This is a genomic window from uncultured Apibacter sp. (assembly GCF_946479295.1).
Lineage (GTDB): Bacteria > Bacteroidota > Bacteroidia > Flavobacteriales > Weeksellaceae > Apibacter.
Genome location: NZ_CAMLFD010000001.1, coordinates 115,344 through 173,014 on the forward strand (window position 1 = coordinate 115,344; position 57,671 = coordinate 173,014).

General features: G+C 31.1%; 67 protein-coding genes, 1 tRNA gene and 1 pseudogene (2 of these 69 cut by a window edge). 14 read left to right on the forward strand and 55 right to left on the reverse strand.

The annotated features are described in order from the left end of the window. Positions 1 to 884, forward strand: the 3' portion of a protein-coding gene (locus tag Q0T35_RS00560; protein WP_293919186.1) for a TlpA disulfide reductase family protein. 436 nt of this gene lie to the left of the window's left edge; the window shows 884 of its 1,320 coding nt (coding positions 437-1,320); the start codon falls outside the window, past its left edge; its stop codon occupies positions 882 to 884. A gap of 111 nt (positions 885 to 995) precedes the next feature. Then, entirely contained in the window at positions 996 to 3,089 is a 2,094-nt protein-coding gene (gene recG / locus Q0T35_RS00565; RefSeq protein ID WP_295840826.1) for an ATP-dependent DNA helicase RecG, read from the forward strand. Positions 3,090 to 3,101: 12 nt separating this feature from the next. Here the strand turns inward: recG and rodA are convergent, their stop codons facing one another. The 5 genes from rodA to sppA form a co-directional block, all read right to left on the reverse strand. Continuing rightward, positions 3,102 to 4,337, reverse strand: a complete 1,236-nt coding sequence (rodA, locus tag Q0T35_RS00570; RefSeq protein ID WP_295810302.1) for a rod shape-determining protein RodA — start codon at positions 4,335 to 4,337, stop codon at positions 3,102 to 3,104. 3 nt (positions 4,338 to 4,340) lie between these two features. After that, positions 4,341 to 6,365 (reverse strand): penicillin-binding protein 2, encoded by a 2,025-nt coding sequence (gene mrdA, locus Q0T35_RS00575; RefSeq protein ID WP_293919262.1) that lies wholly within the window; start codon positions 6,363 to 6,365, stop codon positions 4,341 to 4,343. A gap of 514 nt (positions 6,366 to 6,879) precedes the next feature. Beyond that, positions 6,880 to 7,707 (reverse strand): rod shape-determining protein MreC, encoded by an 828-nt coding sequence (gene mreC, locus Q0T35_RS00580; RefSeq protein ID WP_295840433.1) that lies wholly within the window; start codon positions 7,705 to 7,707, stop codon positions 6,880 to 6,882. A 27-nt stretch (positions 7,708 to 7,734) separates the two neighbouring features. Further along, positions 7,735 to 8,763, reverse strand: a complete 1,029-nt coding sequence (locus Q0T35_RS00585) for a rod shape-determining protein (RefSeq protein ID WP_293919236.1) — start codon at positions 8,761 to 8,763, stop codon at positions 7,735 to 7,737. A 152-nt stretch (positions 8,764 to 8,915) separates the two neighbouring features. Next, positions 8,916 to 10,676 (reverse strand): signal peptide peptidase SppA, encoded by a 1,761-nt coding sequence (gene sppA, locus Q0T35_RS00590; RefSeq protein WP_295840435.1) that lies wholly within the window; start codon positions 10,674 to 10,676, stop codon positions 8,916 to 8,918. Between the two features lie 46 nt (positions 10,677 to 10,722). Between sppA and folK the strand changes: the two genes are divergently transcribed. After that, entirely contained in the window at positions 10,723 to 11,133 is a 411-nt protein-coding gene (folK, locus tag Q0T35_RS00595; RefSeq protein ID WP_295810315.1) for a 2-amino-4-hydroxy-6-hydroxymethyldihydropteridine diphosphokinase, read from the forward strand. A gap of 94 nt (positions 11,134 to 11,227) precedes the next feature. Continuing rightward, positions 11,228 to 12,661, forward strand: coding sequence for an OmpA family protein (locus Q0T35_RS00600; protein WP_295810319.1), 1,434 nt, complete (start codon positions 11,228 to 11,230; stop codon positions 12,659 to 12,661). Between the two features lie 794 nt (positions 12,662 to 13,455). On the opposite strand, the gene rplQ is transcribed toward Q0T35_RS00600, so the two are convergent. The 39 genes from rplQ to dut form a co-directional block, all read right to left on the reverse strand. After that, positions 13,456 to 13,980, reverse strand: coding sequence for a 50S ribosomal protein L17 (gene rplQ, locus Q0T35_RS00605; protein WP_293918829.1), 525 nt, complete (start codon positions 13,978 to 13,980; stop codon positions 13,456 to 13,458). 9 nt (positions 13,981 to 13,989) lie between these two features. Beyond that, positions 13,990 to 14,982, reverse strand: coding sequence for a DNA-directed RNA polymerase subunit alpha (locus tag Q0T35_RS00610; protein ID WP_293918830.1), 993 nt, complete (start codon positions 14,980 to 14,982; stop codon positions 13,990 to 13,992). 23 nt (positions 14,983 to 15,005) lie between these two features. After that, on the reverse strand, positions 15,006 to 15,617 hold the full coding sequence (gene rpsD, locus Q0T35_RS00615) for a 30S ribosomal protein S4 (protein WP_293918831.1): 612 nt from the start codon (positions 15,615 to 15,617) through the stop codon (positions 15,006 to 15,008). A gap of 27 nt (positions 15,618 to 15,644) precedes the next feature. Next, complete coding sequence (rpsK, locus tag Q0T35_RS00620) at positions 15,645 to 16,037, reverse strand: 30S ribosomal protein S11 (RefSeq protein WP_293918832.1); 393 nt, start codon at positions 16,035 to 16,037, stop codon at positions 15,645 to 15,647. Positions 16,038 to 16,048: 11 nt separating this feature from the next. Then, positions 16,049 to 16,426: a 30S ribosomal protein S13 gene (rpsM, locus tag Q0T35_RS00625; RefSeq protein WP_293918833.1), complete on the reverse strand. Its 378-nt coding sequence runs from the start codon at positions 16,424 to 16,426 to the stop codon at positions 16,049 to 16,051. Between the two features lie 4 nt (positions 16,427 to 16,430). Next, the gene (gene ykgO, locus Q0T35_RS00630) at positions 16,431 to 16,547 is read right to left on the reverse strand and encodes a type B 50S ribosomal protein L36 (protein ID WP_073961215.1); all 117 of its coding nucleotides are present in this window, start codon (positions 16,545 to 16,547) and stop codon (positions 16,431 to 16,433) included. A gap of 12 nt (positions 16,548 to 16,559) precedes the next feature. Beyond that, positions 16,560 to 16,775, reverse strand: coding sequence for a translation initiation factor IF-1 (gene infA / locus Q0T35_RS00635; protein ID WP_055425352.1), 216 nt, complete (start codon positions 16,773 to 16,775; stop codon positions 16,560 to 16,562). A gap of 3 nt (positions 16,776 to 16,778) precedes the next feature. Further along, entirely contained in the window at positions 16,779 to 18,158 is a 1,380-nt protein-coding gene (gene secY / locus Q0T35_RS00640) for a preprotein translocase subunit SecY (RefSeq protein WP_293918834.1), read from the reverse strand. 10 nt (positions 18,159 to 18,168) lie between these two features. Continuing rightward, positions 18,169 to 18,618: a 50S ribosomal protein L15 gene (gene rplO / locus Q0T35_RS00645; protein WP_293918835.1), complete on the reverse strand. Its 450-nt coding sequence runs from the start codon at positions 18,616 to 18,618 to the stop codon at positions 18,169 to 18,171. 8 nt (positions 18,619 to 18,626) lie between these two features. Further along, complete coding sequence (gene rpmD / locus Q0T35_RS00650; RefSeq protein ID WP_293918836.1) at positions 18,627 to 18,803, reverse strand: 50S ribosomal protein L30; 177 nt, start codon at positions 18,801 to 18,803, stop codon at positions 18,627 to 18,629. Between the two features lie 4 nt (positions 18,804 to 18,807). After that, entirely contained in the window at positions 18,808 to 19,329 is a 522-nt protein-coding gene (gene rpsE / locus Q0T35_RS00655; protein WP_055425356.1) for a 30S ribosomal protein S5, read from the reverse strand. 13 nt (positions 19,330 to 19,342) lie between these two features. Further along, complete coding sequence (rplR, locus tag Q0T35_RS00660) at positions 19,343 to 19,699, reverse strand: 50S ribosomal protein L18 (RefSeq protein WP_293918837.1); 357 nt, start codon at positions 19,697 to 19,699, stop codon at positions 19,343 to 19,345. An 11-nt stretch (positions 19,700 to 19,710) separates the two neighbouring features. Then, a complete protein-coding gene (gene rplF / locus Q0T35_RS00665) occupies positions 19,711 to 20,256 on the reverse strand; it encodes a 50S ribosomal protein L6 (RefSeq protein WP_295810335.1) in 546 nt (181 codons plus the stop codon). A 12-nt stretch (positions 20,257 to 20,268) separates the two neighbouring features. After that, entirely contained in the window at positions 20,269 to 20,667 is a 399-nt protein-coding gene (rpsH, locus tag Q0T35_RS00670) for a 30S ribosomal protein S8 (protein ID WP_293918839.1), read from the reverse strand. Between the two features lie 64 nt (positions 20,668 to 20,731). Next, positions 20,732 to 21,001, reverse strand: coding sequence for a 30S ribosomal protein S14 (rpsN, locus tag Q0T35_RS00675; protein WP_055425360.1), 270 nt, complete (start codon positions 20,999 to 21,001; stop codon positions 20,732 to 20,734). 8 nt (positions 21,002 to 21,009) lie between these two features. Next, positions 21,010 to 21,561 (reverse strand): 50S ribosomal protein L5, encoded by a 552-nt coding sequence (gene rplE / locus Q0T35_RS00680; protein ID WP_293918840.1) that lies wholly within the window; start codon positions 21,559 to 21,561, stop codon positions 21,010 to 21,012. Between the two features lie 16 nt (positions 21,562 to 21,577). After that, positions 21,578 to 21,892: a 50S ribosomal protein L24 gene (rplX, locus tag Q0T35_RS00685; RefSeq protein ID WP_295810346.1), complete on the reverse strand. Its 315-nt coding sequence runs from the start codon at positions 21,890 to 21,892 to the stop codon at positions 21,578 to 21,580. Positions 21,893 to 21,907: 15 nt separating this feature from the next. Beyond that, positions 21,908 to 22,276: a 50S ribosomal protein L14 gene (gene rplN, locus Q0T35_RS00690; RefSeq protein ID WP_055425363.1), complete on the reverse strand. Its 369-nt coding sequence runs from the start codon at positions 22,274 to 22,276 to the stop codon at positions 21,908 to 21,910. A 7-nt stretch (positions 22,277 to 22,283) separates the two neighbouring features. Beyond that, positions 22,284 to 22,538: a 30S ribosomal protein S17 gene (rpsQ, locus tag Q0T35_RS00695; RefSeq protein WP_055425364.1), complete on the reverse strand. Its 255-nt coding sequence runs from the start codon at positions 22,536 to 22,538 to the stop codon at positions 22,284 to 22,286. Between the two features lie 31 nt (positions 22,539 to 22,569). Then, the gene (rpmC, locus tag Q0T35_RS00700; protein WP_105298126.1) at positions 22,570 to 22,746 is read right to left on the reverse strand and encodes a 50S ribosomal protein L29; all 177 of its coding nucleotides are present in this window, start codon (positions 22,744 to 22,746) and stop codon (positions 22,570 to 22,572) included. Between the two features lie 12 nt (positions 22,747 to 22,758). Then, positions 22,759 to 23,181: a 50S ribosomal protein L16 gene (rplP, locus tag Q0T35_RS00705; protein WP_293918842.1), complete on the reverse strand. Its 423-nt coding sequence runs from the start codon at positions 23,179 to 23,181 to the stop codon at positions 22,759 to 22,761. 18 nt (positions 23,182 to 23,199) lie between these two features. Continuing rightward, complete coding sequence (gene rpsC / locus Q0T35_RS00710; RefSeq protein WP_055425367.1) at positions 23,200 to 23,895, reverse strand: 30S ribosomal protein S3; 696 nt, start codon at positions 23,893 to 23,895, stop codon at positions 23,200 to 23,202. 2 nt (positions 23,896 to 23,897) lie between these two features. Next, a complete protein-coding gene (gene rplV, locus Q0T35_RS00715) occupies positions 23,898 to 24,302 on the reverse strand; it encodes a 50S ribosomal protein L22 (RefSeq protein ID WP_293918843.1) in 405 nt (134 codons plus the stop codon). 6 nt (positions 24,303 to 24,308) lie between these two features. Beyond that, on the reverse strand, positions 24,309 to 24,587 hold the full coding sequence (rpsS, locus tag Q0T35_RS00720) for a 30S ribosomal protein S19 (protein WP_055425369.1): 279 nt from the start codon (positions 24,585 to 24,587) through the stop codon (positions 24,309 to 24,311). 6 nt (positions 24,588 to 24,593) lie between these two features. Next, positions 24,594 to 25,415, reverse strand: a complete 822-nt coding sequence (gene rplB, locus Q0T35_RS00725) for a 50S ribosomal protein L2 (protein ID WP_295810359.1) — start codon at positions 25,413 to 25,415, stop codon at positions 24,594 to 24,596. Positions 25,416 to 25,428: 13 nt separating this feature from the next. Beyond that, positions 25,429 to 25,719 (reverse strand): 50S ribosomal protein L23, encoded by a 291-nt coding sequence (gene rplW / locus Q0T35_RS00730; protein WP_295810362.1) that lies wholly within the window; start codon positions 25,717 to 25,719, stop codon positions 25,429 to 25,431. A 4-nt stretch (positions 25,720 to 25,723) separates the two neighbouring features. Next, entirely contained in the window at positions 25,724 to 26,353 is a 630-nt protein-coding gene (gene rplD / locus Q0T35_RS00735; RefSeq protein WP_295810365.1) for a 50S ribosomal protein L4, read from the reverse strand. Beyond that, positions 26,344 to 26,967 carry a 50S ribosomal protein L3 gene (rplC, locus tag Q0T35_RS00740; protein WP_295810368.1) on the reverse strand — a complete coding sequence of 208 codons (624 nt, stop codon included), beginning with the start codon at positions 26,965 to 26,967 and terminating at the stop codon, positions 26,344 to 26,346. Before rplC ends, rplD begins: the two co-directional genes overlap by 10 nt. A gap of 1,059 nt (positions 26,968 to 28,026) precedes the next feature. Beyond that, positions 28,027 to 28,344 (reverse strand): hypothetical protein, encoded by a 318-nt coding sequence (locus Q0T35_RS00745; protein WP_295840438.1) that lies wholly within the window; start codon positions 28,342 to 28,344, stop codon positions 28,027 to 28,029. 283 nt (positions 28,345 to 28,627) lie between these two features. Next, on the reverse strand, positions 28,628 to 30,679 hold the full coding sequence (locus Q0T35_RS00750) for a prolyl oligopeptidase family serine peptidase (RefSeq protein WP_295840828.1): 2,052 nt from the start codon (positions 30,677 to 30,679) through the stop codon (positions 28,628 to 28,630). Positions 30,680 to 30,833: 154 nt separating this feature from the next. Further along, the gene (locus Q0T35_RS00755; RefSeq protein WP_295840439.1) at positions 30,834 to 31,754 is read right to left on the reverse strand and encodes a PfkB family carbohydrate kinase; all 921 of its coding nucleotides are present in this window, start codon (positions 31,752 to 31,754) and stop codon (positions 30,834 to 30,836) included. 173 nt (positions 31,755 to 31,927) lie between these two features. Then, positions 31,928 to 32,839: a DUF3078 domain-containing protein gene (locus tag Q0T35_RS00760; protein ID WP_293918033.1), complete on the reverse strand. Its 912-nt coding sequence runs from the start codon at positions 32,837 to 32,839 to the stop codon at positions 31,928 to 31,930. A gap of 464 nt (positions 32,840 to 33,303) precedes the next feature. Further along, complete coding sequence (locus Q0T35_RS00765; RefSeq protein ID WP_295840442.1) at positions 33,304 to 34,221, reverse strand: hypothetical protein; 918 nt, start codon at positions 34,219 to 34,221, stop codon at positions 33,304 to 33,306. A 151-nt stretch (positions 34,222 to 34,372) separates the two neighbouring features. After that, positions 34,373 to 34,981: a DUF4254 domain-containing protein gene (locus Q0T35_RS00770; protein WP_293918037.1), complete on the reverse strand. Its 609-nt coding sequence runs from the start codon at positions 34,979 to 34,981 to the stop codon at positions 34,373 to 34,375. A gap of 41 nt (positions 34,982 to 35,022) precedes the next feature. After that, complete coding sequence (gene tatA, locus Q0T35_RS00775; RefSeq protein ID WP_293918038.1) at positions 35,023 to 35,217, reverse strand: twin-arginine translocase TatA/TatE family subunit; 195 nt, start codon at positions 35,215 to 35,217, stop codon at positions 35,023 to 35,025. Positions 35,218 to 35,297: 80 nt separating this feature from the next. Further along, positions 35,298 to 36,836: a murein hydrolase activator EnvC gene (locus Q0T35_RS00780; protein ID WP_293918039.1), complete on the reverse strand. Its 1,539-nt coding sequence runs from the start codon at positions 36,834 to 36,836 to the stop codon at positions 35,298 to 35,300. Then, positions 36,833 to 37,630, reverse strand: a complete 798-nt coding sequence (locus Q0T35_RS00785; protein WP_293918040.1) for a DUF4292 domain-containing protein — start codon at positions 37,628 to 37,630, stop codon at positions 36,833 to 36,835. Before Q0T35_RS00785 ends, Q0T35_RS00780 begins: the two co-directional genes overlap by 4 nt. Positions 37,631 to 37,635: 5 nt before the next feature. Continuing rightward, a complete protein-coding gene (locus Q0T35_RS00790) occupies positions 37,636 to 38,646 on the reverse strand; it encodes a sugar phosphate nucleotidyltransferase (protein WP_295810093.1) in 1,011 nt (336 codons plus the stop codon). 52 nt (positions 38,647 to 38,698) lie between these two features. Beyond that, the gene (gene dut / locus Q0T35_RS00795) at positions 38,699 to 39,133 is read right to left on the reverse strand and encodes a dUTP diphosphatase (RefSeq protein WP_293918043.1); all 435 of its coding nucleotides are present in this window, start codon (positions 39,131 to 39,133) and stop codon (positions 38,699 to 38,701) included. A 219-nt stretch (positions 39,134 to 39,352) separates the two neighbouring features. On the opposite strand from dut, the gene Q0T35_RS00800 reads away from it, so the two are divergent. The 9 genes and pseudogenes from Q0T35_RS00800 (at position 39,353) to Q0T35_RS00840 (ending at position 48,531) form a co-directional block, all read left to right on the forward strand. Next, a complete protein-coding gene (locus Q0T35_RS00800; RefSeq protein WP_295840448.1) occupies positions 39,353 to 40,912 on the forward strand; it encodes a helicase HerA-like domain-containing protein in 1,560 nt (519 codons plus the stop codon). Between the two features lie 26 nt (positions 40,913 to 40,938). After that, the gene (locus tag Q0T35_RS00805) at positions 40,939 to 42,192 is read left to right on the forward strand and encodes an exonuclease domain-containing protein (protein WP_293918047.1); all 1,254 of its coding nucleotides are present in this window, start codon (positions 40,939 to 40,941) and stop codon (positions 42,190 to 42,192) included. A 361-nt stretch (positions 42,193 to 42,553) separates the two neighbouring features. Further along, positions 42,554 to 43,570 carry a ferrochelatase gene (gene hemH / locus Q0T35_RS00810; protein WP_295840451.1) on the forward strand — a complete coding sequence of 339 codons (1,017 nt, stop codon included), beginning with the start codon at positions 42,554 to 42,556 and terminating at the stop codon, positions 43,568 to 43,570. 71 nt (positions 43,571 to 43,641) lie between these two features. Continuing rightward, positions 43,642 to 44,517, forward strand: coding sequence for a lipid A biosynthesis acyltransferase (locus Q0T35_RS00815; RefSeq protein ID WP_293918051.1), 876 nt, complete (start codon positions 43,642 to 43,644; stop codon positions 44,515 to 44,517). Further along, positions 44,481 to 45,497, forward strand: a complete 1,017-nt coding sequence (locus tag Q0T35_RS00820) for a glycosyltransferase family 2 protein (RefSeq protein WP_295810087.1) — start codon at positions 44,481 to 44,483, stop codon at positions 45,495 to 45,497. Before Q0T35_RS00815 ends, Q0T35_RS00820 begins: the two co-directional genes overlap by 37 nt. 66 nt (positions 45,498 to 45,563) lie before the next feature. Then, positions 45,564 to 46,778, forward strand: coding sequence for a diaminopimelate decarboxylase (gene lysA, locus Q0T35_RS00825; RefSeq protein ID WP_295840454.1), 1,215 nt, complete (start codon positions 45,564 to 45,566; stop codon positions 46,776 to 46,778). Between the two features lie 71 nt (positions 46,779 to 46,849). Continuing rightward, positions 46,850 to 46,934, forward strand: a tRNA-Ser gene (locus Q0T35_RS00830). 297 nt (positions 46,935 to 47,231) lie between these two features. Then, positions 47,232 to 47,501 (forward strand): annotated as a pseudogene (locus tag Q0T35_RS00835) (Arm DNA-binding domain-containing protein); the annotation flags it as partial. 418 nt (positions 47,502 to 47,919) lie between these two features. Continuing rightward, positions 47,920 to 48,531 (forward strand): DDE-type integrase/transposase/recombinase, encoded by a 612-nt coding sequence (locus Q0T35_RS00840; RefSeq protein ID WP_295810084.1) that lies wholly within the window; start codon positions 47,920 to 47,922, stop codon positions 48,529 to 48,531. Between the two features lie 104 nt (positions 48,532 to 48,635). Here the strand turns inward: Q0T35_RS00840 and Q0T35_RS00845 are convergent, their stop codons facing one another. The 11 genes from Q0T35_RS00845 to Q0T35_RS00895 all read right to left on the reverse strand — a co-directional run bounded on the left by Q0T35_RS00845 (position 48,636) and on the right by Q0T35_RS00895 (position 57,307). Then, positions 48,636 to 49,154, reverse strand: a complete 519-nt coding sequence (locus tag Q0T35_RS00845) for an alpha/beta hydrolase (protein WP_295840456.1) — start codon at positions 49,152 to 49,154, stop codon at positions 48,636 to 48,638. Between the two features lie 48 nt (positions 49,155 to 49,202). Next, positions 49,203 to 50,399, reverse strand: a complete 1,197-nt coding sequence (locus Q0T35_RS00850) for an MFS transporter (protein WP_295840459.1) — start codon at positions 50,397 to 50,399, stop codon at positions 49,203 to 49,205. Between the two features lie 18 nt (positions 50,400 to 50,417). Next, on the reverse strand, positions 50,418 to 50,855 hold the full coding sequence (locus Q0T35_RS00855) for a cyclophilin-like fold protein (RefSeq protein WP_295840462.1): 438 nt from the start codon (positions 50,853 to 50,855) through the stop codon (positions 50,418 to 50,420). Between the two features lie 6 nt (positions 50,856 to 50,861). Further along, positions 50,862 to 51,905, reverse strand: coding sequence for an alpha/beta hydrolase (locus Q0T35_RS00860; protein ID WP_295810076.1), 1,044 nt, complete (start codon positions 51,903 to 51,905; stop codon positions 50,862 to 50,864). 103 nt (positions 51,906 to 52,008) lie between these two features. Next, positions 52,009 to 52,539, reverse strand: coding sequence for a dihydrofolate reductase family protein (locus Q0T35_RS00865; RefSeq protein WP_295810074.1), 531 nt, complete (start codon positions 52,537 to 52,539; stop codon positions 52,009 to 52,011). 10 nt (positions 52,540 to 52,549) lie between these two features. Then, positions 52,550 to 52,723: a hypothetical protein gene (locus Q0T35_RS00870; protein WP_295840464.1), complete on the reverse strand. Its 174-nt coding sequence runs from the start codon at positions 52,721 to 52,723 to the stop codon at positions 52,550 to 52,552. 5 nt (positions 52,724 to 52,728) lie between these two features. Then, the gene (locus Q0T35_RS00875) at positions 52,729 to 53,277 is read right to left on the reverse strand and encodes a hypothetical protein (protein WP_295810069.1); all 549 of its coding nucleotides are present in this window, start codon (positions 53,275 to 53,277) and stop codon (positions 52,729 to 52,731) included. A 619-nt stretch (positions 53,278 to 53,896) separates the two neighbouring features. Further along, on the reverse strand, positions 53,897 to 55,216 hold the full coding sequence (locus Q0T35_RS00880) for an AAA family ATPase (protein ID WP_295840467.1): 1,320 nt from the start codon (positions 55,214 to 55,216) through the stop codon (positions 53,897 to 53,899). 26 nt (positions 55,217 to 55,242) lie between these two features. Next, positions 55,243 to 55,443, reverse strand: a complete 201-nt coding sequence (locus Q0T35_RS00885; RefSeq protein ID WP_295840468.1) for a hypothetical protein — start codon at positions 55,441 to 55,443, stop codon at positions 55,243 to 55,245. A 220-nt stretch (positions 55,444 to 55,663) separates the two neighbouring features. Beyond that, positions 55,664 to 56,050 (reverse strand): hypothetical protein, encoded by a 387-nt coding sequence (locus Q0T35_RS00890; protein WP_295840470.1) that lies wholly within the window; start codon positions 56,048 to 56,050, stop codon positions 55,664 to 55,666. An 849-nt stretch (positions 56,051 to 56,899) separates the two neighbouring features. After that, positions 56,900 to 57,307, reverse strand: a complete 408-nt coding sequence (locus Q0T35_RS00895; RefSeq protein WP_295840471.1) for a helix-turn-helix transcriptional regulator — start codon at positions 57,305 to 57,307, stop codon at positions 56,900 to 56,902. Between the two features lie 179 nt (positions 57,308 to 57,486). Between Q0T35_RS00895 and Q0T35_RS00900 the strand changes: the two genes are divergently transcribed. Next, positions 57,487 to 57,671, forward strand: partial view of a SymE family type I addiction module toxin gene (locus tag Q0T35_RS00900; protein WP_295840473.1) — the 5' portion only. 28 nt of this gene lie beyond the right edge of the window; the window shows 185 of its 213 coding nt (coding positions 1-185); it begins with the start codon at positions 57,487 to 57,489; its stop codon lies off the right edge, out of view.

Consider the following 57,671-nt stretch of genomic DNA (forward strand, 5'->3'; position numbering starts at 1 on the left):
TTTATCTACCTCTAAAAAATGAAATTCAAAGAATATCTACTACAAAGCAACCTGATATCTCCGAGTATCCTTTTTTAACATATTATATAAAAACTTCTGACCTTATCAAAAATTCAGAAATAGAGAACGGTGACATTCTCTCGAATAAAAATTTAATATTAAATCATTTAAAGAATGATGGGGAAGAATTTGATACTTCCGGTTTAGGAAGATCTCTTTTATACAATTATTTAAAATTGTCCACAACCGGAGCTTCCACTCAAAATGATTGGGAAAATAAGATTGATAAAGCTATAGAAATTTTATTAGATGAAGTGGGTGAAGATACTAACAGAGGTCAAGAAATACTATCAGCTACTATCAATTTTCTTAATGGATACGGAGTTGATAATCTTGCAGAAAAATATATAAAAAGAGCAGAATCTTTAACTTGTGAAATTAGTCCGGAACTTAAAGAAACCATTAAAACTAATAATTCAATAAAAGAAGGAAAAATAATTCCAAATATAAAATTTACCCATAAATTAAATGGTAAATATCAAAATTTGTATGATATTAAAACCAAATATAAATTAATTATAGTATGGGCATCATGGTGTAGACATTGTAACCAAGAATTGCCATTTATTAAGCAATTTTATGAAAATTTCAAAAATTCTGGTGGTGAAATTATTGGACTTTCTGTAGATTATAATAAAGAGGATTGGGAAAATGTTATAAAAGAAACTCCTTGGTTAAATGATTCTGATTTATTATACTGGGATAGTAAGTTTGCAAAAGAACTTAATGTTACAGGTACTCCAACTATATTTTTGCTAGATAAAAATAATAAGATATTAAAAATAACATCTAAAATTTCCAATATTAATAATTTAATTAAATAATTTGATATTAGTATAAAATTTTATGAGAAGGAAATAATTCCTTCTCATTTTTTATATATGTATATTTTAAGTTGATTAAATGTAGTTTCTTATTTTTGTATTATGAGTACGATATATCTTCAATCTTCCATTGAATATGTTAAAGGTATAGGAACTGAAAAAGCTAATTTATTAAAAAAACAGCTTAATATACACACGTGCGAAGATTTTTTAAATTACTTCCCTTATAGATATGTCGATAAAAGTAAAATATATAAAATAAATCAAATTGGCGTCTCTTCAGCTGAAATTCAATTAAAAGGTAAAATAGTTTCATTAAAGGAATCTAATATAAATAAAAAAAATAGATTAACCGGAATTTTTGAAGATTCTACTGGAAAATTGGAACTTATATGGTTCAATGTTACTAATTGGCTAATTAAGAGCATTCCGTTAAATGAAGAAATTATATTGTTTGGAAAAGTCAATGCTTTTAATGGAAAATTAACCATGGCTCATCCTGAAATTGAAAAAACTGTTGAAACTAAACTATCTCCTATTGTCCTTGAACCAGTTTATTCTAGTTCAGAAAAAATTCAAAAGAGAGGTATTAATCAACGCTTTTTTAAAAAAGCTATTAGAGAAATTTTACTAAATATTCAAAACCAAATTGAAGAAAATTTATCATCTGATATTTTAGTGCATTATAAATTAATATCTCGTAAAAAAGCATATGAAGACATACATTTTCCTAGTTCATATAATGCTTTGCAACAGGCTGAATATCGATTGAAATTTGAAGAAATGTTTTTTTTTCAACTGGGATTCGGTTTACAAAAAATTCATAGACAACGTCAAAATTTAGGACATCCTTTTACAAAGGTTGGCAACTATTTCAATCAATTTTATAGTTACCATTTACCTTTCACTTTAACAAATGCTCAAAAAAAAGTAATTAAAGAAATACGTAAAGACCTAAGTAAAAATATTCAAATGAATAGGTTATTGCAAGGCGATGTAGGAAGTGGGAAAACTATGGTTGCTTTGTTATGTATGCTTTTAGCATTAGATAATGGTTTTCAAGCTTGTATGATAGCTCCAACTGAAATTTTAGCCGTTCAACACTTTAAAAGTATTACCGATTTGGTCAATGAAATGGACATTACAATTCATTTGTTAACAGGATCGACTCCGACTTCAGAAAGAAAAATTATATTTGAGAAACTACAATCAGGTGAAATCAATATATTAGTAGGAACCCATGCTATTTTAGAAGAAAATGTGCTATTTAAAAATTTAGGATTAGCTATTATTGATGAACAACATAGATTTGGGGTAGAACAACGTTCTCGGTTATGGGGTAAAAATACAATACCTCCCCATATACTTGTTATGACCGCTACTCCGATACCTAGAACATTAGCCATGAGCTATTACAGCGACTTGGATGTATCGATAATTGATGAACTACCGAAAGGAAGAAAAGAAATAAAAACTTTTCATAAAACTGACGCAAACAGATTATCTGTTTTTGGTTTTCTTAAGAATGAGATCAAAAAAGGAAGACAGGTATATTTTGTATATCCGCTTATCGAAGAAAGCGAAACCTTGGATTACAAAGACCTTATGGATGGTTATGAAAGCATAGTAAGAGATTTCCCTATGCCCAATTATCAAATAAGTATCATTCATGGAAAAATGAAAGCTGCTGATAAAGAGTATGAAATGCAACGTTTTGTCAATAATCAAACTCAAATCATGATTGCCACTACTGTTATTGAGGTGGGAGTAAATGTACCCAATGCTAGTGTAATGGTCATTGAAAGTGCTGAAAAATTCGGTTTATCACAGTTACATCAATTAAGAGGAAGAGTCGGAAGAGGAGCTGATCAATCTTATTGTATACTTATGACTAAGTTGGAGCTTTCTAATGATGCACAAAAAAGAATTTCAACGATGTGTGAGACTAACGATGGATTTAGAATATCCGAAGTAGATTTAGAATTAAGAGGTCCCGGAAATATTTTAGGCACCCAACAAAGTGGTACAATAAATTTTAATAAAGCTGATTTGATACATGATAAAGCCATTGTGTCATTATCTAAATCTTGCGTAGACAATTTATTATTTGAAGATCCTGATCTTATGCTTGAAAAAAACAGGCCGATAAGAAAATTCTTTTTGTCTCATCATAAAAATAAAGTTAGATGGTCAAAAATTAGCTAGAATCTTTATTGATTATATAAGTCTATTTCTATCTGAATAATTTAAACGTAAAAAAATAAAAATAAATAATGAAAAACCTAGTAATGAACTACCGCCATAGCTGAAAAAGGGTAATGGAATACCTACCGTTGGAAATAAACCTATAACCATTCCTATATTTATTAAAAAGTGCATAAATAAAATAGAAGCTAATGAGTATCCCATAACTCTGGAAAATGCACTTTTTTGAGTTTCTGCTAAATAGTATATACGAGCTATTAGGCAAGTATATAAACAAATTAAAATGGTGCATCCGACAAACCCCCATTCTTCTCCAACTGTACAAAATATATAATCAGTTTGTTGTTCTGGAACAAATTTTCCTGCTGTTACACTGCCTTGTTTATATCCTTTCCCCCAAAAACCTCCTGACCCTATGGCTGTTTTTGAATATAAAAGATTATATCCGGCCGTATCTCTATATTTCCTTTCTCCTTCATATAAAACTAAAATTCGTTCTTTTTGATGTTTAGGTAAATTTTCAAATATAAATGGAGAACATATACTTACTAGGCTTGAAATGGATAAAAATATTATTATAAATAAAATATTTATTTGCTGATTCCATCTAATTTTTTTTCTAAATATAAATAAGAATGCAATTATGAATGAAGCTAATATCAATATAATAATCCAAGAAGGTATCCATATAGATACTAAAAACAATAGTAAAAAATAAAATCCTATTACAAATAGCCATCCGGTCATACCTTCTCTGTATAAAGCAATAAAATAGGCTATAAACACAAGTATTGATCCAACATCCGGCTGCAAGAGTATCAATACAATAGGAATAAATATTATAAGAAACGATATTGCTAACGATTGATTATTTTTTATGTTAAAATTAGGTGAGTCAATATAATTAGCTAACATAAGAGCTGTAGAAATTTTAGCTAACTCAACCGGCTGTAGGCTAAATCCTCCGATTCTATACCATGCTTTGGCTCCATTAACATAACTGCCAAAAAATAAAACCCCTGCGAGTAAGAATAAACCTAGAATATAAAATAAACCTGCAAAATTTTCGAAAAATTTCGGGCGAACGAGAAAGGTGGAAGTGCCCAGCGTTAAAGATATTAGAAGCCAAATTAATTGCTTAGTTCCACTCGAACTATCAACACTATATATATTTGCTATACCAAATAGGGCTATAAACAAATATAAAAATAACATTAACCAATCTATTCCTCTAAAAATTTTATTCATTTTTTAATCACCCATAAAATTATCTAATATTTTAGCCTTTGTTGTATCACTTTTACTAATTATATTTTGTATTAATCTTTGCTTTTCTTTAGCAATTAATTTTTTATTTATTTTAATTTTATTAATGCTATCTTTTAAAGACTGCGGTAAATTCGTTGGAATATATTTTCCTGTTCTTTTTAAATAATCATTCCATTGCCTCAAATATTCATTTTTAAAATCAGCCTTTATTATACTTTCTTCCATTGCCTTTCTCTCTATAGTACCGGTAAGATATTGTTCTGCTATAAGAGACGCGATAGGACCTGCATAAGTAGCTCCAAATCCGCCATTTTCTACTACCACGGCCACAGCAATTTTGGGTTTATCTACAGGAGCTATTAAAACAAATATGGAATGATCTTTTCCATGAGGATTTTGAGAGGTTCCTGTTTTTCCTTCTTGGCTAAATGTATTGGTAAAAATTCTACGTCCCGTACCCGACAATACCACCATATTCATCCCTTTATTTACAATATCGAAATATTTTCTTTCCACTTTTGTTTGTTTGGGTATAATAAATTGTGGATCCGCTATAGGTTTTCCATCAATTGCTTTTACTATGTGAGGGGTATAAAAAAAACCTCTGTTAGCAATGACGGCTGTATAATTAGCAATTTGTAAAGGCGTTGCTAAAATTTCACCTTGACCTATTGAATTTGATATAATCGTATATATATTCCATTTATCTTTTCCGTAGCGTTTATTATAATAGTGTGTATCCGGAATATTACCTTTACTTCCTACTGGTAAATCATTACGCATAAACTCACCAACAGCAAAACTTTTAACAATATCACTCCATTCATCAATACTCTTCTCAATATTGCCCGGGTATTTATTAAGTATTCTTACATAGGCTTCTGCAAAATAATTATTACATGATTTTTGAATTGCTTTATCTATTGTTATGGGAGTATAAAAATATCCACAATGACAACCTATTTTACGATTACCGTAATGAAAACCATGTTTACAAACAAAAGTTGTATTCTCATCTATTACTCCCATTTGCATGGCTGCTAATCCATTTATTAGTTTAAATGTTGAACCTGGAGGATAAGATGCTTGGACAGACCTGTCGTACATAGGTTTGTTCATTGAATCCATTTGTAAAGTGTGTATATGCTTATTCTTATCTCTACCTACAAAAACAGATGGATCGATAACCGGAGATGAGGCCATCACTAAAATTTCTCCATTATTAGGATCTAATGCAACTACTCCTCCTCTTTTATTTGTTAATAGTCTTTCTGCTAAATTTTGTAATTCATAATCAATTGATAAAGTAATATCTTTTCCACTTTGCATTTGCTGATCAAATTCTCCATCTTTATAAGAACCTATACTTCTCAATCTTCTATCTTTTTGAATATATTTAACCCCTTTTATCCCTCTTAAATACTTTTCATATGATTTTTCAACGCCAGTCATCCCGGCTAAATTTCCTGGCATATAATAGCTAGAATCGGATTTTATATATTTTTCATTAACTTCATTAATATATCCTAATATATTTCCTGCTGAATGTACAAGATAATTCCGTTCAGGAGTTCTTACTATTGAAAAAGCATTATATTTAAATAATTTTTCCTGAATCCTTGCTAAATCTTCACTTGTTAGTCCTTTCATAAAGGTCATTGGAACCAGGTTATTATATATTTTTTTATTCGATTTGATATATTTTATTTTTTTTATAAAATCCTCTTTTGTTATATTAACTAACTTACAAAAACCTATGGTATCAAAATTTTTTTCCATTTGGGATTGGGTAAAGGTTAATTCATAGGAAGGTGTATTTCCTACTAATATTTTACCATTTCTATCCATTATATATCCTCTTAAAGGAATTTGGTATTCTGCTTTTATAGATGTATTTGCTGCGTTTAATTTATATTTTTCAGTAAACAATTGTAAGTAGGATATACGTGCGATAAAAGTTAACGCAAAAAAAATAAGTACTCCTATCAAGATTTGAAATTTTTTCACTATCCAATTTTATTTTTAAAGAAAGCGTAAAGAATGATAATAAATAAAAATGAAAATACAGATGTTATTAGAGCGTCTTTTATTACATCTAATATCATAGATATTTTAAAACTTTCTAAAATAAATAAACTTAGATGATGTATAAGTATAATTACAATTATATAAGAAGTTAATTGAATGAAATTTAAATCTGAAAATTTTAATAATTTCATCTCTCTATGCATGTCTGAAATATATCGTATAATAAAATTTCTTATATAAGCTATTAATACAGATGAAAAAGCATTTACCCCTCCAGTATCCATAAAGCAGTCCATACCAAAACCCAATAGAAATGAAAATATTAAAAATAAATAACTAGAAGATTTATCATAGGGATAAAAAATTATCCATATAATATAAATTATAGGATTATACTTATGGAAAAAACATATATTATTAAATACGAAAATCTGTACTAATATTATAATGGGTATTAAAATTAAATTAATTAATGTATATCTAGTAAGCATTATTAATTGATCGAATCTTTCAAAATTTTTATTTCATCTTTATCCAATTTATCCACAACATATACTTTTTGTATATTACCCATATCTTGAAATAATTCTACTGAAATATTCCAATTACCAGTCTCTTCATCTATAGATTTGCTACTAACTCTTCCGATCAATATACCTTCTGGATATACCTTTGACTTACCATCGGTTTCAATGGTATCTCCTACTTTTACTCCTACATATTTAGGAATATCCGATAATGTCATAATTCGTGGATCTTCTCCTTGCCATAACAGCGTACCATAATATTTACTTGATTTTAATCTAGCATTTATTCTTGTATTTTTATTAAGTATGGATATGACTTTTGAATAATTTTTTGTACAATTAATAATCATTCCAACAACACCAGTAGAAGTAATTACTCCCATTTCCGGACTTATCCCTTGATTTGTACCTCTATCAATAATTAAATAATTGTTTGATCTGGTAATTGAATTAGATATTATATCAGCATTAGTATAATAATATTTTTGCTTATATTTGGTAGTATCCAACATAGCAAAAAACTCAGGTTTTATTATTTTTGTCTTTCCTAAGAACTTATTTCTATATTCTTTGTTTTCTTCAATTAAACGTTCATTCTCTTCTTTAAGATTTAAGTAAGATGTTAAATAAGAAATTTTATTATCAAAAAAACCTGTAAATGATATTATTTTACCTTCAAGAATTGAATTATGATAAATATTCTTATTAAAGGAAAAAAAAAGCGCTAATATCTGTAAAAATAAAAATAGTAAAAATCTACTATTTTTTGATAGAAAATTTACCAATACAGACATTAAAATATTTTATTTTAAAAGTTGTTATTATTTTATTAAAAAATTCTCGAACTTTTCAATATTTTTTAGTGCAATTCCCGTACCTCTAACTACCGCCCTTAGTGGATCATCAGCTATAAAAACAGGTAATCCCGTCTTCCTACTTATTCTTTGATCTAAACCTCTAAGTAAAGCTCCTCCTCCAGCTAAATATATACCTGTATTATATATATCCGCTGATAATTCCGGAGGTGTTCTTGATAAAGTTTCCATAATAGCATCTTCTATTCTTAATATAGATTTATCAAGAGCCCTAGCCATTTCTTTGTAATTAACCATAATCTCCTTAGGTTTACCGGTGATCAGGTCTCTTCCTTGCACTGGTAAATCATCCGGTGGATTATCTATCTCTTCAAGCCCAGAACCTACTTCCATTTTAATATGTTCAGCCGTTTTTTCTCCAATAAATAAATTATGATGAGTCCTTAAATAGTATAGAATATCATTATTGAAAACGTCTCCAGCAATTTTAATAGAATTATCACAAACTATTCCTCCTAAGGCAATAACAGCAATTTCCGTTGTCCCCCCTCCTATGTCAATAATCATATTACCTTTTGGCTGAGTAACATCTATCCCGACTCCAATAGCTGCTGCCATGGGCTCATATATTAGCTTTACATCTTTTGCATTAACTTTAGCTGCTGAATCTTTTACAGCTCTTTTTTCAACTTCTGTTATTCCTGATGGAATACAAATAACCATTCGAAGAGACGGGTTAAATATTTTGCCTTTTATCCCGGGAATTTGTTTTATAAATTCTCTTATCATATGCTCAGATGCACCAAAATCAGCTATAACCCCATCTTTCAAAGGTCTTATTGTTTTAATGTCATCATGTGTCTTCCCTTGCATTTGTTTGGCTATTTCTCCCACTGCAATAGGTTTCATTGTTCTTCTATCTATTGCAACAATGGAAGGACTGTCAACAACTACTTTATTATTATGAATGATTAAAGTATTTGCTGTACCCAAATCAATCGCAATTTCTTGTGTAAGAAAATCAAATAATCCCATTTAAATTTAAATTAATTATGTGCTATTTGTTTGAATAACTTCTAGAAAAAACTAAAATTATCTCTTCTAAATCTTTTAAGCTGTGCAAAGATATAACATCTTTATTGAAAATGATATATTACTTATAATATTTTTACTAATGTTTTTTTTTCTTATCTAATTTCTATTTCAAAAGGCATTAAACACTTTATCTCTTGACCGCTATCAATATTTTTTAATTTTTGCAGCAGTTTATAATTATCATTTCCTAATTCATATTTAAGAAATCTATCTTTAATTCTTACGCTAGTTTCTTCATTATCAGGTTTTATTATACTTAAAAATAAATCCCATTCGGATTTCGGTTTAGGATAAGTAAGTAAATTATATTTAGATAAATTTGCTTTTTTTGCAGCATAATTAATTGCATCGTTAAAATTACCTATTTCATCTACTAAACCATGTCGAACTGCATCTTTCCCACTCCAAATTCTCCCTCCTCCTAATGAATCTACTTGTGAAAAACTCATATTTCTCCCCTTCATAACCACATTAACAAATTTTTTATAAGTTATTTCCACACCTTTACCCATAATATCTCTAAAACCTTCAGATGTACCTTCCATTAAAGAATAATACAAAGAATTTGCATTAGTAGCCACATAATCAGTAGTAATACCGACATTATTAGCTAATTTTTTGATATCTGGAATCATTCCTAATACTCCGATTGAGCCTGTAAGTGTATTTTCTTGAGCATAAATTTTATCACCAGCCATAGAAATGTAATATCCTCCAGAAGCAGCTATATTACTAAAAGAAACGATTATAGGTTTTTTCTTTTTTAATTCTAACAGTTCATATAAAATTTCTGCGGATGCATTTGCACTTCCTCCCGGTGAATTTATTCTTAATACTACGGCCTTTATATTATCATCATTTTTTATTTCATTAATATTATCTATAAATGTTTTGGAATGAATCTCCGTATCTCCTATTCCTGTGTATATTTGACCTGTAGCATATAATATTGCAATTTTATTATTACTCTTTGAATCATTCTTAATAGTTTTATTATACTGATATGGAGATATCTTATTAATATTCTCATCATCATTAAACCCTAATTTCTTTTTAATGATATTATCATATTCAGACTCATTTATTAATCTATCTACCAATTTATACCTTAAAGCTAATTCCGGTATAAAACTATATAAACTATCCACACATTCATTAAAATTTTCGGTAGTTATTTTTCTTGATGAAATTATATCATTAGATATTTTATGCCAATAGTTTTGCAATAATTCATTTAATTGAATTTTATTTTCTTTAGATAGGTTCTCTCTAAGATAAGGTTCTACAGCTGATTTATATTTTCCATGTCTAATAACCTCGAAACCTATCCCATATTTTTGTCCTAAATTTTTATAAAATAAAACTTCTGCTGATAAACCCGTTAATTCTAAACTGGCATTCGGGTTTAGGAATAAAGAATCAGATATTGAAGACAAGTAATATGCTTTTTGATCACAATCATTACTATAAGAATAAATAAATTTATTGCTTTGCTTGAAATCAATCAAAGCTTGGCGAATTTCAGATATTTGCGAATATCCTGCATTTAAATTTGATAGTTTCAAGCTTATTCCCTTAATTTTATCATCATTTTTTGCATATTTAATTAAATCTAAAATTTCTTTTAAAGAAATATGATTTTCATTATCAATGAAAAAAATATCAATACCATCGTTTGGAGATTCAATTATTGGATTATTTAGATTTATTTCTAAAATTGAATTATCTTTAACAACTGGTTTAGATGGAATAAATGCAATAATATTTATTACAATCAAGCTAAACACACCTATACTCGTTAATAATATAATTCCAACGATAGTTGCTAATACTTGTATGATAAATTTTTTCATTTCTTCATTATTTTTAATCAAATATAATATAATTATAAATTAATAGATGAATAAAGTTGTTTTGTTACTTGGAAGTAATTTAGGAGATAAAAAAAATAATATAATAAAAGCTTTAGATTTAATTAATTACAAAATAGGTCGTATTTTAAAAAAATCTGAATTAATAGAATCTGAACCTGAAGATTATATCTCAAAAAATAATTATTTTAATATAGGTGTTGTTATTAATACAACTCTTTCTCCTATTAAACTTTTAAAATCCATAAAAAAAATTGAACATTTTTTAGGTAGAGATTATGATAGTTTCTATAGCGGAAAATATGAGGATAGAACTATAGATATTGATATAGTTTATTATAATTCTATATTATTTTATTCAAAACACTTAAATATTCCTCATATTTCACATATTTCAAAAAGAAGTTTTTCAAAAAAAATTTTATACGAATTAGTTTAATATATTTTTTTATTTAAAAAATTTTGATAATTTTACAACCTTCAATGATTTTGTATAGAAGAAGGCTTAATATACTTACTAATTAATTATAGTTATGAATATTGTTACGAATAAAAAATGTATTCTAATTTTACTTTCAGTTCTTTGTATTTACTTGAATGTACATGCTCAAAATGTAGATAGTAGTAATTTCACTGAAGATTATGTAAAATTCACTAAAGATCAGAAACAATTTAATGACTGGTCTGTATCTATATATGGAGGTGTTCCTTGGTTAATAACTGCTGACTTTACCTCTGTTGATAACGGTGCATCAACCAAATGGAGAGTTGGATATGATTTTCAAGCCTCAATAAATAAACAAATATCTCACGCCTTTGGAATAAGTTTATTGGGACAATTTGGCGAATCAAGACAAGGATATGGTTCAAAAAAAGTGGATGCAAAAACAAATTATTTAGCAGCTAGCTTTTTAGGTGATTTAAATGTTTCCTCGTTATTTAGAAGAATAGACAATAGATCATCTTATAGATGGGCAATTCATGCTTATGCAGGTATAGGAACAATTCAATATAAAGCTAAAACTAAAGCACGTGAACAAGGTGAGACGGAATATTCGACTACGGCTGATGTAGATATGGGTCTTAAATCTGTGTTTGCTCAGGTGGGACCCGGAGTAACATACAAAATTAATAAAAGATGGGATACTTCTTTCAAAGCAATATACGTAATGACTGGAGATGAACTTTTTGATGGTTCTGGTAATAATGGGCATTATGCTGATTTGCATAAAGGAGGTAAATCGGATAACTTTATAACTACATCTTTTGGTTTAACATATAAAATAGGAAAACATAATGAGCATTTAAGTTGGGTTGATCCATTACGTGAAATGTTTACTAAAATTAATGATGTAGCAAGTCAACAGCAATTAGAAGTTTGTGTATTTGGTGATAAAGATGATGATGGAGTTTGTGATGATTGGGATAGAGAACTTGATACACCTAAAGGAGCGCGCGTAGATGGATCCGGTAGAGCCTTAGATGTTGATTTTGATGGTATAATCGACTTATATGATAAATGTCCGACTTTCCCTGGCCCTGCATCCAATGACGGTTGTCCTGAACCACAAAAATTAGCTGATGACGCAATTAATCCGCTTATCGCTACTATGGGTGGTATACAGTTTAATCTTGATTCAGATAAGATTTTATTAGAATCTCAACCTATTTTAGATAAAGTAGCTGAAGTCATTATTAAATACGGTAAAGGAACAAGATTTTTAGTTGAAGGCCATTCTGATGCAAGAGGTTCAGTCGCTTATAATTTGAATCTATCTAAAAGAAGAGTAACTTCTGTTATCAAATATTTAGTTTCTAAAGGCGTGCCGCCTTACCAATTAACAGGTAAAGGAATGGGATTTAAAAATCCAAAATATCCTGAATGTAGTCCTGCTTCTAAATGTCCAGAATGGAAAAACAAAGAAAATAGAAGGGTTATTTTTAAACTACTTGATTCAGTAGAATAAAATTAATAGCAAAATATAATTTATTATTAAAGCCTCTTATCAATAGAGGCTTTTTTATTAATTAATAATTACTTAATGTTTCAGTTTCTATTATTACTTTTTAGTAAATAATTATAATTTATAGCAGATAAAGTCCAAATATCTATTATTTGTTCATTAATTCATGTTCTCAAATAATATTTTCTGTTTTAAAATAACTTTATTAGCTGTTAAATCAGTTGTTTAAAACCCGTCCATCATTATGTTAACCCTACTTAAAATAAAAAAAAATTAAATGAAATGAATTATTAATATTATTTTTTTTAGTTGTTTTGGTTAACAATTTTTAAAGTTTTTTGCATTGATAAGAAGTATTTTCATTATACAATTTCAAGAGAATATACAATTGTTTAAATCCACAAATTATATTTCCATGATCATTGTTAATGACTCTTTAATATTAATATTATTACTCATATATAACTTTATACATATATCTATCTTATAAATAAGTTAACAATAACCCCTTTTATAAAATTTTATTTGTTATAGTTTTAGTTTAAATTATTCAATTAAAAAATAATATTTATAAAAGATGTAATCTTTAAAAATAATCATTAGTTAAATTTTAAAATGTATGAATGTATATAAATAAAGATTTAAAATTTATATTTTTATTAGTGATTATGGTAAAATTTTACTCTTAAATTTAATATTTCATTTACTATAATATTTAACAATATAATTATACATACACTTTAAATAAAAAAGCAGGTTTTAAAAACCTGCTTTTTCTAAATATTTAAATTTATTTTTTATTCTTTAGTTTCTTCTTGTTTATTTTCAGAAGCTTCTTTATTAGTAGTTTCATTAACTACAGTATCAGTTGTTGTCTGAGATTCTGTAGTTTCCGTCTTTTTAGTGGATCGACGATTGCTTCTTCTAGTTACTTTTTTGTTAGATTCTCCTGAATTGTAAGTTTCGTTAAAATCTACTAATTCAATAAGAGCAGTATCAGCACCATCTCCTAATCTAAAACCTGTCTTTATTATTCTGCAATATCCACCGTTTCTTGAGGAAATTTTGGTAGCAATTGTTCTGAATAGTTCTGTTACAGCCTCTTTACTTTGAAGATAACTAAAAACAATTCTTCTGTTATGAGTAGTATCTTCTTTAGATTTTGTTAATAATGGTTCTATATATGTTCTTAATGCTTTAGCTTTAGCAACAGTAGTATTGATTCTTTTATGAAGAATAAGGGAAGTAGCCATATTTGAAAGCATAGCTTTACGATGTGATGCTGTTCTCCCTAAATGATTAAACTTTTTTCCGTGTCTCATAATTTCTTATTATTCTGCTTCTAATTTATACTTTGAAACATCCAAACCAAAAGTCAGATTTTTAGAATATACTAAATCTTCCAATTCGGTTAGAGATTTTTTACCAAAATTCCTAAACTTCATTAAATCTGATTTTGTAAAGGAAACTAATTCTCCCAAAGTTTCAACTTCAGCAGCCTTAAGACAATTGAGAGCCCTTACAGATAAATCCATATCAACTAATTTAGTTTTTAGTAACTGCCTCATATGAAGAGCTTCTTCATCATAAGTATCAGCTGATGAAACTACATCTGCTTCTAAAGTTATCCTTTCATCAGAGAATAACATAAAATGATGAATTAAAATTTTAGCTGCTTCTGTTAAAGCTTCTTGAGGAGTTATAGAACCATCTGTATGAATATCTAAAATAAGCTTTTCATAATCTGTCCTCTGTTCTACACGATAATCTTCAATGCTATAACTAACATTTCTAATTGGTGTATAGATAGAGTCAATTGCTATAGTTCCTATAGGAGCATGATTAGATTTATTTTGCTCTGCAGGTACATACCCTCTTCCTTTATCTATATTAAAAGTTATGTTAAATTTTACTGATTTATCCATATGACAAATCACTAAATCAGGATTCAAAACTTGGTAAGAAGAAATAAATTTCCCCAAATCACCGGCAGTCAATTCAGTCTTACCAGAAATCTGAGCAGTTACAATTTCATTTCCTCCCTTATTAATTTGATTTTTAAATCTAACTTTTTTAAGATTTAATATGATTTCCGTCACATCTTCTATTACACCTGGGATTGTTGAAAATTCATGTTCAACGCCTTCTATTTTTATTGATGTAATAGCATACCCCTCCAATGAAGATAATAAAACTCTTCTCAAAGCATTTCCTACGGTTAATCCGAATCCTGGCTCTAACGGTCTGAATTCGAATTGCCCCTTAAAATCGTCTGATTCAACTAAAATTACCTTATCAGGTTTTATAAAGTTTAAAATTGCCATATAAATCTTAGCTAATTTTTGTTTTATTTAGAATATAATTCGACTATCAATTGTTCTTTGATATCTTCAGGAATTTGAATTCTCTCAGGAGCGACTTTAAATTCTCCCGATAATTTTTCATCATTCCATACTAACCATTCGTAAGTTTTATGAGAATTATTAGCTAAAGCATCTTTAATTACTTGTAATGATTTAGATTTTTCTCTAACTCCAATCACATCACCGGGTTTTAAAAGATAAGATGGTATATTAACTATCTCACCATTTACAGTAATATGTTTATGAGAAACTAATTGACGAGATCCGGCTCTTGTGTTTGACAATCCAAATCTAAAAACAACATTGTCTAATCTAGATTCACATAATTGTAATAAAACTTCACCAGTAATCCCTTTACTTCTTTGGGCTTTATCAAACAAATTAGCAAATTGTCTTTCTAAGATACCATAAGTATATTTTGCTTTTTGTTTTTCAGCTAACTGAACTGCATATTCAGATTTTTTAGCGCCTCTTCTCTTGTTCGGACCGTGTTGTCCTGGAGGGTATTTTCTTCTCTCAAAATACTTATCTTCCCCATAAATAGCTTGTCCGAATTTTCTAGCTATTTTCGTTTTTGGACCAATATATCTTGCCATTGTAAAATTTGAATAATAATTATAGAATTAAACTCTTCTTCTTTTTGGAGGTCTACATCCATTATGAGGTATAGGAGTTACATCAATGATTTCACTAACTTCAATACCGGCATTATGAATAGTTCTTATAGCTGATTCTCTACCAGCTCCAGGACCTTTCACAAAAACTTTTACCCTTCTTAATCCTAGTTCATATGCAACTTGAGAACAATTTTCTGCTGCCATTTGTGCTGCATAAGGGGTATTTTTTTTAGAGCCTTTAAAACCCATTTTTCCAGCAGATGCCCAAGATATTACTTCTCCGTTTTTGTTTGTTAAGGAGATAATAATATTATTAAATGAGGCTTGGATATGAGCTTCCCCTACTGCTTCAACTTTTACTTTTCTTTTTTTAGCTGTTTTTGATGCTGTTTTTGCCATGTTTCTATTTATTATTTAGTGGCTTTTTTCTTATTAGCTACAGTTTTTCTTTTACCTTTTCTTGTACGAGAATTATTTTTTGTTCTTTGTCCTCGAAGTGGTAGGCCTAAACGATGTCTAATTCCTCTCTGACATCCAATATCCATTAATCGTTTAATATTCAATTGAATTTCAGATCGTAATTCTCCTTCAACTTTTACATTTTCAGAAATAAATTTTCTAATGGCATTAACTTCATCGTCATTCCATTCAGAAACTTTTTTATCTTCACTAATTCCTGCATCTTTCAAAATTTTTGCTGCAGTACTTTTACCAACACCGTATATATAGGTAAGGCCTATAACTCCTCTTTTATTTTTTGGTAAATCTACACCGGAAATTCTAGCCATAGTATTAACCTTGTCTTTGTTTAAATTTAGGATTTTTTTTGTTTATAATGTAAAGACGACCTTTACGTCTTACAACTATATCATCTGAACTTCTTTTTTTAAGTGATGCTCTAATTTTCATTTTCTTTCTATTTTAATATCTGAAAGTTATTCTACCTTTTGATAAATCGTATGGCGACATTTCCAATCTTACTTTATCTCCGGGTAGCAATTTAATATAATGCATCCTCATTTTACCTGAAATATGTGCAGTTAAAATGTGGCCATTTTCTAATTCTACTCTGAACATTGCATTTGACAATGCCTCAATAATAGTTCCGTCTTGTTCTATATGTTTTTGTTTTGCCATATATTAACTCGGATTTCTACTTAATCTTGACTGCATCAAACCATCGTAATGATGATTTAATAAATAAGTATTAATTTGTTGAACTGTATCTAATAATACGCCCACCATTATTAATAATGATGTCCCTCCGAAAAACAAAGCAAATTTATCGGTTGCGGTGAGACCAATAATTTTAACTATTGCAGGAAGAACTGCTATTAGAGCTAAATAGATAGCTCCTGGTAACGTAATTTTAGATAAAACATCATCTAAAAAATCTGCTGTTTCTTTACCTGGTTTTACACGTGGTATCAAACCTCCATTTCTTTTTAAATCATCAGCCATTTGATTTATAGGAATTGTAATTGCTGTGTAGAAAAAGGTAAAAACTATTATCAGTAATGCAAATAACAAATTATATTGCCAACTGAATACTTGACTGAAACCTGCCCAAAAAGTATTTGTTGTAGTTTCTGAGCGAACTAACAGTCCTGGTATAAACATTAATGCTTGTGCAAAAATTATAGGCATAACCCCTGCTGCGTTAACTTTTAACGGGATATATTGTCTAGCTGCATTGGTTATTGAACGCAACGACCCTGATTTGGTTCTACTTACATATTGTACAGGTACTTTTCTAACGGCAACCGTTAACATAATACATAATATAATTACCAATAACCAGGCAACAATCTCAACAAACATCATTATAAGTCCTTTACCAGAATCTCCCATTTGTACCCCTATTTCTTGTACAAAAGCTGTTGGAAAACCTGCTAAAATTCCTACCATGATTAAGATAGAGATCCCATTTCCAATTCCTTTGTCAGTAATCTTTTCCCCCATCCACATAGCAAAAATTGTGCCTGAAATAAGTATTATTATACTAGGCACCCAAAATAACATTACATTATTAGGATCAACCAAATAGGCAGTTCTAAATTGCTCAACAGGTAAAAAAACTTGTGTAATTGATGTCAAATAGGCAGGAGCTTGGATTAAACATATTAAGATTGTCAACCACCTAGTAATCTGATTAACCGTTTTACGTCCGCTCTCTCCTTCTTTTTGTAGTTTTTGTATATAGGGTATAGCTAATCCCATTAATTGCACCACAATAGAAGCAGAGATATACGGCATAATACCCAAAGCAAAAATTGATGCCTTACTAAATGCACCACCTGTAAATGAAGATAATAGACCTAATAATCCTGTTGCTTGTTGATTACCACCATTGTTTTTGTAGATTTCAAGAATATTACCTACTTCAACCATGTTGATAGCAGGAAGTGAAACATGCGTACCAAATCTATAAACCAATACTAGAACAAAAGTGAAAATAAGCTTATCTCTTAACTCTTTTATACTCCAGATATTCCTTAATGTCTGTATAAATCCTTTCATGCTGTCTATTTTATAAAGTGTTAGCTTTCCCTCCTGCTTTTTCTATAGACTCTTTAGCTGATTTAGTGAATTTATCTACAGTTATAGTAATAGCAGATTTTAATTCTCCTCTTCCAAGAATTTTAACTAAATCATTTTTAGATATTAATCCATTTTGAATTAATGTTTCTTTAGTGATTTCAGTAGAAATTTTATTGCTATTTATTAGTTCTTGAATAGTGTCTAAATTAAATCCGACATATTCTTTTCTATTAACGTTTTTAAAGCCAAATTTAGGGATTCTTCTTTGTAAAGGCATTTGACCTCCCTCAAACCCTACTTTATCTTTATGTCCTGAACGAGATTTATCACCTTTATGACCTTTAGTAGAAGTTCCTCCTTTACCACTTCCCTGTCCTCTACCTAGTCTTTTGCTATTATGTGTTGAACCTTGTGCAGGTTTTAAAGTATGTAAATTCATATCTCTTATTATTCTTCAACGGTTACTAAATGTTTTACTACAGCAACCATTCCTAATATTTGAGGGGTTGCTTCATGTTCAACGGTCTTATTCAATTTGGTTAAACCTAAAGCTTCTAATGTACGCTTTTGATTTTTTGGTCTTTTAATTGAACTTCTTTTTAAAGTTACTTTTATCGTTGCCATGTTCTTATCCTTTAAATACTTTAGAAAGTGAAACTCCTCTTTGTTGTGCAATCGTCTCTGCACTTCTCAAGTTTAATAATGCTTTAACTGTAGCTTTTACTACATTATGCGGATTAGATGATCCTTTAGATTTTGAAAGTACATCTTTAACTCCTGCAGACTCTAAGACAGCACGGACAGCACCTCCGGCAATTAATCCTGTACCATGAGAAGCAGGACGTATAAATACGTCAGCACCTCCATATTTTGCGGATTGTTCATGAGGAAGTGATCCGTTTAATATCGGAACTCTTACTAAATTTTTCTTAGCATCTTCAACTGCTTTAGATATTGCGCTAGCAACTTCTTTAGATTTACCTAAACCGAATCCAACGACACCTTTTTCATCACCTACCACTACTATAGCTGAGAATCCAAATGCTCTACCTCCTTTGGTTACTTTTGTTACTCTTTGTACACCTACTAATCGGTCTACAAGTTCTAACCCACCAGGTTTAACTCTTTCAATATTATTTATTCCTAACATAATTTCTTACTAATTAAAATTTTAAACCACCTTCTCTTGCACCTTCAGCTAAAGCTTTAACTCTTCCATGATAGATAAATCCATTTCTATCAAAAACAACATTCTCAATACCGGCAATTTTTGCGTTTTCAGCTAATTTTTTTCCTACTAAAGCAGAAATTTCAGTTTTAGTTCCTTTTTCTCCAGCTATTTCTTTTTGACGCGAAGAAGCGTATGCTAAAGTCTTACCGGAATTATCATCTATAAGTTGAGCGTAAATTTCTTTATTACTTCTGAAAACTGATAAACGTGGTTTTTCAGCTGTACCGAATATATTTTTACGTACTCTCCTTTTTACTCTTATTCTTTTTTCTCTTTTAGTTAATGCCATAACTTAATTTTTTATGCGGATTTACCTGCTTTTCTTCTGATTTGTTCTCCTACAAATTTAACTCCTTTGCCTTTATATGGTTCAGGTTTACGTAGTGATCTTATTTTTGCACAAACCATTCCTAATAAATGCTTATCATATGAAGATAAGGTAATTATTGGATTTTTACCTTTTTCAGTAAGTGTTTCAACTTTTACTTCTTGAGGTAATTCAACAACTACTAAATGTGAAAATCCTAAAGCTAATTCTAATTTTTGTCCTTGATTAGAAGCTCTGTATCCTACTCCGACTAATTCTAATTTTTTTGTAAATCCTTCTGATACACCGATTATCATGTTATTAATAAGTGCTCTATATAATCCATGCAAAGATTTATGTTGTTTGTTATCGGAAGGACGCTCTACAGTTAATTGAGAATTTTCTATATTTATAGTTATTCCTCCAGTAAGTTCTTGCTTTAACTCACCATTTTTTCCTTTTACTGTAACTACGTTATCTTTATAATCGATAGTAGTACCTGTTGGAATATTTATTATTGCTTTTCCTATTCTTGACATTTCTTCAATTTTTTAATAAACATAACAAATTACCTCTCCTCCAACGTTTTCTTGTCTTGCCTTTTTATCTGTCATTACTCCTTTTGAAGTTGAGATAATAGCTATACCTAAACCGTTTAATACTCTTGGAAGTTCTTTACAACCGGAATATTTTCTTAAACCCGGTTTAGATGCTCTTTGTATTTTTTTAATTGCTGGAAGATTGGTTACCTTATCGTATTTTAAAGCAATTTTAATTGTTCCTTGTACACTACTATCTTCGAATTTGTAGTTAAGGATATATCCTTGATCAAAGAGAATTTTTGTAATCTCTTTTTTAATTTTTGAAGCAGGAATTTCCACTACCTTGTGTCCTGCTCTTATGGCATTTCTTACTCTTGTTAAGTAATCTGCAATTGGGTCTGTTACCATATTTGTTTAATTTTAGAGTTTAGAATTTAAATTCTACTTTTAAAATCTATTATTTTTATTTTCTTTACCAACTAGCTTTTTTTACTCCTGGTATTAATCCTTCATTAGCCATTTCTCTAAATGTAACTCTGGAAATTCCAAAAACTCTCATGTAACCTCTTGGTCTTCCTGTTAATTTACATCTATTGTGTAACCTTACGGGAGAAGAGTTTTTAGGTAACTTTTGAAGTGCTTCATAATCTCCAGCCTCTTTTAAAGCTTTTCTTTTAGCGGCATATTTAGCAGAAAGTGCTTCTCTTTTGCGCTCGCGCGCTTTCATTGATTCTTTAGCCATACTGTAAATTAATTCTTTTTAAATGGTAATCCAAAATGGGTTAATAATGCCTTAGCTTCCTTATCGGTTTTTGCATTAGTTACAAAGGTAATATCCATACCTTGAATTTTTTTCACTTTATCGATATTTATTTCTGGAAATATGATTTGTTCAGTTATCCCTAAAGTATAGTTTCCCCTACCGTCAAAACCATCTGATTTTATTCCATTAAAATCACGTACCCTTGGCAGAGCAGCTGTGATTAATCTATCTAGAAATTCGTACATTCTATCACCTCTTAAGGTAACCATTGCTCCAATAGGCATTCCTTTTCTTAATTTGAAACCTGCTTCATCTTTTTTGGAAAGACATGGGATTGCTTTTTGTCCTGCTATTAAAGAAATTTCTTCAACTGCATAATCTACGATTTTTTTATCTGCTGTTGCTGCTCCTAGTCCTTGGCTAATCACTATCTTTTCTAATTTTGGAACTTGCATTACAGATGTATAACCAAATTCCTCTTTTAAAGCAGAGATGATTTTATCTTTATATAATTGTTTCGGTCTTGCTACGTATTGCATAATCTTTCTAATTTAATTAAATCAATTCTCCTGATTTGGTTGCAACTCTAAGTTTCTTCTCACCATCTATTTTATAACTAACTCTTGTAGGTTTTCCAGATTTAGGATCTAAAAGAGCTAAATTAGAAATATGAATGGAAGCTTCTTTTTCAATAATGCTTCCTTGAGGGTTTTCAGCTGAAGGTTTTTTATGTTTTTTAACGATATTAACTCCTTCAACTATCGCTCTGTTTTTTTCAGGATAAATTACTAAAACTTGTCCTTGCTTTCCTTTGTATGCTCCTGCAAGAACTTGAACTTTATCTCCTTTTTTTATTTTAACTTTTGCCATTTCTTTTAATTTACCTTATAATACCTCAGGAGCTAATGATATAATTTTCATATACTCTTTATCACGTAATTCTCTGGCTACTGGTCCAAAAACACGAGTTCCTCTCATTTCTCCTGCTGCATTTAACAATACACATGCATTATCCTCAAAACTTATATAAGAACCGTCTTTCCTTCTTACAGGCTTTTTGGTCCTTACAACTACTGCTTTGGATACTTGACCTTTTTTAGCGTTTCCTGATGGAGTTGCATCTTTTATAGTAACAACTATTTTATCACCTACAGATGCATATCTTCTTTTTGAACCTCCTAACACTCTGATAACTAAAGCTTCCTTTGCTCCAGTATTATCTGCAACTTTTAATCTTGATTCTGTTTGTAGCATCTCTAAATTATTTAGCTCTTTCTAATATTTCTACTAATCTCCATCTTTTACTTTTACTCAATGGACGAGTTTCCATAATGCGAACGGTATCTCCTTCATTGCATTCGTTTTTCTCATCGTGAGCAGTATATTTTTTTGTTTTCAAAACGAACTTTCCATACATAGGATGCTTCATTCTGCTTGTCTCACTAACAACGATAGTTTTATCCATTTTATTGCTAGATACTACTCCGATTCTTTCTTTTCTTAAATTTCTTTCCATAGTTGAAATTAAATTCTTTTCGGATTTTAAATTACTTTAAGGCTGTTAACAACCTTGCTATTGTTTTTCTCATCTCTCTTAATTGAATCGGATTTCCAATTGGAGACACTTTATGTGATAATCTTAGCTTAGCATATTCAGCTTTTGTTTCAGCTAATTTTGCTTTTACTTCTTCTTGACTTAAATTTCTTATATCAACTGCTTTCATCGATTTTATTATTTATGATTGTACAAAATCGTTAGCAACAACAAATTTAGTTTTAACCGGTAATTTTTGAGCTGCAAGTCGTAATGCTTCTTTCGCAACATCATAAGGAACTCCGCCTATTTCAAATAAAATTCTTCCCGGTGATACTCTTGCTACCCAGTATTCTACAGCTCCTTTTCCTTTACCCATACGAACTTCGGCTGGTTTTTTAGTGATTGGCTTATCCGGAAATATTTTAATCCATAATTGCCCTTCTCTTTTCATATATCGGGTTGCAGCAATACGTGCAGCTTCTATCTGTCTTGCAGTAATAAATACTGAATCTAACGCTTTAATTCCGAAAGTTCCGTATGCTAATCTATTTCCTCTATAAGAGAGACCTTTCATACGTCCTTTTTGCTGTTTACGGAATTTTGTTCTTTTTGGTTGTAACATAATTACCTAAGATATTTTTTATCTTCTTTCTTTAACTTTTCTTTTCTGAGTCTTTTTCTGAAGACCTACTAATGGAGATAACTCTCTTTTACCATATACTTCACCTTTCATAATCCATACTTTCACACCTAAGCGACCATATGTAGTATGAGCTTCAGCTATATAGTAATCAATATCAGCACGGAAAGTTGACAAAGGAATTCTTCCTTCTTTAAAAGATTCTGATCTTGCCATTTCTGCTCCATTTAAACGTCCGGAAATCATAATTTTAATTCCTTCCGCATTCATTCTCATTGTGGAGGCAATTGCCATTTTTACCGCTCTTCTATAAGAAATACGGCTTTCAATTTGGCGTGCTACACTTTCTGCAACTAATTTTGCATCAAGCTCAGGTCTTTTAATTTCAAAAATATTTATTTGAATTTCCTTTTTTGTAATCTTTTTTAACTCTTCTTTTAGTTTATCTACTTCTTGCCCGCCTTTTCCTATGATAATTCCAGGTCTAGCGGTAGTGATGGTGATTGTAACTAATTTTAGAGTTCTTTCGATGTAAATTCTGGAAACACCTGCTTTGGATAATCTAGCTTCTAAATATCTTCTGATTTTATAGTCTTCTGCAATTTTATCTCCAAAGTTTTTTCCACCATACCAATTAGAATCCCATCCTCGGATGATTCCTAATCTATTACCTATTGGATTTGTCTTTTGTCCCATACTTAATTTACTTCGTTTTTATTTCCAAGAATTATTGTTACATGATTAGATCTTTTTCTAATTCTATATCCCCTTCCTTGAGGAGCAGGACGTAATCTTTTTAACATAGATCCACCGTCAACAAAAATTTCTTTTACATAAAGTTTAGCTTCTTCGATGTCTTTTCCTTCATTTTTAACTTGCCAATTGGCAATAGCGCTTAATAAAAGTTTCTCTAATCTAATTGAAGCCTCTTTTTTTGAATATTTTAATATGTATAATGCTTTATCAACATCAACGCCTCTAATGATATCTGCTACTAATCTCATTTTTCTTGGCGAGGTAGGACAATTATTCAAGCGAGCAATTGCTAAATTTTTCTTAGCTTCTTTACGTGCTGTAGCACTATTTTGTTTTCTAATACCCATTGCTTATTATCTGTTACCTTTATTTTTATTTCCTGCATGACCTCTAAACACACGAGTAGGCGAAAATTCTCCTAACTTATGTCCAACCATATTTTCAGTTACATATACGGGTACAAATTGTTTTCCGTTGTGTACTGCAAACGTTTGACCAACGAAATCCGGAGATATCATTGAGGCTCTAGACCAAGTTTTTATCACGACTTTCTTTCCTGACTCTATATTGGCTTGAACTTTCTTGTTTAATTTATAGTGAATATAAGGTCCTTTTTTTAACGAACGTGCCATACTAGATTATTTTCTTTTTTGTAATATATAACGATTCGATTCTTTTTTCTTTGAACGAGTCTTGTAGCCTTTTGCAGGCATACCTTTTCTAGATCTTGGATGTCCTCCGGTTGATCTACCTTCACCACCTCCCATTGGGTGATCTACAGGGTTCATTGCTACTGGCCTTGTTCTTGGTCTTCTTCCTAACCATCTGCTTCTACCTGCTTTACCAGATACAATAAGCTGATGATCTGAATTGGATACTGAACCAACTGTTGCCATACATTCTACTAAAATCATACGAGTTTCTCCAGAAGGCATTTTTAAAACGGCATATTTTCCGTCTCTAGCAATTAGTTGTGCGCTAGTTCCTGCACTTCTTGCCATTTTTGCTCCTTGTCCTGGACGTAATTCGATACATGAGATAACAGTACCTAAAGGTATGTTTTTTAATTTCATTGCGTTCCCGATTTCTGGAGCAACACTTTCTCCTGAAATGACTTTTTGTCCCACTTTAATTCCGTGAGGAGACACAATGTAGCGTTTTTCACCGTCTGCATAATACAATAATGCGATAAATGCAGTTCTGTTTGGATCATATTCTACTGATTTTACAGTAGCCGGAATGCCAAACTTATTTCTCTTGAAATCGATCTCTCTGTATCGTTTCTTGTGTCCACCTCCGGTATAACGCATGGTCATTTTTCCGGAATTATTTCTACCTCCTGATTTAGAAATTCCTTTTACTAAGGATTTTTCTGGTTTTGAAGTAGTGATTTCTTCAAAATTGTTAACAATTCTGAATCTTTGTCCGGGGGTGATAGGTTTTAATTTTCTTACCGACATGATTCTTTAATAATTATATATTTCCAAATACGTCAATGGTTTCTCCTTCTTTTATATCCACCATTGCTTTTTTCAATTTATTAGTTTTTCCAACTTGAAGACCTGTTTTTGTATATTTCGATTTTACAACAGGTGCAGAAATTAATGTTCTTACTGCAACTACACTTACTCCATAAGTTTGCTCTACTGCATATTTAATCTCTGATTTATTCGCTCTGGTATCTACTAAAAAAGTATAGCGATTTCTTTTTTCAGCGATTTCGTTTGCTTTTTCTGATATAATAGGCTTTATTAGTACAGACATAATTCTACTTTCTTAAATTTTCTTGTATTTTTTCTACTGAGCTTTCAAATAAAACCACTTCATTCGCTTTTAAAATATCATAACTACTTATTTCGTTATATTCTAATACTTTAGCGTCTTGTAAATTTCGTGATGACAAATATACATATTTATTTGACTCTCCTAAAACGAATAAAGCCTTCTTATTAGCTAATCCTAAATCCTGTAGAAGTTTATTGAAATCTTTAGTCTTAGGTGCTTCAAATTTTAAGTCTTCAACAATTTTCAGGTTGTTTTCTTTTAATTTTTGACTTAAAACTGATTTTTTTGCTACTCTTTTTAGTGATTTATTCAATTTGAATCTATAATCTCTTGGTTTAGGACCAAACACTCTTGCTCCACCTCTAAATAGGGGATTATTTATATCTCCTTTTCGAGATCCTCCCGTTCCTTTTTGACGATGAAGTTTTCGAGTAGACCCACTTAATTCGGATCTTTCTTTAGATTTATGTGTTCCTTGTCTTTGTGATGCCAGATATTGCTTTACTTCTAAGTACACAGCATGTGTATTAGGCTCTATCCCAAATATTGTTTCGTCCAAAGTAACCTTTCTTCCGGTTTCTTTTCCGCTTCTGTCTAGTACTACTAATTCCATCTTCTTACAATTACATATGAATTTTTAGGACCTGGAATTGCACCTTTTACTATTAAAAGATTTTTTTCATTGTCCACTTTTATAACCTGTAAATTTTGTACTGTCACTTGATTTCCACCCATTCTTCCAGCCATTCTCATCCCTTTGAATACTCTTGATGGATCTGATCCCGCTCCAATAGAACCCGGTGCTCTCAATCTATTGTGCTGTCCATGTGTGGCCTGCATAACTCCTCCAAAGCCATGTCTTTTAACCACCCCTTGGAACCCTTTACCTTTAGATGTTCCGGTAATGTCAACATATTCTCCCTCAGAGAATAAATCTACTTTTACTTCTTCTCCAATTTTTAATCCGTCAAATCCATGACGAAACTCCACCATTTTTCTTTTTGGTGTTGATCCTGCTTTTTTGAAGTGACCTAAAAGGGCTTTGCCTACATTTTTTTCACTTCTGTCATCGAAACCAAGCTGGACTGCAAAATAGCCGTCCTTCTCTTCGGTTCTGACCTGTAAAACTGTACAAGGACCCGCTTCAATAACTGTACAAGGAATGTTTTTACCTTCCTCATCAAATAAGCTGGTCATGCCAATTTTTTTCCCAATAATACCTGACATGTGTTTTATTTATATATTTTTCGGACTGCAAAATTATAAAATTTTTTTCACAATTTAACATTCTGATTCAAAATTTTTTATATTTTATTTTTCTTGTTTTTGGGGTTCAGTTTTAATTTAGTTTGAAATTTTGTTTTGATTTTCTCTCCCTTTTTAAAACCATTGTAAATTAGATAGTTATATTTTACACTTTTTTCCCCCATGTAGGGTTATTACCTTATTTATTTGTTTACTATATATTTTGATAATGAACAAACCACTTTGAAGTATAAATATTTTATATATTTAAATTTCAACTTTCTTCTTTTTATCTATATATCCCAAATTTTTTATTTTTTTGTTAAGACGCCGATTTGATAGTCGTAATTTTTCAACGACTTATTTAAGCTATTTCTTTTTCGTTTCAACCAAAATAGTAGAATAAACACCAAATATTGATAGTACAATTATTGTGAATACAAAACTTTAATACGGTGGATTCCTTTTTTTAATTCTTTTGTTTTTTTCTATCTGTTGTTTAGTTGGGTTTAAACCGCTTACCACTCATTAAAGCTTTTAAAACTTCTCGCATTTGCAAGGAATTTTATTACATAATTTGATCATATACATATATTTCTTTGCTATGTGGGGCTATTATTAATATTTTAAAATTTCTGTTGTCATCTTCATCAATAATACATTTGTAATAACCTTTTATAATTGATTGAAAATAGTTCGGAATTTCATTTGGTGGTAATTATTCTTTGATAGGCAATTTATCTAAATCTTCAATACCTCTAATTAAATTTTCATATTTCAGAGTTAGGCTTTTATAACGTCTCCATTAGGTGCCCCTTCTTGTTTTTCAGTTTTTTTCTCAAGTTTTAAACCATTTGTTTTAAATCCAAAATCTTTTTTAATACGATTTTTATAACTTGATTTTTAAATAAAAAAAACGATACCCCCAATTACCCATATTATCACTAAAAAATAACCATTCTATATTTTCTCATAACTTATGGATATTTAATTTCAAATGCTTTTCCACTTGAATATACATGGTAAACTTTTGTTATAATTTCATTCATTATGTTTCTCGTTCCTTAAGGATTTTGGGTAAAAAACATATTTATTGTTAAAGCCATTGGGAATATCGTAACGGTATTTATTATAATAAAATTTAACATTCGCTCTACCAAATGAAAGTTTCAAATCATTACTGCTTGATTTATAGAAATCTACTGTTACCGTGCAACTTCCATCTACATATTTTGCATTAGAGGAATCAATTAGTTTTTCAGAAACATCAGTTTTCATCATATGCAATAACTCCTTCTTGATTAAAGTATGAAGTTTGCCTTTTTTAGCTTCATAGTGTTGACGAAGTTTTTCAAACAATTCCGGGTCACCGTCTTTTGCATTTTATTAATCAAACTCTAAATAACAAAGAACCATCTATTATTTGAAGTGGATTTGGCACTGGCTACAACTCATATAGCACAGGTTCATTTTGACCATGATATTGCAAAATTCTTAAAATTTGATTACCTGAATGATCGTAATCAAAATAAAGCTATTCAACCTTCTGTGCATTTAGTTTTTTTAACTAATAAACAGAACAAAATATGGGGATTGTTATATTTATAAAATAATCCCCACTTCTTTTAATCTGACTAAATTCTTATTTTAAATCTTTTATCCCAAAATTATAAAGTGTAAAAGCAAATTTATCTGCAGTTTCCTCAATCAATAATTCTACCGGTTTACCAGCTCCATGTCCGGCTCGAGTTTCAATTCTAATTAAAACCGGATTAGAGCAATTTTGCTTTTCCTGTAATTCCGCTGTAAATTTGTATGAGTGAGAAGGCACCACCCTATCATCATGATCTCCGGTAGTAATCAGGGTTGCAGGGTAACAAATTCCCTTTTTTACATTATGCACAGGAGAATACGATTTTAGATAGGTAAACATATCTTTATGATCTTCTGCAGTTCCGTAATCGTAGGCCCATCCAGCACCGGCAGTAAAGGTATGATAACGTAACATGTCCAAAACCCCTACAGCAGGTAAGGCTACTTTAGCTAAATTTGGACGCATTGTCATTACTGCTCCCACTAGCAATCCACCATTAGATCCACCTGATAAAGCTAAACGTTCAGATGAGGTATAATTTTGAGAAATAAGATACTCCCCAGCTGCTATAAAATCATTAAAAACATTTTTTTTCTTAAGCTTAATTCCTGCATCATGCCACTTTCTTCCATACTCTCCTCCTCCTCTAAGATTAGCTACTGCATATATCCCTCCATTTTGTAGCCATACTGCCGTAGCAACCGAGAAAGAAGGCAACAAGCTGATTTCAAATCCTCCATATCCGTATAGAATAGTCGGATTTTTACCGTCTAACTTTATTCCTTTTTTATACGTAATGGTCATTGGTATTTTTGTCCCGTCTTCAGAAGTATAAAAAATTTGTTTACTCTCAAAATGTTCCGGATTGAAGTTTATTTCATGTTTTTTATAAAGTTTGGATTCACCGCTTTCAGTATTCAGTTTAAAAATGGTAGATGGATAAATGTAGCTAGTAAAAGAATAATATATTTCCTTTTGGTTAACTTTTCCAATAAATCCTGTTGCCTGACCTAAACCGGGTAATTCAATTGTCCTTAATAATTTCCCTTCTAGTGTATATTGTTTGACTTCTGAGTGGACATCTACTACGTACTTTGCAAATAAATATTTATGAGCACTGCTTACATATAGTACTGATTCGGACTCAGAAATCACGGTTTGCCATGGTAATCTTTTTTTACTTATTTGCCTAGCATTCAATTTGACTAATTTATTATTGGGGGCTTGTTCATTAGTTAGTATGTATAACCAATCACCATCAGTAGTAATAACATCGTAACTGTTGGAAAAACCGGTTACTATCGGATATATTTTATTGTTATTTTTTAAATCTTGTATATATAATTCATTACCTGAAGTCGAATTGGCTGCTGAAATAATAAGATATCTTTGATCTTCAGAAACTTTAGCATTAATATATCTTCGAGGTATTTCTTCTCCACCAAAAATTATTCGATCTGCGGATTGAGATTCTTTTATGTAGTGAAAGTACAATATATGATGTTCGGTTTTTCCCGATAGCTGACTTCCTTCTTTAGGTTTTTGATAACCTGAATAATAAAATCCTTCATTTGATTTCCAAGCAATATCTGAAAATTTTACATTTGTAAGGGTATCTCCAATTTGTTTTTTTGTTTTCGTGTTTACGACTATAACCTTTCTCCAATCAGAGCCTCCTTCAGATATTTGATAGGCAGCCAAACTTCCATCTTTGCTAAATGAAATGCCTCCCAGCGAAGTAGTACCGTCTTTTGAAAATTTATTGGGATCTAAAAATATTTCTTCTTTACCTCCGGATGTTAACTTTCTATATAAAACCGACTGCGGCTGCAACCCATCGTTTTTATAATAATAAGTATAGTCTCCTTCTTCAATTGGAGCAGATACTCTTTGGTAATTCCATAATTTTTTAAGTTGGTCTTTGAGTTGGTTTTTGTAAGGTATTTTACTTAAATAGTCAAAAGTCAATTCATTCTGTTCCTTTATCCATTGTTTTGTTTTTGGAGATTGGTCATACTCTAACCATCTATAGGGTGCAGGAACTTTTTCTCCAAAATATTCATCGTTTACCGTTTCCTTTTCTGTGACCGGATATTTCATGATTTGTGCATTTACGTTTAAGGTTAAGATTGTTAATAAATTCAGGGTTATAATTTTCGATTTTATCATAAAAACATGTTTTTTAGCTATAAAATTAAAAAAACCTTTAATTATTTAAATCAAAGGTTATATATAATTTTAGATAATTTGAAATTTAGAATCTATAGTTGTAGTCCGTCAGATTTTTAAATTCAGTAAGCCTATTTTCAAATTCTGTAGAAGATAAGTTTTGTAATTTATCTGTTCCGAATTTTTCTACGGTAAAAGATGCTAAGGCGCTACCTACAATAATGGCTTTTTTCATATTATCATACGATAAATCTGCCGTTTGTGTTAAATATCCGGCAAATCCACCGGCAAAGGTATCTCCTGCTCCTGTGGGATCAAATACATCTTCTAACGGTAAAGCCGGAGCAAAGAACACTTTATTTTCGTTAAATAATAGTGCGCCATGCTCTCCTTTTTTTATGATTACTACCTTTGGTCCCATTGTTTGGATTTTTTTGGCTGCTTTAACCAAACTGTACTCTCCCGATAGTTGACGTGCTTCGGCATCGTTAATAGTAATTACATCGACTTTGGATATAATTTGAAGTAATGAATCCCAAGCGGTATTCATCCAGAAATCCATTGTATCTAAAATTACTAATTTCGGTTTTACCGACATTTGCGCTAATACGGATAGCTGTATGGCAGGATGTAAATTCCCCAACATAACGATCTCCGAATTCTTTTGTGAATCAGGGATTTGCGGCTCAAAATTTTCTAGCACATTTAATTCAGTAATTAATGTGTCCCGATTATTCATATCAATATGATATTTTCCTGACCAAAAAAAAGTTTTTCCGTCTTCTATTTTTTTTACCCCTTCTATACCAATAGAATTTTTATGAAATACTTCTATATAATCAGATTTAAAATCTCCTCCTATCACGGAAACAATATTAACCTCTGCTCCAAGCTTTGCAGCAGCTAAGCTAATATAGGTGGCCGCTCCTCCTAAAATTTTATCAGTTTTCCCAAATGGTGTTTCTATGGCATCGTATGCAACGGTACCCACTGCTAGTAATTTCATTTATTTTTGTTAAAAGTAAATATTCGCAAAGATAAAAGTAATGTAAAATATAAAAAACGTTTTTATGTGAAAAATATATCTTATTAATTATAATGTTTATTATATAATTAATTGAAAAAGCTTTCATAATTAAGATTTTTTAATTTTTCTTAATTTGATTTCATTTTTCAGGTTTAATTTTTAGATTTAAAACCATAAGAAACTCCTATACCAAATGTTTGTCGTGTTTGCACTCTTTTAATTTGATCGTGATCGTAAATCATGTCAAAGGTCAACTTAGTAGATATATGATCATTAACCTTCATATCCACTACACTTCCAAAGTTCACATCTACTCTTTCCGTATGGGACAGATAATTTGTAAATAAAGATAAGGAATTATTCCAAACCACATTTTTCATTACCACTAATTTATATTTAGCTGAGGTCATGGCTCCTAATTCCATATATACACAGTCTCCATCGTGTTTTAACCCATAATTATTTTTTTTCTGCAATTTTCTATCCAGTACAAACGTATTTTTAGACGTTATAGGTAATAATGACAGCTGAAAATTTCCATCGGGCTTGAAATCAAAACCAATCCCTAAGGTTAGATATCCCGGAGACATAAAAGATGAAATCCTGTCTTTAGGCGTATAATCAGGATGAGTCGTATAATCATATCCGTTAAACATTTGTGTTTTAAATGACATATCTACACTTGCATACCAATTTTTTGATATACTACGTCCATACATAGATTCAAGCAACAATATATCATCGGTTTTTTTCATTTTATCATTTTTATTATTTACCTGACCGTATCCGATTGTAAGAATATTTTTAAAAATATTTTTACCTTTTTTATAATCAAAGGTATACTTTATTCTACCTGAACCTCCAAAAGAATTAGTACCTCCGGCAATCCAATTAGAAAATGAACTTTGGTTTACAATTAAGGAATGATCTCCACTAATTTTCCAGTTTTTAACTTTTTCAGGTATAGTTACCGTATCTTTAAGTGGACTATCTGTTAGAATTTGTTGAGAATAAAAATATGGTGAAATAGTAGTAATAAGTATAAATAATAAAAATTTCTTCATCATTAGTATTTTAATTTTATGCTTTCAAAATATTAAATATAATAATAACTCAATATACGCACTATTTTTATTTCTTAATTATTTATTTTACTATTATTTATATATAAATATTAATTACTATCCATTTCAAACTATCTTGTATAAACAAATAAATTACGAATATATTCGTATAAAATTTAATTTCAAAAATTTTATATTTTTTATATTACAACTAAAAATTATGTTTACCTGAATTGTGTTTTTCATTACAAGGCAAATAACAATCCCATTTAGCATTTTAAGAAATGCATATTATTATGATATCAATATTTTGTTAAGATTTAATATCGGGAAGAATTACAAAGAAATAAATATGTAAATAGGAATATATCCTATATAACTTTACTATTACTTACCAAGAAAAATGCACCTAATCATTCAATTAGGTGCCTCATATAATATATTATCAATCAATATTTGACCAATTATTCAGTAATAAACAGATTTACTTGTTCGATAGGTCTAAATGCTGAGTCAATTTTTCTAATCGCAGAACTATAAGTATAATCCTTTTCTTTAATGCATTTGTCATAAATATTCGATCTTTTTTTGTAAGTATCAAAGGAGATTATTTGACTATGTAATTTAGTAAACTCATCTCCCTTTAAGGTAAAAAGGTTGTTCCAATCAGCTAGATGTTGTTTCACAAATTCCCGTCCCTCATCACATTTAATATCAGCTAAATTGATATTGGGAACAGTATATTTAGTTAAATCAGCATATTTTTTGGGTTGATTTGGAAACTGTAATGTTTTGAGTCCTGCATCTAATCCAGCTAGATATCCAATGAAATCAGCTTCACGAAATAATTTATACCTTGGAGTTTGAGTAGTACCTTTTTCAAGCCCTATTTCATCTGGCAATTTATCATTTATACCATAATTCCATGCTTGAACATATTTACCATAATATCTCTCAATAAACACATCATTAATAATTTCAACTGGAAGTTCTATCTCATCCGGCTCGCCATTGATAGTCACTTGGTAAATCTTATAAGCTTTTTTCATCATATCGTTGTATTTCATTTGACCATTAATATCGACATAATAGATCTGCAACATATAATAGTTAGATTGGGTCGGATTGATAAATCCAGCATTATATGAATTCGTAGGTTTAACTATGAAGTTTAATGATTGACCATTATAAGTTAACTGATGTTTACCATAATATTCAAATGTATGATTAACGCTTGATTTGGCTGGAATAACTAATTCATTGCCATCAATTGCTACTTTTATTTCCTTATCTGTTGGATTATCTATCAAACGACTTATAGAGTTTTCAGTAGTGCTTGATTCGATGCAACCAACCAAAAAGATGCTACATACTAATAGCAAAGAATATATAATTTTTTTCATTATATTTATTTTATTCATATTAATTAAAAGACTATAAAAATTTTAAAAGCTATATAAGATATTACCTGTATTACAATATTTATTACATTTTTAAAACAGGTGGTAAGGAGTGTGGATAATAAATTATAATTTATTTATTTCTGTTATAAAGCACCGGATTTAATTCTTCATCATTATACATCTTCATTTGCTTATAAACTTTCATATATTTCCTTCCGGCAGAGTAATCCTCTAAAAGCTCTTCAATAGCTGTAGAAAGATCTATATATTGTTGTTGTAAGATCTCTAATTTCTTTCGACAACTTTGTTTATGCTCTATTCCGGCATCTTGTCTTTCTGCCTCCGCCTTCATATGATATATTTTTAGTGCTAAGATAGAAAAACGGTCTATTGCCCATGCTGGACTTTCGGTATTAATTTTTGCTTGAGGCAAAACGTTTACGTTTTCATATTTTTGTAAAAACCAGCTATCCAAATTTTCAACCCGATCTGTTCTTTCTTGGTTGGATTGATCAATCCATCTCTTTAATCTTAAAGCTTCGATCGGATCAATATTTTCATCCCTTATTAAATCTTCTAAATGCCACTGTACCGTATCAATCCAATTTTTTAAATACAGTAAGTGCTCTATTTTATCTTGCGGATAGGGATTATTAATATTTTGATTTACATTATCTTTTATATGATAATCCTGAATGCTTTGATTGAATATTTTCCAGGCTTTTTCCGTAAATTTCATGTTTTTATTTATGTTAGTAATTTATGAAACTAATATAAAAATTAGTTTTCTTCTTTAGAATTATTAGATGAATCAGATTTTTTTTTCTTTTCTTCATCAGATTTGGTAGCTTCTTTAAACTCCTTCAATCCCGATCCTAAACCTCTCATCAATTCAGGAATCTTTTTCCCTCCAAACAATAATAATACAACAACTAATATTATTATTATAGACATAGGATGTTCAAATAATCTCATAATTTTTTTTGATTTGTTTCAAAGTTAATAAATTTTTGAAAATTGTTAATTCATATTATAATACATTTTCTATAAATCATTTACATACCGGATAGCCAGTTGGCAGGATTTTGAGGAACAGTACCTTTCCATACTTGAAAACCTAATAGGGTAGTATTCGTATCATCTGTGTAAATTTTCCCTAATGCTTGACCTGTTTTTATTTTGTCTCCCACGGATACGTTAACAGATGATAGATTCGAATATAAGGTAAAATAGTTTCCATGACTTATCAAGACAGCTTTTCCTCCGCCCGGAACAATTAAAATTCTACTAACAGTACCATTAAAAACAGCTTTTGCTGAACTACCAGGTGCAGCAGATATTTCAATTCCTTGGTGTTCAACATAAATGTTTGGAACAACAGGATGTGGCGTTCTTCCAAATCCGGAAACAACTGTACCGGAAACCGGCCATGGTAATGAATTTTTATTTGATTCAAAATCCTTTGATAACGTTTCTGAAGCACTAGTATTGACATTAGGAAGTTCTAACGACTTCTTCTTTTCTATAGCTTTTTCTTCTGCAATTTTAGCATCTTCTGCTTTCTTAGCTGCTAATTTATCTGCAACTGCCTTTTCCGCTGCTGCCTTTTCCGCTGCTTTTCTTGCATCTTCTGCTCTTTTGGCTGCCGCTTTATCATTTGCCTCTTTTTGAGCAGCTATTTTAGCTGCTAAAGCCTCTTCAGCTGCTTTTTTGGCTGCAGCAGCTTTAGCCTCAGCTATTCTTTGCGCTGCCAACTGTGCCTCCATCGCTTTTTTAGCTCGTTCTTCTTCTATTGTTTTTTTCCTTAACCTCTCAAGCTCTTCTGCTTTTCTTTTTTCTTCAGCTTCTTTTAACTTAACAATTCTTAGCTCTTCTGCAATAATTGCTTGCACTTGTTTTTCTAATACTTTTTGCTGAGTTTGTTTTTGCTTTATTTTTTCGGCTAGGTCTCCCTGCTCCTTCATATATCGTTGTACAACAATTTCTTTTTCCTTTTTTTCAACATTTAATTGATTAATCTGGGATTGCTGTTGCGCTAACACTTCTAGCTTCTCTTTTTTTGCTGCCTCCCTTAATTCAATAGTATGCAAAATTTGCTGTTGCTTTTCATTTATTTCCGCAACTTTTTCGTCTTGAAATTCAGAATATTTTTGTAAGTACTTTATACGCCGAAATGCTTGAGATATGTTTTCGGATGAAAGAATAAAGAGTATCTTATTTTGTACAGATCTGTTCTTATAAGATCGAATTAATACATCCGCATAGTTTTCTCTTAATTTTTTTAATTCTCTTCTCAGTTTATTAACGGCTAATTGATTCAAATATATTTCTTCATCAAGAACTCGAGACTCTTTACGTGTGTTACTTATGAGCTTTGCCCGTACTTTAATTTTTTTATCAAGATTAGCAATATAGGCTATTGAGATCTTAGATTCGTTTTTACTTGAAATCAAAGCTTTATTAAGCTCTGCAATCTCTTGTTTTAGCTGGACACTTTGTTTTTGAAGATCTTCTTTCTTATAGGGTAGCTGACTATAAGTAACTATAGTTATTAATAGAAAGAAAAATATATATATTTTTTTACTACTATTCATTCATTAATTTTTCTTTGCGAATATCCCTTTGGAATTTCAAAAGGCGTTTCCATATTAACAAATTCAAATTTATTATAATTCAACGTAATTTTAATCTCTTTTTCTCCTTTTATGAAAATTTTAATATTTTTTGGTAAAATTTTATTCTCAATATTTACATAATCAGCATAATCTATCTGTAAATATGTGTCTTTTGATTTATCTTCCATACTAATTTGTCTTAAATTGTAATTAGAATCGAAGATCAATCTTCTTGAAAAATTTCTTGCTCCTTTCCCGCTTCCTACTTTCATTAATTTTTTGGAAGTTAGTATGTAGTAATTATTTTCTATGGAAAAGTTAAAATCTTGATCATTGATAGGAAAAAATAATTTACCTACTAATAGATCTTCGATATTTTTATACGTTAAAAAATCAACTTTTAAAAGGCTATTAAGATAATCAAAATTAGAATCAACATAAGTTTTTCCTAATCTTTCATACATTTTAAATCCGCCGGGATATATGGAAGCTCTGGCTAAAGGAAGAATTAGGGTAGCATTCGCCCAAATCTGATTTCCTTGATCAATATATAAAGTTAAGGCTACGGAAGGATATGAACTACCTGATTCAATATCTGCAGTTGCCTTAATTTTCAAAGTAGAAAAATTTATGGGTTCTACAATTGATTTATATAAACTTGCTGCACTTGCATTTTCATGTTTGATTTCCTTGTGATTGATGGAAACCGCCTTTTGTGTTTTACATGAAAACATAAATACAGCTACCAAGATCAAGATCAGTAATTTCTTCATAGGTTTTATTTAGTTTCTAATACACTATAATCACCTAAACTTAAGGATCTGGATACTCCAATATATTTAGCAGAATTACCAATCATAGAATTGATAAGATTTCCGTGACTAATACGTGTATTTTCCTGTATCAATGAGTTTTCAATATTACTTTTATCGATTTTAGTTCCATTTCCTAAAGAAACATTAGGACCGATTTTTGAGTTAATTATTTCAACATTTTCTCCGATAAAACAAGGAGGGATAATTAAACTGTTTTCAATTTTTGCGCTTTCAGGATATAAGGCTAACTCATCTTTTTCATAATTTAATATTTTAGAATTTGTTTCAACGGTTACTTCTTTATTTCCGCAATCCATCCAATCATTAACCTTACCTAATGTAAAAGTAGCTCCTTTTTCCCTCAATGTATCCAGAGCATTAGTAAGTTGGAATTCATTAGCAACTTTAATATCATTTTCAATTAGATAATCAATTTCACTCATCAATTTATCAGCATCTTTGAAATAATAAATGCCTATAATGGCTAAATCCGAAACAAATTCTTGAGGCTTTTCAACGATACCTTGAATTATTCCTTGTTCATCTAATTTTACAACTCCAAAAGCACTCGGATCTTCGACTTTCTTTACCCAAATTACTCCATCTGAATTTTTATCGAGCTGAAAATCCGCTTTAAATAAGGTGTCTGCAAAGGCAATTATTATAGGGCCTTTCATACTTTCTTTAGCACAATAAAGTGCATGAGCAGTTCCTAAAGGACTTAATTGGTGGTAAATGGACCCTTTTGCTCCTAATTTTTCTGCTATGTCAATTAATTGTTTTTCGATTTCCGATCCAAAATCCCCTATAATAAATGCAATCTCATCTATTTTATCATCGACTACCTTAACTATATCTTCCACTAATCTTTGTACAATAGGTTTACCTGCAATAGGGATTAACGGTTTAGGAACCGTCAATGTATGCGGTCTTAACCTTGAACCTTTTCCGGCCATGGGAACAATAATTCTCATAATCTATCTAATTAAAATGTTCTTTATAAGTATTTTTAAGTATTAATATTATTTATTTTATTCCTGAACTTCCATATCCCCCTTCGCCTCTTACAGTCTCACTTAATTCATCAACTTCTTCCCACACAATCGTCTCATGCTTAGCAATAACTAATTGTGCTATTCGTTCTCCATCATTAATGGTAAATTCTTCAGTTGAAAGATTTACTAATATAACCCCTAATTCGCCCCTGTAATCAGCATCTATGGTTCCCGGAGAATTCGGGCACCCTATTCCATGCTTCAGTGCTAAGCCGCTGCGTGGACGTATTTGACCTTCATATCCTGGAGGAATTTCCATATATAGCCCTGTAGGTATTATCTTTCTTTCAAAAGGCTTCAAAACTACAGAAGCATCCAAATTAGCTCGTAAATCCATACCTGCGGAAAAAGCGGTCTTATATTCAGGAAGTTCGTGTTTTGATTTATTAATGACTTTAATTTTCATTATATATAAATTGTCGATCTTTTTATTACTTTACAAAATAATAATAAAATTTACAAAGTACAAAAAATAACTTAAATTATCTAATTATTAATTATTAGCTAATCATTTTATAATTATTTTATAAATATAGTTAAAAATTATATTTGCAACAGATAGCTTCTTAATTATTTTATAAAACACTAACTTTACAGTTATTTATAATAATTTAAATTTCATTTAATGAAAGAACAGTTTATTCATGACCTTACTGCTCGGTATAATTATAATGGAGAAAAAATAATGCTAGGAAAAGCTATGCTAGATGGTAATGTCGTCTCGGAAGTTGAAATAGCGGTTCCTTTAAAGATGATTAATAGACATGGATTAATTGCCGGCGCTACCGGAACCGGAAAAACTAAGACGCTTCAAGTATTGGCTGAACAACTTTCTTTTAAAGGAGTTCCCACCCTATTAATGGATATTAAAGGAGATCTAAGTGGGATTGCAAAAGCAGGAGACCCTAATAATCCTAAGATATTAGAACGATACGAAAAACTTGGATTAACTTATAAAGCACAAGGATTTCCGGTAGAGCTGCTAACTATTTCGAAAGAAAAGGGAGTTAGACTTAGAGCTACTGTTACCGAATTCGGACCTATTTTATTAAGTAAGATACTTGAGTTAAATGATGTGCAGACCAGCATTATGTCTATACTTTTCAAGTATTGTGATGATAAAAAGCTTCCTTTAATAGATCTTGATGATTTACGAAAGGTTTTACAATTTGTAACTGATAATGAACAGGGAAAATCTGAATTATCTCAAAATTACGGATCTATTGCTCCCAGCTCATTAGGTGCTATTTTAAGGAAAATTGTTTCTCTTGAGCAACAAGGCGCAGCCCGATTTTTCGGAGAACCTAGCTTTAATACTGATGATTTATTGGAAGTTAGGGACGGTATGGGAGTGGTAAATATTATTCGTTTACAAGATATTCAGAATCAACCACAGTTTTTTTCAACTTTTATGTTGAGCCTGCTATCTGAAATATATCAAACTTTTCCTGAAGTAGGTGATTTAGATAAGCCGAAACTTGCCATTTTTATCGACGAGGCACACCTTATATTTAATGAGGCTTCGAAAGCTTTACTCAATCAAATTGAAATAATGGTTAAACTTATACGCTCAAAAGGCATAGGACTTTATTTTTGCACGCAAGTTCCCGGAGACGTGCCTGAAGGCATATTGAGCCAATTGGGACTAAAAATACAACATGCCTTACGAGGATTTACAGCAAAAGATAAAAAAGAAATTAATAAAGCCATTGAAAATTATCCATCTACTAACTATTATCAAGCTAATGAACTTATTCAGCAATTGGGTATAGGAGAAGCATTTATCACATCCTTGGATGAAAAAGGTATTCCTACCCCGTTAGCCGATACCTTCATGATTTCTCCCAGCTCTCGGATGGATGTGCTTACTTCTGATGAAATTTACGAAATTGTTAATAATTCTGATTTAGTAAAAAAATATGCAGAAGATATCAATAAAGAAAGTGCCTATGAAATTTTAAGTGAAAGGATGAATAGTGTTTCCGAACAAAAGAATTCGGAAAACTTGAAAACTGAAGTCAATAAAAAAGAAAATACGAAAAAACAAGAATCTGAACCTTCTCTATTTGAAAAAGTAATGAATTCACCCTTTGTAAGAGACATAGGAAGAACTTTTGTAAGAGAAGGGTCTAAAATGTTTTTTGGAGCTTTAGGCGTTAAGAAGAATGCAAGAAGAAGAAAATAAATTATGTTGAGAAGAGAGAGTTTTATATGGATTATGCTATTCTAGATATTGAAACCACTGGAGGTAAGTTTAATGAAGAAAGCTTAATTGAAATTGCCATATATAGATTTAATGGAGAAAAAATTACTGATACCTTTATTTCTTTGGTTAATCCCGAAAAGGATATTCATTTTTATGTTCAAAAGCTAACGGGGATTAGTAAAAAAATGGTAAAAACCGCTCCAAAATTTTATGAATTAGCCAAACGAATTGTTGAAATTACTGACGATACTATCCTAGTAGGGCATAACATTTCTTTTGATTACCGCATAATACGTAGTGAATTTTCACGATTAGGATATGATTTTAAGCGCGCTACCTTGGATACCATTACCTTGAGCAGAACTCTTATTCCGGGATTGGCTTCCTATTCTTTAGGAAACCTATGTAATTCGTTAGGGATACCCGTAACCGACAGGCACAGAGCTCATGGAGATGCACGTGCTACGGTTAAATTATTCCAGCTTCTCTTAGATAAAGATTCTCAGAAAAACATCATTGTAACATCAATTAAACATACTAACTACTCATCATTAAATAAAAAAATTCTTTCGCTTATTGAAAAGCTGCCTCTTGAAACAGGAGTTTTTTATTTTCATGATAAAACCGGTAAAATTATTTATATAGATGAAAGCGTAAATATTTCTACTAAAGCCAGCCAGATTTTAACATCTAAAAGCAAAAAATCCAGGAAAATCCAGGAAAGTACAGAGGAAGTAAATGTTGAACTAACCGGCAATGAAATTATTGCGAAAATTAAGGCCTATAACGAAAACAAGATTAATCAACCTTTATATAGTCCAATAAGAGAAATCCATTCAGAAATATACGGTATTTTTTTAAAGAATAACCCTACTGTTTTTTTTATTGATTTTATTAATTCTAAAAATAAAAAATATGCCTTATTAACCTTTACTTCATTAAATAAAGCTAAAGAAATTTTGATTTATTTAGAAGAAAAAATTAAAGGCGGTGGGGATGTTCTTACCGAACTTAAATTTAAAACAGAAAAACATATTTTATTGGCGGATAAAGGTAGGAAATTAGGAGAAAATTCATTTTTATTATTTGAAGATGGTTGCGTAAAGGGATATGGTTATTATACTTTGCATTCTCAAATAAAAAATGTTGAACAAGTAAAAAAGATCATGATACCTGCAGTAGTTAATCATGCTATCTTATTGAAAATTAGAAATAATTTTTTTACAAATAAAAAATTCAAAAAAATTATTCTTTCCTAATCTTCTTATTTTATAAATATTTATTGAAAATCTACAACTTATATATTCAACTTGCTTACTATTTAAAATACAAATCCCACAACTAGATCATTTTATGAAAATTTATTTTAAAGGATGTATTTCTCTCATTTTTTTATAAATATACAAATAAATACAACTAATCAACATAGATTAATTGATTTATTGTGTAAAATTTATTTTTTTACTCTTAGGTCGATTTAATAAATCTGCGTAAATTTATGATATGACGAATTGCTGATTATGTAATTATTTTATATTACAATCAGTTCTTATTATAGCAAAAAAGGGCATTTTTAGCATTAGATTCTTACTTTTGTAGACATATTAATTAAATGATAAAATGAAAGGCATACTTTTGGTCAATTTAGGATCGCCAAAATCTACCACTGAAAAAGATGTAAGAATTTATTTGCGTGAATTCTTAATGGATAAGCGAGTTATTGATGCACCCTGGTTAATACGTAAATTCATTGTAGAATGTTTAATTCTTCCAAAACGACCGAAAGAATCTGCTCATGCCTATCAAAATATTTGGTGGAAGGAAGGATCACCCTTAGTGGTAATTTCAAAGAGAATTACTGAAAAAATAAAAAATAAAATTAAGAATCCCGTAGCATTAGCCATGAGATATCAAGAGCCTTCCATTAAAAAAGGGCTTTTTGAGCTAAAAAATAAGGGAGTTACTGAGGTGCTCATCATTCCATTATACCCGCAATACGCCATGAGCACGACTGAAACCGTTGAGGAAAAAACCAAAGAAATTCATAAAAAATATTTTTCCGATTTATCTATAAGTTTTCTTCCTCCCTTTTATAACGATGAGAACTATTTAGACGTTTTGAGTAATTCTATAAAAAAACAACTTCCCGAAAATTTTGATTTGCTTTTATTCAGCTATCATGGGCTTCCGGAACGTCATATATATAAAACCGATCCTACTAAACAATGTAGAATTGATAATGTTTGTTGTTTTGAAAAAGAAAGGGCTTCTCATAAATATTGTTACAGACATCAGTGCTATTACGTAACTGAAAAAATACGCGAAAGATTAGGTTTAGACAAGTCTAAAGTAAGACAGACTTTTCAGTCTCGCCTTGGGAAAGATCCCTGGCTGAAACCTTATACCGATAAAACGCTTGAGAATCTCCCCTCCGAAGGGATAACTAAACTAGCTGTGGTAGCTCCTGCCTTTGTATCTGATTGTCTTGAAACATTAGAAGAACTTGCCATTACAGATAAAGCCTTATTTTTAGATCAAGGAGGCAAAGAATTTCATTATATAAAATGCTTAAACGAGGATGAAAATTGGATTAATTGGTTGATTGAAAAAATTAACGAGTATTTATACCAATCTTAATCTTAGATTCTAAAATAGAAAAATTTAAATTATAAAATTCTTTATTACTTTTGTTTTAATATTTTACTATTTTGAAAAAAATTATAAAGATTTTATTTATTCAATTATCTAAATTACCCTTCTCCATTTTATATGGGATCTCTACTTTTTTATATTTTTTAATCTATTATATAATAAGATACAGAAGGAAAATTGTTCAAAACAATCTCTTGATTGCTTTTCCTGAAAAAAGCGAGCAAGAAAGAATCCAGATTCAGAAAGAATTTTATAAAAATTTTACAGATTTTATGATTGAGCTTATCAAAACTTTTTCCATGAAAGAGGAAGACTATGATGAGAGGATTAAATTTGTTAACTTGGAAGTAGCTCAACAATGCCGGGAAGAAAAAAAGGATGTTATATTACTAATCGGACATATGTTTAATTGGGAATGGCTAACCGGGATTTCAATGGATTTAAATTTGGAACATACCTATGCTGTATATAAAAAAGTTGCCAATAATTTTTTCGACCAAGGGGTACATGAATCACGTGCCAGGTTTGGAACCATCCCTCTTTCTGTGAAAGAAGTAGTACGAACAATGCTTAAATTACCCAATGATGGTTCTCATGCCTTTCTTTTTGTGGCCGATCAAAGCCCTTATAAGAGTAGAATACATTATGAATTAAATTTTTTTAATCGATTGAGCCCGGCTTTTAACGGATACGATAAAATTGCACGAAAAAAGGAATATGCTATAGTTTATGTGGATATGGTTAAAGTAAAAAGAGGAAAATATGAAGCTCATTTAAAACGTATTTTGCCTGATAATGATAAATTCAGAGAAAATGAAATTGTAGAAAAATTTTACACAGAACTTGAACGAAACATAAAAACTAATCCAAGCCTATGGCTTTGGTCACATAAAAGATGGAAATACACAAGCGGAATAGATTATCAACTTTAGCCATTGCTATACTTAATTATAACGGAATAAGCTGGTTTGAAAAATTTTTACAAGGTATACTAGATTATAGCCCAAATTCGACAATTTACGTCATAGACAATGCCTCCACAGATGATTCTATTTCTTATTTGCAAAAGAATTTTCCTTCTGTAAGAATTATTCAAAATAAAAAAAATTTAGGATATGCAGGCGGTTATAATGAGGGATTACAATCAATCGCCGAAGATATTTATTGTTTATTAAACTCTGACGTAGAAGTTACTGAAAACTGGACTGTCCCCATACTGGAATTATTTAATGAAAATAAAAATATTGCAGCCATACAACCAAAAATAAGAAATTATAAGCAGAAAGATTATTTTGAATTTGCAGGGGCAGCAGGCGGCTTTATGGATAATTTAGGCTATCTTTTTTGTCGAGGACGTGTTTTTTTTAGCCTGGAAAAAGACGAAGGACAATATAATGACAACCGTGAAATTTTTTGGGCTACGGGGGCTTGTTTATTTATCCGTAAAAAGGATTTTTGGGAAAACCAAGGTTTTGATGCTGATTTTTTTGCTCATATGGAAGAAATTGATCTTTGTTGGAGATTAAAAAATAAGGGTAAAATCATTTACTATTGTGCAGATTCTATGGTCTATCACGTAGGTGGAGGTACCTTAGATGTTTACAATCCAGAGAAGACTTATCTTAATTTTAGAAATAATCTTCTTATGTTAATAAAAAACTTACCTTCAAACAAAGTCCTATGGATATTTATTTTGCGATTATTATTAGATGGTTTAGCAGGAATTCGTTTTCTTTTTTCTAACGGTTGGAAACATTGCTGGGCAATTATCAGAGCTCATTTTTCTGTTTATCATATGTTACCTAAATACTTAAAAAAACGAAAAGCAGGAATTGACAATTATTATGATAAGAAATATATTATTTTCCAATATTTTGTAAAAAAACGAAATACCTATATCCGCTTAAAATAAATTCTTATTAATTTATTTAGCTATCCACTTTTTTATAACTTTACAAACTGTTTATTTTTTAAAACTATGGAATTAGCAAGAATACAACAACTTGAAAATTTAGCCAAAGAATTTGGCGCACCACTTTACGTTTATGATTCAGAAATAATTAAAACCCAATATAACAAGCTTTTAAAAGCTTTTAAAAGCGTAAAGAAGGTCAAGTTAAACTATGCTTGTAAAGCTAATACCAACCTTTCGATTTTAAAATACCTAAAGAACCTGGGGTCGGGATTAGATACGGTTTCTATTCAAGAAGTGCAATTAGGTCTTCGAGCAGGTTTTGAACCAAAGGAAATCATTTTTACCCCTAACGGAGTTTCTTTTAATGAAATTAAAAAAGCTGTTGAACTAGGTGTACGCATCAACATAGATAACCTTTCTATCCTAGAATCTTTTGGGCATGAATTAAAAAATTATCCGGTTTGCATCCGTATTAATCCACATATTTTAGCAGGCGGAAATGCTAAAATCTCCACCGGTCATATTGATTCTAAATTTGGAATCTCTATTCACCAGCTTCCTCATGTATTACGAATTGTAAATAATACAGGAATTAAAGTGGAAGGAGTCCATATGCATACCGGATCAGATATCCTTGATGTGGAAGTTTTCCTTAAAGGTGCAGAAATTCTGTTTACTGTTGCCAAAGAGTTTCATGATCTTGACTATCTTGATTTCGGAAGCGGATTTAAAGTCCCGTATAAGGAAGGAGATCACGAAACTGATATCAATTATTTGGGTAAAAAACTGGGAGAACGCTTTAATGAGTTTCAAAAAAGTTATCCGCACGAACTAACCCTAATGTTTGAGCCGGGAAAATTTTTGGTTAGCCAATCCGGATTTTTTATTGTTTCGGTAAATGTTATTAAGCAAACTACCTCTACTGTTTTTGCCGAAGTAGATAGCGGTTTTAATCATTTAATAAGACCTATGTTTTACAATGCCTACCACAATATAGTAAATATTTCTAATCCTGAAGGTAGGAACCGATTTTATACGGTAGTAGGCTATATTTGTGAAACTGATACGTTTGGAACAAACCGAAATATTAATGAAATCCGGGAAGGAGATTTACTTTGTTTTGAAAATGCCGGAGCTTATTGCTTTTCAATGTCCTCTAATTATAATTCTCGATTAAAGCCTGCAGAGGTTTTATTATTAAATGGTAAAGCACACATTATCAGACGAAGAGAAAATTTAGATGATTTATTAGCTACCACAGAGGAAATTTCTATTTAAAAAAATTTGGAAAAATAAAAAAGGATTGTATATTTGCAACCGTTAAAAATAACCTACCTAATAAGGTAGATGGAGAGATGGCAGAGTGGTCGATTGCGGCGGTCTTGAAAACCGTTGACTGTAACAGGTCCGGGGGTTCGAATCCCTCTCTCTCCGCTGGAAGAACTGGACAAACCCTACAAATAAGTGATTTGTAGGGTTTTTTATTTCTATTTTGTCTGGGTAGGAAGACAAAAAGTAGCCCCTAAAAGACACCTTTCGTAACCTAAACTGTACCCCCTTTCCAAAAATCCCGCAAGGGACACAGTTTGTCCAAATTTGGCCTATTGCTGTCGTGATGTGTCCACCCCCTTATAGAACTCACTTTAAGATAATTAAAATAAGTTTGTAACTTAAAAAGTGAGTTTATGAAAAGTACATTTAGGATTCTTTTTTATGTGAAAAAAAGACAAGCAAAAAGCGAACGGTAATTTTCCAATTATGTGTAGAATTACCATTGACGGGGAAGCATCCAGGTTTAATACCAAAGTTGATATTAATGAAGGTAACTGGGACGGAAAATCAAGTCGGGCAATCGGACGTTCTGCCGAAGCAACAAAGGTCAATAACCTGTTAGATGAATTAAAAGCAACATTGCACAGACTTTACCATGAAATACAAAGGCAGGAACAGGTAACAGCCGAAGGGCTAAAGAACGAATTTTTAGGGTATACGGAAAACTAAGAAACACTACTTAATCTTTTTGAGAAGCATAACGAGAATGTAAAATCCTTGATTGGTCTTTCTAAATCGGCAGCTACTTATCAGAAATATGAAGTTACCCGGAAACACCTTGCCAACTTCATTCAATCCAAATTTAATCTTTCGGATATTGCAATACGGTCTATTAATAATATGTTTATGTAATCGGTAATTTTGTATCTTCAAAAATCGGAAAAGTTAAATCGACATCATTAGCCAAAAAATAGCATTGTAATTTTGTAGTGCAAACTCCTTATTACAATGCTATGACCGAGACTTCCAAATTAAAGAAGTATCTGATGTGGAACAAAGTTAGCGAATTATTTTCATCTGGCTAAACAAGACTTAGATAGGTCAATGTGTAGGTCTTAACCGACAGACGGTATCAAAGTATCTTTCGATGACAGAAGAAGAGTTCATCGCCAATTCGAGTTATGATCGCCATTATGATCATAAGCTCGACGCTTACGAGTCTTATGTAGTGAGTGAACTACGTAAATGGCCTTTCCTGTCTGCCCCGCAGTTTCACGACCGTTTAAAGGAACATTTTCCTGACCCTCCGTCAGTTACCCCCAAGACCGTTTTCAACTTTGTGAACCGTCTTCGTTTGATCCGGAATCTTCCCAAAGAGTCTGAAAAGAGTCTCCGTCCGTATGAGAAACAGCCCGAGACGTCTTATGGCCGGTACGCCCAGTGCGATTTCGGCAAGCGATGGATGAGAACTCCTAATGGGGAGTCTTGCAAAGTTTATTTCTTTGCAATGTCGCTGAGTGGCAGCCGGTATAAGTTTCAACATTTTAGCCGTACCCCTTTTACCACGGCTCTTGCGGTCTATGCTCACGAACTGGCCTTTAAGTTATTTTCAGGTGTTCCTCACAAAATAGTTTATGATCAGGACAAGTTGTTTTTGGTTAAGGAAAATCTTGGCGATCTGGTGCTTACCTCGGGCTTCCGAACGCTGGTACGTGAACATGGCTTCAATCTGGTGTTCTGCCGTAAGTCCGCCCCCTAAAGCAAGGAGAAGATCGAAAATGTAGGATGTGCGGCTCTCGGTGTACAATAATACTCATAGGCTTCTTGCTGAATAACCGGAGTATCTTCAGTAAATTCTTCTATTTAATTAGGAACATACCCAATCAAAAGGGGTTCTTCGCCCCTTGCTTCACGAGTGCGTTGTGAAGCAACATCCCGGAGCAATAATCTTTTTTGTTCGTCTGTCGATTTACGGGCAAAGCCATTACGTTGGCTATCGCCTACATCCCATGTACTGACTCCTGCTACTGTCTGAATGCGATATTCTGTCCGTGTGGCATTAATAGCATAACCTGCACCGGCACAAATCCCCATTGCTCCTATACGGTTTTCGTCGATATAAGGCAATGTTACTAAGTAATCTATGGCACAACGAATATCTTCAACTCTATTGAATGCATCATAAAGATAACGTGATAAACCTTCACTTTCGCCCTGATAAGAAGCATCGAAAGCAAATCCTATAAAACCATTTTTAGCAAGTTTCTGTGCATATAGACCTGCGACCTGTTCTTTCACACCATTGCCCAGATGAGAAACAACTACACCGGCATATTTTTTATTTAAATCGAAGTTTGCAGGGAAATGAATTTCTCCTGCCATTTTTAATGTTTTATTTTTGAAATAAATTTTTCTTTGGTACTCATAATATTAGTCCTTATTTATATTTTGTGATATTAAAACTCTCTTTTCATCTCGCTGTCTTAGAAATACGAATACAATACCTATTATCAGGAATATCAATGTTCCAATCACTGCATAGCGGGCGTCAAGTGCTGTAATGAACATTCCGCAGAAAGCCGTTCCAACTGCCGTTCCTAAATTCGTTGATGTGAGAAACAAACCATTGGCAAAGTCCGGTGCTTCAGGTGCAGCATGAGTTATCATATACTGGCAGTTATTACTGGCAATCCCTGCAAGAATGCCCAGGATAAGAATAATACCTCCCATTACAAGAAAATATTCGCCCATCAGAAAAAGAGCTACGTAGACAACTACCATAGCGAATGGAATTGTTTTAATGCATTTTGAAGGTATTTTAACAAGTAGTTTCCCTGCTATGAGATTTCCGATAATATTTGCCCCTCCATAGATGAACAGCATCATACTTATTACTTTAAAATCCAACTGTGTTATGTTTTTCAGGAAGTCCGACATGAAGCTGAAAAAACCAAACATTGCGCCATTGATAAAGGTTACAGCAATAAGAGAATTCCAAATAATAGGCTTTTTAAGCACGCTAAGTTGCGTTCCATAGGATAAGCGTTCTTTTACCGGAATAGATGGAATAAGAAATATAGTTGCGATGAAAACCATCGCATTTACTATTGCAAAAAACAACATTGCGATAGAGAAACTGGTTTCGCTGGCAATCAGACTGGTTACAGGTATACCAAGTACCATACCTGCCGAAACTCCAATAAAAATGCGGGAAACCGCCTTAGGAGCTTGTTCTTTAGAAACTGACGTTGCAGCAACCGAAAAAGCCATTGAAACATAAATAGGGTGGAAGATTGCCGGAATGATACGTGCAATAAGTATTACAGTAAAGTTGGTTGTTAGTATTGATACTATATTACTCAATACAAAAATACCAAGAGCTATCAACATTACTTTTTTTCGGTTTATACCTGAAAACAGTAATGGCATGATTGGCCCCGATATAGCAACAACTAAGGCAAAAGCACTAACAACCCATCCTGCAGTGGGTACAGTTACACCAAATGTTTCAGCAATTAGCGGTAATATTCCGACAACACCCATTTCGGTGTTTATAATACCAAATACACCGACAGTTAAAATGAATACAAGTAAATTTCTATGTTTTGACCCTGATAGCTTTCCCATTGTTTTTATACCTCTTTTTTATTGATTATTTTCTTCTTTTACTAACTCAAATTTCACTTTTACGTTACCTTTACCCACAGCCTCACGAAGTCCGGATGTGTTGTCAATTTTACCAACACTGATATAACTGTAAGATGTCCTGCTACCGGCATAGAAAAGCACCAATGTACTCGAAGACCAAATCATCAGATCTCCGGTTTTCACGCTACCCGGATTAATCGCTCTGCCCGGTATTTTATTAGGCAGATTATAATATTTCTCATTCCCGTTATGCTCTCCCATGTTTACTTCCATTGGAAGTAGTTTGATAAATTCTTTATCAGCTTCACTGTCGTTAAGTGTTGCTGTAAACTCTTTATTGTTGATCGTTATTTTAACTTTCATATTCTGTGCATTTAGAGGGCTTATGGATAAGCAAATTAATACGGCAAAAAGAAGTAGAAAATACTTTTTCATCATCTTTTATTTATTCAGGTATTCTTTGAAAAAAGAATCCAGTTTATCAAATGGAATCATATCCAGACGGTCGTATAAATCAACGTGTCCTGCACCTTTTACATAATATATTTCTTTGGGTTCTGCTGCACGGTTATAAGCATCTTCGCTAAATTCTTTTGAATGTGCCTGATCTCCTGTGATGAACAGCATAGGACGTGGAGAGATTGTTTCAATATCCTCAAACGGATAGAAATTCATGAATTTTATATTGCTCGTTACGGTTGGTTTTGTTGTCCTTTCAGGTGATGCACCTTTCGGAGTAAACTCCCCCCTTTCCGAGTTGCGGTAAAAATCATAAAATTCACGTTCGATAGGATTAGATTCCGGTGTCAATTCAAGTATAGTACCACCGGCAACCATTGTTTCGCCACCCTCAAACTCAATATAACGTTGCTGTGCTGCATTCGCTATAATCTGTTTTCTTTGCTCTAAGGATAGAGAATGATTTAATCCATGACGGTTGGCATTTCCCATATTATACATACTTATAGTTGCTATGGCTTTTATACGGGGATCAATTTTTGCAGCACTTATAACAAAACTTCCACTTCCGCAAATACCCATCGCACCAATACGTTCACGGTCTATATATTTTCTTGTTCCCAAATAATCAATCGCAGCACTAAAATCTTCCGCATAAATATCGGGAGAGACAGCATTGCGAGGTTCGCCTGCACTTTCCCCCCAGAAGGATAAATCAATAGACAAGGTAACAAATCCACGTTCAGCCATATGGGTAGCATAAAGATTTGCACTTTGCTCCTTTACTGCTCCCATTGGATGACCGATTACGATTGCCGCGTGTTTTTGGCTAAGGTCTATACTTTGGGGTACAAATAAGTTTCCAACAACTTCCATTTGGTACTGGTTTTTGAAAGCAACTCTCTCAACGGTTACTTTATCACTTCCTGCGAATGTTCCTGCATGGTGGGCATAAGCATATTTTTTTTGCGCTGATAAATTTGTTATGGCAAATACGGTTAATGTTATTAGAATAAACTTTTTCATATTATATCTTTTTTTAATATATAATACAACGCTACTTGAGATCAGTCTATGTGTTTTTGCTGTCAGGCTCAAATAAATTCTTTGTCAAGATCATTTATTCTGATTATATATTACGGAGTCTGTAGCGCAACCATACGATGCCATCTCGAAGTTGCTTTACAGATAAAAGTTCCAACGCCTGACCTTTAGCGGGAAATTCATCAGATTCTCCTTTGTATTCAATAATGGATGAAACACCTGAAAGCCCATCTACACCGGGATAAATAAGAAGACTGAGTTCATCAATCAATCCGGCTTTTAGAAACTTACCATTTAGAACACCACCTCCATCAAGTAACAGCTTTTCATACCCAAACTCTACTTTTAATGTTTCAAGTGCTTTATTCAAATCGTATCCATCAGCACCAGCAAATAGGTAAGAGATACCTTTTTCTCGAAGGAGAAATAAATATTCATCGGAAACTTGTTCACCTAATATTGCGATTACATTATCTCCGTTGATATTGTCATCGGGATATATTATCTTGCCTTTAGCATCAAATATGATACAGGTCTTTTTCGTTTCTCTTTTACCAACAAATGTTTTACAAATTTTAGCAGGCGAATAATTCTTGTAATCAAATATTTCTACCATATTAGTCAATTTAGATAGTATTGTTTCCGATCATCCAAGCGTATCCACCCAACTCTTCTTCTGTTTCGTAATAAGGATTATACATTTTATCCTGCTCAATTCCATCAAAAGGTGGAGTCCAACGATCTGCGACAAGTCTACCGTCAACAGAACTCATCATGTGGCAAATAATTGTAGGCTTCATTTGTTCTAATTTTTCAGTTTATTAATCTTTATAAAATATTGATAGCTTTGCGTTTTCTTTATAGAATCAAATAAAGAATTATAGAACTTTTCATCAACAAGTAATAGACTAAAAATTCCTTCTTGTTGTTTTAGTTCTACAATGTATTCCGAAGGTTTTACTCCCCATTCAAGATAAGTAGCCACAGAGATATAAAGGCGTTGAATACAGGGAATACAAGGAAGTTGTACGATATTATCATCAATACACTCCGGCTGATATTTCTTTTTGAATATAATAGAATTGTGTATTTCTGAGAGCATAGATTCACTGAATCCTATGTAGATACCACAGAAAGATTCAGCTCCACAATTTTCTTTGCAGAGACATACCTTAGTCCCATGATGTAAGAATACAGATTTTCCTTTGTTTATGGCTATTTTCTTATCCTCACATTCGATTATTAATTTGCCAGAGTGAATAAAGAATATCATCGAAAAGTTGATATTTACCATATCCTCTCCCTGATTATATACATAATCGAAATAAATATCTTTGAAGTTATTTGCACTCATGAACGATTCTAATTGTGGTTATAATTCATGATGTAAAGCTAAAGTGAAAGCCGCAGTGTATTTTTGCTTTAAGGCTCAAATTTCTTCGCTGTGAGGTACAAAGGTTTAGATTAATACTCCCCCATTTTTACTTATAACAAAACGCTATTTTTTTCAGGAACGTGCATATAAACAGTAATTCGTTGTTTAGTGCAAGGTGCAAGGTATTTATATAGATATACTTGCACCTTGCACTAACTTTATAGCATTGTTATACAGGGTAGTTGTTTATTTGAAAATTAGTAGTAACTTTGAACCTAAGTCCTATAAGGACAAAGGTGGACAAAGGCTGTAGAAAGAGTTTTTTAGTATCTAACCTATCTTGTACCCCTTTGATGAAATTGGAATAATTATCGCGATGAATAATAGTGATTTAAGCGATTGGGTTCACCGCCCTCTCTCTCCGCAAACAAGGCTGAAAATCAATTGATTATTCGGATAAAATACTAAAGAAGGGATTAAGAATCAAATCTTAGGCCTTTTTTTATTTATCCGATTTATCTAAGAAATGATAAGCATAACAAGAGTAATCGACATTACATTTATGTGTGAGGTCTAATGTGAAGTTGAGTGTTTTTATTTAAAATCCGTATTTTTTTTCTCTTTTTTTAAAGGCTTCTCGACCACCCTCAAGGATTTCAGTTACATGTTCTTTTACCCCCATACTAAATAAAATACCTAACTTTTTGTTCTCATCATTTTTGAGGAAAGTATTCTCCAATGAACCATTCACATATTCAAAACGAAAAGATATATTCTCTCTATTTTCATCTTGACCTTTTTGATTTGCAATAATAACATTTTCACTATCTGCTCCTACAACAATATTAGGATTGTGTGTGACAATTACTAATTGCCTATTTTCTTTTCTTTTTCTAATAAACTGAACTAAATCAGTATAGATTGACCTATTGTCAAGATTATCTTCTGGTTGGTCTATTAAAATTGGAGAGTTTGATTCACTTAGTTCAATGAGAAGTTTTAAAACAGCAAGATTTGCTTTGCCCGGAGACATATTAGCCATTTCATCATTTCCAATAATTAACTCCCAATAATCAAAAAATTCATCTTGGAATAAAGATTTTACACTCTCTTTTACTTCCTTATATTTTCGATATGTAACTTTTCCTTCAAGAATTAAATCAAGAATCCTTGTTATCTCATCTAAATGTTCATCAAAATCTACATTGGGAAGAGAATTACTCTCTCTGTCAGATAACAAATTAAAATCACGAAGTTCATTAGATTTTTGATTAAAAAACTCCAAAAAGTTTTTTTTGAATCGGTTATAATAAAACTTAATAGAACCCATCAGTTTTATGTCATTTATCGAATTAGCCCTCTCATTTAATTTCTTAATGATATTTTTATATTCATAATAAGCATCACAATATCCTTGAAGAAAATTTTGTTTTTGCGTATTCTTATTTGTTTGTAAGTCCTTTATTTTATCTTCTATATTGCTTATTTGAAGAAGTTTTTGTCTTTCATTTTTTATTTCTTCTTCAATAGATTTTATCAATTTTTGATTTTGCAATTTTGCTCTAATAGGAAACAATTCGTCTTCTAATCTTTTCTTTAAAGCCTCTACCCTATCTATATAGTCACTATTTGTTTTTTCACCTTCTTCCTTTATATAACTAATTTCTAATTTAAAAGCATTCAGTTTGTTACTAGTATTTGCATACAATGGCCTAAAATATTTCGTTTTTAATGTTTGAGTTGACAAGTCAATTTTTGAACTAATTGTTTTAATAGAATTTTCAAGAGCCTGCATTGTTTCTTCAAAATATCTATAATCACTCTCTATATTACTTTGTATTTTAAGAATAATGTCATTTCTATTATTTAGGGTATTGTATCTTTTGAATTCTTTTTCTTCAAAAGATTTGCCTTTCAAAATTTGAATTTTTTCTTCTAAAGATGCTATTTATTATTAATACCAGTAATATCTCCAATATCTTTTTGATTTTGTTTTAGTCTATTTATTTGATCCTGTATATTGAAATATTCATCAATGGAAGCATCCCGTGTATTATCCAGTGCTTTTACATTCTGTATGAATTTATCATAGTGCTGCCTACTCTCGGTATCTTGCAAAAGAATATCTCGGATAAACTTACTCAATTCTTTTCTCGAATTTGTTTGTATATTGGAAGTTAGATTAATGATATACGATTGAGGTATGTATACAAATTGTCGACTTCTAATTGTTTCATTATCGCTATATTTATATTCAACGCCATCTTCCCATTCTACAATAAAATCGAATTGTGAAGATTCTGAAAACTTATAAACATCAATTTTATCCTGAGGTACTACCTGATGTGTTTGCTTATAAGCGTATTTATAATCTATCGTATTGGCTATATAAATGAAGTAAAAGAGATTTACGCGATGATTTCCCTCCTATGATAGTATTCAAATCAGGATTAAGATAAATTTTATTAGAAATAAAATCAGGATGACCTACAAATTGGATTGACTTAATAACCTTATCTAACCTTTTATTATTAGGACTGCCTGTTTGAATCTTTCGTCTTAAATCAGTTTCAAAAATTATTTGCCGTAATCCCTCAAAGGTTGGTTCTGCCTTTATCCAAGTGAAACAATGTCCTAATTCTTTTGGCTTTGTATTATTTTTATCATCAGCAAATTGATGAGCATCACTGCAATGCAATAATCGGCTGTTCACTCCTTGTTTTTTTAATGAAGATATTCCATTATTCGCCATATCTGTAGTAGGAGATGCACTAAAAACAAAATGAACATCATTTATAATTATTTTCTTTTCAGCCGGAGAGCCACCCCCATCTAAAACTTTCCCATTCTGCTTTGCCGATAGCTTTGAGATATTTTCCTTTTAAATAAGTATTAATCTCTGATCCTTCGCCTAATAATTCATTAATTTTAGAAATTTCAAAATTAATATTATTGAAACCTATTTCAAAAAAATTCTTATGCGTTTTCTTATCAGAAGGTGCGGATTTATAAATAAACTCACCAAAATTTACTAGATTCTCTTTTGTAACAACACCGCCCCATTTTTTACCTTCTCCATATTCAGGATTAAAATTAGTCTTTACTCTTAAACCGCTAAGAAATTGTTTTTCAATTGTATTAGTATCTAGCTGACTTTCATCTGCAAATATGATATGATAATTAATTCGATTAAGTTCAGCATTTCCAACAAATTCTTTTATTCTAAATTCAATAACAGGAAGTATTAGTTATATATTACTAAGTCTCCCCTTTTTTTATATTCTAATCCTTTCTTATAACTATCCAAAAACAAATAATCATTTATACCTAAAACTTTAACTTCTATAGGAAGATTTTCAAGTTCAGTGATAAATTTCTCCCAAATTTCATCTATGTCGCCTCCATATTCGGCACAAAGAGATACTGGGGTATGAACATGTAAATCCCATATATTCCTCTGTTATTATTAATAGTAGTCATATTATTTGATTTATGTAATTGAATTTAATCTGTTTTTTAGAATGGCTTTATTAAAAAAAGAATCCAAAAATTAAATTCCTTTCATGTTTTGTATTGTATTTGAGGAATAAAAACAGGAAACTTATTTCTTATCCCTCAACACCTCATGTAGCAGAGAAATTGCTTCTTCTTTTTCTTTCAACATTCGTTCATACAAAGCAATTTTTTCATCATATAGTTGAACTACTTTATCTAAAGGATTAAAAGTTGGACTATTGAATATTGAACCAGAATTATCATGCAAAGTGCTTGATATAATATTTATTGCTGTACCTTGTTCGAGTTCAGTAATGGCTTCCACTGGAATATCCAAGGCTTTTGCGACTTTATCTAATATATCCTGTTCCAGTTTTTCTTTTTTCTCATAGCTGGATAGAGTGGCTTGCGATACTCCAATTTGTTCTGCCAACACATCCTGATTGATATTACGCCATTCTCTCCAACGGCGAACATTAGCTCCATGATTGCTTTTCTTTATTGCTGCTTCCATAAGCCTATATCTTTGTTTTTTACTTAATTAATCGTAAAAATAAGAATTAAATCGAGTAATAATTTATTTTGTCATCAAAATATATTAACATAAAGTTAGCTGATATTATTAATAGTATTTCTAATATCATATCTATTCCTTTAATATTTTATAAGATAGGTATGCTATTACTTTGCTGTATGAAAAAAATAGGTAGTATACAAATACGGTATATAACAGTCTATAGTCATTTTTCTCCCAGATTATTTGCAAGAGAGTGTTTGGTTCCACAAATCCGCTTAAACGGAAAATGGCTTAGAGAAGCAGGTTTTGATGTTCAAGACCGTATAAAAATAGTGGTTTCCAATAAATGCTTAGTAATTAT

Coding starts and splice junctions, on each gene's coding strand:
- rodA (WP_295810302.1), bottom strand. CDS start 4,337: ATGAATAAAATTTTTAGAGGAATAGATTGGTTAATGTTATTTTTATAT.
- mreC (WP_295840433.1), bottom strand. CDS start 7,707: ATGTCTGTATTGGTAAATTTTCTATCAAAAAATAGTAGATTTTTACTA.
- Q0T35_RS00585 (WP_293919236.1), bottom strand. CDS start 8,763: ATGGGATTATTTGATTTTCTTACACAAGAAATTGCGATTGATTTGGGT.
- sppA (WP_295840435.1), bottom strand. CDS start 10,676: ATGAAAAAATTTATCATACAAGTATTAGCAACTATCGTTGGAATTATA.
- folK (WP_295810315.1), top strand. CDS start 10,723: ATGAATAAAGTTGTTTTGTTACTTGGAAGTAATTTAGGAGATAAAAAA.
- Q0T35_RS00600 (WP_295810319.1), top strand. CDS start 11,228: ATGAATATTGTTACGAATAAAAAATGTATTCTAATTTTACTTTCAGTT.
- rplQ (WP_293918829.1), bottom strand. CDS start 13,980: ATGAGACACGGAAAAAAGTTTAATCATTTAGGGAGAACAGCATCACAT.
- Q0T35_RS00610 (WP_293918830.1), bottom strand. CDS start 14,982: ATGGCAATTTTAAACTTTATAAAACCTGATAAGGTAATTTTAGTTGAA.
- rpsD (WP_293918831.1), bottom strand. CDS start 15,617: ATGGCAAGATATATTGGTCCAAAAACGAAAATAGCTAGAAAATTCGGA.
- rpsK (WP_293918832.1), bottom strand. CDS start 16,037: ATGGCAAAAACAGCATCAAAAACAGCTAAAAAAAGAAAAGTAAAAGTT.
- rpsM (WP_293918833.1), bottom strand. CDS start 16,426: ATGGCTAGAATTTCCGGTGTAGATTTACCAAAAAATAAAAGAGGAGTT.
- ykgO (WP_073961215.1), bottom strand. CDS start 16,547: ATGAAAATTAGAGCATCACTTAAAAAAAGAAGTTCAGATGATATAGTT.
- infA (WP_055425352.1), bottom strand. CDS start 16,775: ATGGCAAAACAAAAACATATAGAACAAGACGGAACTATTATTGAGGCA.
- secY (WP_293918834.1), bottom strand. CDS start 18,158: ATGAAAGGATTTATACAGACATTAAGGAATATCTGGAGTATAAAAGAG.
- rplO (WP_293918835.1), bottom strand. CDS start 18,618: ATGAATTTACATACTTTAAAACCTGCACAAGGTTCAACACATAATAGC.
- rpmD (WP_293918836.1), bottom strand. CDS start 18,803: ATGGCAACGATAAAAGTAACTTTAAAAAGAAGTTCAATTAAAAGACCA.
- rpsE (WP_055425356.1), bottom strand. CDS start 19,329: ATGTTAGGAATAAATAATATTGAAAGAGTTAAACCTGGTGGGTTAGAA.
- rplR (WP_293918837.1), bottom strand. CDS start 19,699: ATGGCATTAACTAAAAGAGAAAAAAGAATAAGAGTAAAAAGGAGAGTA.
- rplF (WP_295810335.1), bottom strand. CDS start 20,256: ATGTCAAGAATAGGAAAAGCAATAATAAATATTCCAACAGGTACTACT.
- rpsH (WP_293918839.1), bottom strand. CDS start 20,667: ATGGTAACAGACCCAATTGCAGATTACTTAACAAGAGTAAGAAATGCC.
- rpsN (WP_055425360.1), bottom strand. CDS start 21,001: ATGGCTAAAGAATCAATGAAAGCGCGCGAGCGCAAAAGAGAAGCACTT.
- rplE (WP_293918840.1), bottom strand. CDS start 21,561: ATGCAATACGTAGCAAGACCGAAACAATTATATAAAGATAAAATCATC.
- rplX (WP_295810346.1), bottom strand. CDS start 21,892: ATGGCAAAAGTTAAAATAAAAAAAGGAGATAAAGTTCAAGTTCTTGCA.
- rplN (WP_055425363.1), bottom strand. CDS start 22,276: ATGCTACAAACAGAATCAAGATTAAAAGTTGCAGATAATACTGGAGCA.
- rpsQ (WP_055425364.1), bottom strand. CDS start 22,538: ATGGAAAGAAATTTAAGAAAAGAAAGAATCGGAGTAGTATCTAGCAAT.
- rpmC (WP_105298126.1), bottom strand. CDS start 22,746: ATGAAAGCAGTTGATATAAGAAATTTAAGTCAAGAAGAAGTAAAAGCA.
- rplP (WP_293918842.1), bottom strand. CDS start 23,181: ATGTTACAACCAAAAAGAACAAAATTCCGTAAACAGCAAAAAGGACGT.
- rpsC (WP_055425367.1), bottom strand. CDS start 23,895: ATGGGACAAAAGACAAATCCAATAGGTAATAGATTAGGAATCATCCGA.
- rplV (WP_293918843.1), bottom strand. CDS start 24,302: ATGGGTATTAGAAAACAAAATAGTGCTACAGCACGTAAAGAAGCTAAG.
- rpsS (WP_055425369.1), bottom strand. CDS start 24,587: ATGGCACGTTCGTTAAAAAAAGGACCTTATATTCACTATAAATTAAAC.
- rplB (WP_295810359.1), bottom strand. CDS start 25,415: ATGTCGGTAAGAAAATTAAAACCTATCACCCCCGGACAAAGATTCAGA.
- rplW (WP_295810362.1), bottom strand. CDS start 25,719: ATGTCTGTACTAATAAAGCCTATTATATCAGAAAAAGCAAACGAAATC.
- rplD (WP_295810365.1), bottom strand. CDS start 26,353: ATGGAATTAGTAGTACTAGACAGAAGCGGAAAAGAAACCGGAAGAAAG.
- rplC (WP_295810368.1), bottom strand. CDS start 26,967: ATGTCAGGTATTATTGGGAAAAAAATTGGCATGACCAGCTTATTTGAT.
- Q0T35_RS00750 (WP_295840828.1), bottom strand. CDS start 30,679: ATGAAATATCCGGTCACAGAAAAGGAAACGGTAAACGATGAATATTTT.
- Q0T35_RS00755 (WP_295840439.1), bottom strand. CDS start 31,754: ATGAAATTACTAGCAGTGGGTACCGTTGCATACGATGCCATAGAAACA.
- Q0T35_RS00760 (WP_293918033.1), bottom strand. CDS start 32,839: ATGAAGAAATTTTTATTATTTATACTTATTACTACTATTTCACCATAT.
- Q0T35_RS00770 (WP_293918037.1), bottom strand. CDS start 34,981: ATGAAATTTACGGAAAAAGCCTGGAAAATATTCAATCAAAGCATTCAG.
- tatA (WP_293918038.1), bottom strand. CDS start 35,217: ATGAGATTATTTGAACATCCTATGTCTATAATAATAATATTAGTTGTT.
- Q0T35_RS00780 (WP_293918039.1), bottom strand. CDS start 36,836: ATGAATAGTAGTAAAAAAATATATATATTTTTCTTTCTATTAATAACT.
- Q0T35_RS00785 (WP_293918040.1), bottom strand. CDS start 37,630: ATGAAGAAATTACTGATCTTGATCTTGGTAGCTGTATTTATGTTTTCA.
- Q0T35_RS00790 (WP_295810093.1), bottom strand. CDS start 38,646: ATGAGAATTATTGTTCCCATGGCCGGAAAAGGTTCAAGGTTAAGACCG.
- dut (WP_293918043.1), bottom strand. CDS start 39,133: ATGAAAATTAAAGTCATTAATAAATCAAAACACGAACTTCCTGAATAT.
- Q0T35_RS00800 (WP_295840448.1), top strand. CDS start 39,353: ATGAAAGAACAGTTTATTCATGACCTTACTGCTCGGTATAATTATAAT.
- Q0T35_RS00805 (WP_293918047.1), top strand. CDS start 40,939: ATGGATTATGCTATTCTAGATATTGAAACCACTGGAGGTAAGTTTAAT.
- hemH (WP_295840451.1), top strand. CDS start 42,554: ATGAAAGGCATACTTTTGGTCAATTTAGGATCGCCAAAATCTACCACT.
- Q0T35_RS00820 (WP_295810087.1), top strand. CDS start 44,481: ATGGAAATACACAAGCGGAATAGATTATCAACTTTAGCCATTGCTATA.
- lysA (WP_295840454.1), top strand. CDS start 45,564: ATGGAATTAGCAAGAATACAACAACTTGAAAATTTAGCCAAAGAATTT.
- Q0T35_RS00840 (WP_295810084.1), top strand. CDS start 47,920: ATGACAGAAGAAGAGTTCATCGCCAATTCGAGTTATGATCGCCATTAT.
- Q0T35_RS00845 (WP_295840456.1), bottom strand. CDS start 49,154: ATGGCAGGAGAAATTCATTTCCCTGCAAACTTCGATTTAAATAAAAAA.
- Q0T35_RS00850 (WP_295840459.1), bottom strand. CDS start 50,399: ATGGGAAAGCTATCAGGGTCAAAACATAGAAATTTACTTGTATTCATT.
- Q0T35_RS00855 (WP_295840462.1), bottom strand. CDS start 50,855: ATGAAAAAGTATTTTCTACTTCTTTTTGCCGTATTAATTTGCTTATCC.
- Q0T35_RS00860 (WP_295810076.1), bottom strand. CDS start 51,905: ATGAAAAAGTTTATTCTAATAACATTAACCGTATTTGCCATAACAAAT.
- Q0T35_RS00865 (WP_295810074.1), bottom strand. CDS start 52,539: ATGGTAGAAATATTTGATTACAAGAATTATTCGCCTGCTAAAATTTGT.
- Q0T35_RS00870 (WP_295840464.1), bottom strand. CDS start 52,723: ATGAAGCCTACAATTATTTGCCACATGATGAGTTCTGTTGACGGTAGA.
- Q0T35_RS00875 (WP_295810069.1), bottom strand. CDS start 53,277: ATGAGTGCAAATAACTTCAAAGATATTTATTTCGATTATGTATATAAT.
- Q0T35_RS00890 (WP_295840470.1), bottom strand. CDS start 56,050: ATGGCGAATAATGGAATATCTTCATTAAAAAAACAAGGAGTGAACAGC.
- Q0T35_RS00895 (WP_295840471.1), bottom strand. CDS start 57,307: ATGGAAGCAGCAATAAAGAAAAGCAATCATGGAGCTAATGTTCGCCGT.